The following is a 57,671-nucleotide window of genomic DNA, read 5'->3' as shown; positions in this document are numbered from 1 at the left end:
TGCAACGGAAACCAGAAATATAAGGGCCACGGTCGAGCTGCAAAGTGACGCGATAAAAGAGCAAATGAACCGCGTTAAAGCGCAGCAGCGCACGATCACCGAACTGGTTTCCGGGCTTCAGAGCGATCAAATTGACGCGCTCTTGCCGCTGTTTGTGAACCAGTATGGCGATCTGAACGTTTTTGGCGGCGGCATCTGGCCATTACCCGGGCTGCGCGAGCCGGGCCGCGACAAATTCAGCACTTTTTATGCGCGCGATGCCGGTGGCGTGCTCCAGCTTAATACGGTCTGGAACCAGCCGGAGTCAGAAAAATACTGGGAACAGCCGTGGTATAAAGACGGTATGGCTGTGCCAAAAGGTGAGTGTGCATGGGCCAAAGCCTACCAGGATTCGGCCAGCCCGCAGCCGAGAACCAACTGCGCGATGACAATCTGGAAAGAGGGAAAGGCCTGGGGTGTCGCCACTATCGATGTGACGTTGGGCTTTTTTAACCAACTGGCAAAAGAGATGGGGAAGGCGGTCGAGGGAACCGTATTAATTGTTGAGTCTGATGGCAAAATTGTTGGGAACGGCGCGCCGACTCAAGGTAATACCGCATTGATGAATGTGCGCGATTTGAATATTCCGTCAGCTTTACCGCTGCTCAATCTGCTGAGCCAGGGGCAAAAAGCGGAATATGAGGGCGGCTATGACGGCGAAGACGGCGCCCATTCGCTGTTTGTTTTGTCGATAGAAGGCAGCCCGTGGTATCTGGTGATTGATACGCCCAGCAGCAACCTGGTGCGCCAGTCTAATGCGATACTGACAACACTCACGCTTGTACAGACGGTGATCGGCCTTATCATTGTTCTTGTCCTGATGCTGATTGTGCGCAACATTTTCAGGAATGTGACGCTGCTGAACAGGAACATAGAGGCGCTATCCGGCGGCGGCGCCGATCTCACGCAACGGCTTGTGGAAAGTAAAAGCCCGGAATTTAATGCCATCATCAATAACTTTAATAAATTCATCGCGTTCCTTCAGGATTTGATGCAGCAGGTTGGGTACAGCTCCTCGGCAATTTCTTCCGCTTCGCGGCAGATCGCCGGAGGAAACCTGGATCTCTCCTCCCGTACGGAAGAACAGTCCGCTTCCATTGTTGAAACGGCGGCGTCGATGGAGCAGCTCACCAGCACCGTACGGCAAAATGCGGAGAATGCGTTGCAGGCGAACAGGCTGGCGACACAGGCTTCCGACGCGGCGAAAGCGGGGGCTTCAGTGGTCAATGACGTGGTTGCCACAATGAGCAATATCAATGATTCATCCTCAAAAGTGGTGGAAATCATCAGCGTAATTGATGGCATCGCGTTCCAGACCAATATTCTGGCGCTGAACGCGGCGGTTGAAGCGGCGCGGGCCGGTGAGAATGGCCGTGGTTTTGCCGTCGTTGCCGGTGAGGTGCGTTCTCTTGCGCAGCGAAGCGCCCAGTCTGCGCAGGAAATTAAGAAGCTCATTGAAGAATCGGTCAGCAGTATTGAGCAAGGTAGCGGTCTGGTTCGCCAGGCGGGTACGACAATGGACGGCTTAATGGAGAAGGTTGAAGACGTGAGCGTTTTAATCTCTGAGATCAGCTCCTCAAGCGATGAGCAAAGTCGTGGAATTGAGCAGATTAATATCGCCATTACTCAGCTTGATAGCGCGACCCAGCAGAATGCGGCGCTGGTAGAAGAGGTTGCCGCAGCGGCCCAGTCAATGGAATCGCAAACCGAGATGCTTGAAAAAGTGGTCGGCAGCTTCAAACTCTGAAAAGCGGTATAACGAAACGCGCAGCATGATGGGGTTAGCCCTTCGCCGGACCGTGGAACACGTCGGTCTCAGAAAAGTTATCCCCTGTCATGCGGCGCTCTATGAAACCAGTAAGGCGCAGCGTACGTTCAGCGAGGTGCGGGATGTTTCGGTAAAAATTGCTGGATTATCTCCGGCAGACGATCGTGAGTGATGGGCGGCGAGAAAAGATAGCCCTGAAAGCGGTCAACTCCCAGCGCTTTCAACTGATTGAATTTCTCCAGACTATCGACGCCTTCGGCAATACAGCGGCTCTGCGTCAACTGGCAGTAATAGAGCAGACTCTTTATCAGCGCCAGTGCATGTGGATCGCGTTGAAAATCATTCACGATACTCATATCCAGCTTGTAGCCGCTAAAGCGGATTGTCCTGACGGGAAACATTACGCTGCTGTGTGAAAAGCAGTCATCGAGGAAGATGCGAAAGCCTTGCCGTTGGATTTTGTCCATATTTTCTGCTGTTCTTCCTTGCTGATGCAGATTGACCGTTTCTGCAAATTCCAGCACTAATCTACCCGACCATTGCGGCTGCTGTAGCTGCTGGCGCGCCGTTTCCATCATTCGCAGCAGGTTTTCGTGGTTGGCGATGCAGGGTGGAATATTTATTGAGAACCAGAACTTACCCTGGTGTTGGTTAATGTTCTGGATTGCTATTTGTAGCACAAAGGCCGTGAGCAGAAGCCAGGCGTATTCGGCGTGGATCTGCGGCAGAAATTCGCCGGGAAGCAATACGTTGTCGCCTCTTCTCCAGCGGGAAAGGATTTCAACCCCCTGCAACCGCAGGTGGCCGTCGGTTATGGGTTGAAATACCGGGAATACCTGTTGGCTATGAATGGCATGGATAAATTCGCGCTCAAAGGGAGATAGCGCGGCGATGAGCTGATTGTTGTGAGTCTTGCTCTGGCTTCCAGGAAAGCGGGTAATCAGATGCGGGTGAGACGCCACCATCTTTTTTAGTCCTGACGTTCTTTGATTATAAAGTGTTTTCTGGCTCACACCGCGGATCTTCGCCTGTGTGTTGATGCTGTACCCGTACAGAAGAGAGAGGGTGGCGCTCAATTCCGTTTTACTTAACCCCGCTGCCGGTTTGCCCTGTATCTGCGCGTCTAAAAAGGACAATTGCTGTAGTTTCGGGTATTGCAGGAAGTCACCCTGTAGCAGCGCTGCCAGTTGTTTCCCAGGAAGGTCGGAAGCGACCGCCCGGACGGCGGTAAGTTGCCGTTTATCAGGAACATGGTAGAGCAGCGTTTGCCATAGCCAGGCGGATGGACTACGGCTAAGGATCAGCATGGGCAACGGTGTTTCTGCCTCAGCAAGCAGGAAGGCGGCTTCCCTAAGAATAAACAGCAGCCAGTAAGGATCGTCAGGGAGAAAAACGACAATCCTTCCGACCTCGGATGTTAGCTGTAGCGAAAGGCGCTCCTGCGTCTGGTGTTGCAGCAGCACCGGTCGCCGTTGACTGCAGGTCATCATTCTGGCGAGTCCTTCCGCCGCCATTGAACAGGGAGACAGGATATAGTCCCCCCTTGTTTTCTCCAGCGAGGAGGGAGGGTTACTGGTAAACAAATGTCACCCCGATGATCGACTGGACGTTGCCCGCTGTGACCTGGCCGCTGGTGCGCGCGTAGGTTGCGGTTAAGCCAAGATTTACCGGCGATGTGCCGACCGTGCCCAGTGCTACGGTGTTGTTAGCGGGAACAACACTACCGTATCGGGTCATCTGAACGCCGATACCCTGCGCCGCTGAGGAGGACGCGGTGTTGCTGAAGATCGAGTTGGCGGCATCGACGGTCGTACCTGAGAGGTAATAGCCGAGGTTCTGGTTTTGCGCACAGTGGACAGTGACCGGCACGGCCATTGAGCCGGGATAGTCTGGAAGCGTCACGGTGACATCACGCGCTGATACGTCGCATCCCCCAGTAGGGACAACAACATTATTGCTGGCGTAAATATTCCAGATGAAATTATTCGGGTTTCCGTCGCTGGCCACTTTATGCATATTCAATTGCGCGATGAGTTCGCCAGAGTTGATGACGACGCCTCCCGCTGCTCCGGTCGCGGTCAGATACATGCGCAGCGGCAATCCGAGATAATCCGTATGAGTGATGGTATAGACGGATGAATTACCGTTCATCGGCAAAGGATACGTATTCCCCGCCCAGTAAACGCTCCCCGTAAACGCCGCAAGCGCGCCACCGAAGGCGGAGCCGCTGGTTAAATTGATGTAGTCTATGATAGAGCCACCGGAGGAGTCGTTTTTACAGGAAACTGAAGAGGATAAATCTACGACCAGGTTTTGACCCACTCCAACAGATGGCGTCAGGTTTACATAGACATTCGCTGACCCTGAGGTCATGGTCTGCCCGGTATCATTGACTTTACAGGTGAATGCCGCAGCATCCAGCGACCAACCCATCAGCAGCAGTGTGGTGAATAGCGCGATGATTTTTTTCATGACAAAATCTCCTGACTCAGGCGTAGGTATAGGTGACGCTAATCACCGCCTGAATAGTTCCCTGGGTGGCACCGCCGTTGACCGTTAACGCTCTGACCTGTAACGGAAAACGGGTGGACTGCGTTGAGTCATCCACCTGAACGGATTTCGTGGCGCCATTGTTTAACGTGGTGCCTGCGTCATCCTGCAATTCGAGCTGAATATTGCCGGCGGTCCCCTGGTTTTTGTAATAACCGGTGCTGTCTGCGGTTCCGCTAAAGGTTGCGATGACCCGGGAGGTGCCGATCGGACAGTTAGTGAGTTCCAGCGCGGTACTGTGCCAGGCGGAAGCCGAACCTGCGGTTACCAGGCTGAAGGTATACAGGTCACCGAGGTCAACGGCGGCATTGGTGGTAGACACCGTGCACGGCTTCGCCACCACCTTCCCGTTGACGGTAATCGTGATATCAGCGGCCTGAAGCCCTGAAGAGGCCGCTGTCAGTACGCTTGCCAGAAGCCACCCTACATAGTTGCGTTTCATCTCAGCCTCCGGTTACTGAAATTCAAGCGTGAATGTTGCTGTGGCATTGACGTGCCCGGCGGTGACCGGAATCTGCGTAGCCATCAGGCGTGCATAAAAGTTGAGGATGTTGGTCTGCCCAGGCGTGAGCGTGGTCCACGCGATGGATGATGACGCGGCATTGAGCGGCAGCATCGTCTGTTGGTTATTGAGGATCTGCACGCCCATGCCTGCGGCTGCCGAGGCACCGCTATCGATCTTCAATAGACAGGTGTTGCTGCTATCCTCCGTGCCGGTAAAGCCGACTTTGACTGCCGTAACCGAGTTACCGCAGGGAGAGAGGACAATACGGAATGGGACGAGCGGGGTTGTCGCCCCCACCGCATTAAACTGTTTAGCGGCGTTATTCATCAGGTCAACGGTAAAATCTTTTGACTCTCCCGCGACAGCGCAGGCATTGTCGCGGACGTAGCCGCTAATCGTAATCGTGCTGTCGGCGGCGAAGACATTGACGCAGGCCAGCGTCAGCACAGCGCCGAGGAAATACAGTGGTTTTTTCATCATCATTCCTTCCTTAACGGCACTCTGCAAAGAGCTGGCTCAGCACATGTTTCTGGCTCTCTTCCGGCAGGCGATACCGGGCCATGCAGTTAGCCCCCGGCCCTTCGCCCCATTTCACCTGAACGCTTCCCGCCAGCGGCATGCCGCTCAGGTAGACCTGGCCGTTATCTGCCACGATGCTGCCGCTCTGGTTATCGCCGGAAGTGACCATAGCGCCGAATGGCACGGGTTTGCCGTTGTGCGTCAGCGTCATCAGGATTTTTACCCCGACGTGGGCTTTAAATTCGGCGCGGACGATGGCGCCGTGGGTCGGCACGACGCTGACCACCGCATCATCGAGATCGACGTTATCCGCCAGGGTGTTGGTATCCAGCGCGACGCGGTTTTCCCTGTACTCAGTGGCGTACGGCATGACGGCATAACCGCGCCAGTCGGTACGTACGCCGGTCTGGTTCTCGACTTTCACGTCTCCGGCGCCAGGCGCTTTAATCAGCACTACCGTGTCATTTAATGGCTGGCTTAAGGTGATGCCGTTGGCATGGGCAAGTACACCGCCGCTCATCCCGTAGTACAGCTGTTTAAATCCATCGCTGTGGCTGTAGCCCACGTTAGCGTTGCCGTAGCCGCCGCGATAGTTCATCGCCGCGTAGCCGGTTCCGCCATTGTTGCCTTCGCCACCGCTGGCATAACCGGTTTGCATGCTGTAGCTCAGGTTATTGTCTTCCAGCAGCGTGCCGTAAAGACCGGCCAGGTTAGTCATCCGTCCATCCAGGTCGTGCGACATGCTGTAGCTGGCGCTTGCGTGCCGCCAGACGGATTTGCTGTCGGAACGCAGCCAGTGGCTGAACGGAATATTGACGTTGAACGCTAACATCTGGTCGCGGCCCTGTTGCCAGGCGTTTTTGGTCAGGCTGTAGCTCAGCGTCCAGTTGATATCGTCAACGGCGGCATTTAACCCCAGCTGTAGCTGTTCGTCGGCCTTGTTGGTTGACCAGTAAGTTTGACGGCTGCCATTCACGTACAGTGTGGCAGTGCGCCCCAACTGCTGCGTTACGCTCATCTGAACCTTGCCCCGCTTGTTATAAGCAAGGTTGTAGTAGTCGGTGAATTTGGGTTTGACCTGAATCACGCCATCCTGGGTTTCAACGTCATAGCCACTCATCCTGCGGTAAGTGGTGTCGGCAAAGCTGTAATAGCCCTGGGTGGAATAACGGTATCCCACCAGTTGGACGTTGGTGCCGGTCTCATAGAGCGACTTGTTATAAAGGAAGCGTATCGATTGCCCCTGGTGAGAGCTGTCGTCAGGCAGGGTGGCGTTGGCCTGAGTTGCATCCAGCGAAACCGCGCCGAACTCGCCCATGTTCTTACCGACCCCTAAATTGAAGGAGCGATAGTTGTCGGCCAGTTGGGTGCCGCCATACAGCGTCCAGCCTGCCGGGAGCCCGTGCAGGAGGGTGCTCTGGAAGAACTTTGGTTTTTCCTGCTGGTCGTTGCCGCTGCGGTATTCACCAGCGGTCACTGCATAACGGGTGTGCCCTTCACGCTGTAACATTGGCACCGTAGACCACGGCACGCTGAAGACCTGGCTGGTGCCATCGGCCTCTTTGATGGTGACCTGGAGATCGCCGCCGTTGCCTGCGGCGTAGAGATCGTTAATTGTGAAGGGGCCCGGCGGCACTGTGCTCTGGTAGATTTCATAGCCGTTTTGTTTGATAGAGACCTGCGCCGTGCCGCGCGCAATGCCGTGGATGACCGGCGCAAAGCCTTTCTGGCTATCCGGCAGCATATTGTCGTCAGAGGCTAACTGGGCGCCACGGAAGTTAATCCCGTCGAAGATATCGCCGTTGGTGTAGCTGTCGCCAAGCGTCAGGCGGGCGCGCAGGGGGGTAATATCGCGCTCCAGCCAGCTGTTCACATGCTGCCATTTATTCTCATTACTGGACGCGCTACCGCCACTGCTGTAGCTCCAGATGGTGTTATCACGCAGACGCCAGGCGCCAAGGTTGAGGCCGCTTTGCAGGTTTAAATACGCGTAATTGCTGCTGTCGCTGGCATCGTTATGTACGTTGTTGCCGGTAAAGTTATAGTTCAGCAAACCGGCGTTAATCCCGTCATCCCAGAGTTCCGGTGGAATATAACCGCGCGCGCGATTGCCCATGAAAGCCTGCGGGACACTCAGGTACAGGCGCTGTTGGCTGACATCGAAGCGGGTGGTGGCATCTTTGACCATTTCCGTCAATGGTACGCAGGCGTCGGACGCCAGCGTATCCATACCGGTGATGGCCGACGTGCTGACCCCCATGCCAGCGAGTTGGCTACGGGTCAGGCACGGCTCCAGTCGATGACCGTTTGCGCCAGCGTTAAACGTGACGTCGCGGGTAGTTATAAAGCCATCGTTCAGATAGATATCCACGCGATAGGCGCCAGGCGGCACCTCTTGCCCGTTTTCAAATCCAGAGAGATCCGCAACGGCCGAGGGATCGTCGGCCAGGAAACGGGGGTTAAAATAGAGATCTGCCCGCGCGAAACCCGCGAGGCAAAGCGCCAATGGTATCTGCGCAAGGACAAAAATAGAGAATGCTTTGCGCCGGGCGCGTTGGGAACCCAAACGGTCCAGTCCGTATTTGAGATGTGACATAGTCCCTCCGGTCCGAAGTCGCCCGGCTGTCAGTTCTTAATTGTAATGTGCGGGGGAGTCCTGTTGGTGGACGGCCCCTGTGTTAACGCAGAACGCCCTTCATTTGCGGGGTCAGTGCGCCATAGTCATTAATCGTCCGGTAGGTAATGTTGCTACCGGCATCAGGTGGCAACTTGACCGAGGTTTTACCCATTGGCGGCACCAGCGCATTTTCCAGCACGCGCGTGCCGGCATTGAGTTCGGTCACCGTCAGGTAATACGGCGTCGGGTTGTTGAGCGTCAGCGATGAACCGTCACGGTTAAAGGTCAGTTTTTCCGCCGCCTGATCCGGTGGCAGAGCCAGTTTCGTTGGGCGGTAGTAGAGTTTGATGCGGCTGATAATCGCCAGTTGTAAGGTGTTATCGCTGAGCTTTGATTTATCCATCGAAGGAATGGCTTTTACGTTTACCCAGAACAGGCTTTCCCGGTCCTGCGGTAACTGGTTGTTGGTGGCATCAATAATGCGCAAGGTATTCTCTTTTTTACCTTGCATCGCAAACAGCGGAGGGGTGATGACAAAACGACCATCTTTGCCGCCATCGGCGTTTTCAACCCATGACTGAATCAGATAGGTACTGTTATTGTCGTTATTGGTCACCGCCAGCTGAACCTGTTTTTGTCCGGCCGGATAGATAACCCGGGTGGCGCCCAGCGCCACGCCTGCTTCAGCGCTGGTGGAAAAACCGCTTGCGGCGAGCATCAAAAAGCCCGCCAGTAAGCCGCGTGTCATCTCCAGTGTTTTTTTCACATTTTCCCCTTTCGTACTCACCGTTGTTTCCTGTTTCCGGCATACCTGCTGGCTAATTACTGATAGGTCAGAGAGAACCAGATTTGAGCATTGGCGGCTCCCCCGGTGACCTGCTTCCCGGTCGCCCGATACTTCGCCACGAAATGAAGCGTGGTGGGGCCGCTATACAACTGCGTCCAGGCGCCCGGCGGGCTGTTGAGTGGAATCAATTGATTGTCTTTATCAAATAAAGCGATGCCTACGCCGGTTGCTATTCCCGGCCCTTCGCCAACTGAAAGCACCTCCGGGTTTTTGCCGTCGGCAACTCCGCGAAATGACACGCCTACGCGCTGACTCACGGCAGTGCTGCAATCCTGTAGATGAATATCGAATGGCACGGGGTTGGCATCTTCCCCTGACGAATGAAACCGATTACTGCTGATCTGCCCCATATTGACCGTCATCTGTTGATCTCCTGCTTCAACGCGGCAGGATTCGGCAATAATGACCCCCTGGAAACGCATGTTTCCCCCGGGCAACGTCACGTTCCAGTGATTGCCAGCCAGTGCCAGCGACGGAAACAGAAATATCAGCAGACCTGATTTCACTCCTTGCATCGTTATCACCCCTGTCCTGTTATGGATAACGGGCCATCCTGGCCCGGAATGCTTCCCTGTCAGACGTTTGAATTACTGGTATTGCACTTTGAAGGTTGCGTCTGCGTTCGCAGTACCGGCAGTTGCTGCGCCAGTTGCGTAGTAACGAGCCTGGAAAGGAATGATGTTAGTACCGTCATTCAGCGTGGTAGCGCTGCTGAAGGTCGCGCCATCCAGCCCCAGAGCGGTGCCAGTTTTGTCGAGGATCTGTACGCCGACGTTAGTCGCGCCGCCTGATGCGGAACTCTGTAGCGCCAGAACGGTAGGGTTGGCGCCATTAACAGCAGTACCTGTGAACGCAACGGAAGCCTGGGTCGCAACGGTCGTGTCGCAATCATCCAGTTGAATGTTGAAACCTACAGCGGAGCTGGTGTTGCCTTCAGCAGCGAGTTTGGCGGAACGAACCTGGCCTAACTGAACTGTCTGATCGATAGAACCGGCATCAACTGCACAAGCGGCGTTAACGATTTCCCCTTTAAAATGCACGGTGCCGCCGTTTACCGTGGTGGTGTCGGCCAGGGCTGCTGTGGAGCTCAGGGACAGTGCTGACAGAACAACGATTGCCAGTGTTTTGATTTTCATGCGGTTTTCCTTTAAACAATGTCGATATTACGAACCGAAACTGGCAGTCGTTGTACCTTCCTGGCATTTCAGGTTTAAGCCGAATAGTTCGACTGCCGATCTTGCGCAGTTTTTACCCAACTGATGAGTCAATTGGGACCATTTTGACTCGTCGCAATAAATTTCTTAATTTCGTTTTTTTATGCGTTGTTCTGGAATTTAATTCTTATTTTTTGGTTTTCTATAGATGAATATATCTGAGGTGATCGTGAGTTATATCAACAAGACAAGTGGAAAGCAGAACTCGACGTGCGGAGAAAAGGTGCGGAAAAAAGGTGAGGATGTATGAAACGTAAAAAAATGTGAGTAAAAAAACAATTTTAAATCAGTTGGATATTTTTTTTTCGCAAAAAAAATGGACTTACAGGTTGCAGAAAATTACAAAATTCCTCTACGATATAGACAGTTTGGTCCCAATTGACTTGTTCAGCGTCTTATTTTTCCTTAGTTATCAATGAACTATATAGTTCATCATTTTTGATCTTCTGTTTTAGTAGCTTTTCCTCTAGCGGATTTACCCTTTCCCATAATCCTGCAAACCGGGCGGCATTACTGGCTGTATAACGTACGGTGTGGCGAATATTTCGGTGACCAAGGTAATCCTGGATTAGACGTGTATCTGTACCTCTTTCAGCAAGTTCATAACCACATGCATGTCGCAGCATATGCGGATGTGTGGTGGTGCTGGTTCCGGCCTTTTGACCAGCAGAACGTATTATACGGTATGCCTGCTGGCGGGAAAGTTGTGAGCCTTTGCGGGAAATAAACACCGCGTTTATTTTCTGCGCTCCTTTCCAGCTCGCACGAACCCGGCTCCAGCATTCAATGGCTTCACACTCATCCGGCATGAGGGGATGAATAGTAGAAAAACCATTTTTCAGTCGGCGGATATTGATCCGACCTTCATAAAGATCAAAATCCCGGTAATGCAGGTTCAGTAGTTCACTTATACGCATTCCATGACGAAAGGCCAGCAGGATAAGGCAATAATCTCGCTCTCCTGTCTGACCATGACGTACGGCTTTCATCATGGCCTGAACTTCTCTGGCAGTAAGAAAACGGCGTCGGTTCATAATATTTCTCCTGGTATCAGAATGATAAAGAGTCAGCTCCAGTGATACGAATAACTGATAGCTAAAGCTAGGGATGTATTATTAATTGCACATATTGACCACTATCCCATTTTATTCTATGAAGCTCACAAAGCCCCATGTCAGTGGGCGACTTCATTCTAAAGATTTCATCAGACATCACAAGAAGACTATTCCGTATATTCTCAGAGGGGAAAAACGTATTCAGCGGGGGAATAACTATTCAGACTATGTCAGAGGTGTCAATTATACTGGTCAGAAAAAATAACACAGGATATAGTGCAGAAACATAAAATAGATAACCATACAGCCAATGCGACTATTACAGTGCCATCCATGGCACATAGCTTTATTCAGACTTATTTACTGTCTATATTTTTCTTTCCTTACAGTCTGCTACAGACATCTCTGTTTTTTGTTTTATTCCAGATGCCATAAAAACGACCAGCGTTACTGGCAGTATACCAGACAGTATGACGAATATTGCGATGGCCAAGGTAATCCTGAATCAGGCGGGTATCTATTCCCATATTTGCCAGAGCAAATCCACAGGAATGGCGAAGCATATGCGGGTGGGCACAAATTGCAAGTTTTGCTTTCTTCCCGGCCCTGGCGATTATCTGATAAAATTGCTGTCTGGAAAGGGGATTGCCTTTACGTGATAAAAACAACCATTCAGTTTCTGAATGTTGGCTTGTAAGGCGAATTTTCAGCCAGGACTTTATCGAACGAATTTCCTCTTCCAGTAAGGGATGGGTAGTTGAGAATCCTTTTTTTAATCGGTAAATATGTATACATTTATCCTTAAGGTCAATATCTGAGATACGCAGACGACATATTTCGCTTGCCCTTAACCCATGAATAAAACACAGCAAAACCAGACAGCGATTACGCACTGCATAGGTTCCTGTACTAACAGCATTAAGAATTAAATTGATTTCATTTTGTGTCATAAACCTGCGTTTCTCTAGTCCATTATTATTTTTCATATCACCTGTTATCCTTTATTTTGCCGACATTCCGCTTATACCTGACTCTCTTCTAATGGATTAAAATCTGCCGAATAATAGCTTTTTCTTCAGGAAATAACCAGGTGTAGTTAAAAATAATGATATGTTCTTAAATTTATGTAGAGTCACAAATGAATAATTAGTCATATGCAGAACTAATTTGTTTTTTGATCTCGTAGATGAATTACATATCCGTAATGACGGGACTATCGCTGTAGTTATCATATGGTAATATGATTAATTTAACTTAAGGGTAATTGAATGGCGAAAAGATAAGGTGAATGAACCACATAAGATTCTACATAAATATATTATTCTCAATGGACTGATTTTTTTCGGCGTGTGCGGTGTATTGTTATTTCAAGAGGCTATTTCACTCTTTCACACAGTTCATTTTTACCGGGGTTGCAGGTTTTCTTCAGTTTGTATATGTCTTTCAATCTTTCTCGCTTTGATATCTACCATTAAGTCAGAACGGTTTGCTGCGGTGCGAAGCCTGTATACACTCTTCATAGGTATTAGCTCAGACTTGATCTGGCTTTGTCACAATACAGAGTTTAATCTAATCTGACAGGCAGCTCTGTGCCAGGAGGAGACGTTGTTATAAATGGCAATTGATAAAACATCAGCCGTTTATCTCGTCTTACAGCATTTCAACCACTTCAAACTCTTCTGCGATCAACTCCATATCTTCAGAAAAATGACCTTCGCGGGTGAAAAACCGCTGATGCTCTTTCTGCCAGTATTCAAGGCTTAAATCGCCTTCACCTTCTTTACGGGCGAACGCCTCAGTCACATCACAAAAACGCACCAGTCGCATTGAAACCAGTCTGATCACGCAGACCGGAACATTCTGGCCATCAAGGATAATGCTATAACTCCCAATCCTCGGGGCAGATTCCTCCTGCTGGTAAGAGGCAAAAGATCCGCAAGAGGCCGTTTTGATCCCTTTTTTGATCAGGTCCGCAAGCTCGCTAGCCAGTTCCGGGCTGTCACCCATTTGCCAGGCATCTACGCCTGGATACTTCATTTTTATTTCCTCAACCGAAACCATTAAAATCCCTTCTTAATCGTCGATGAAAAGAAAAGTTATACATTTTTATTATGAGCTGTCCCGACATTATCAGTGATGCCTTTCTTCAGATAATGTGGTCCGCTTTTCGCTCAGAGCGGATACTCAGGTTTAATAATGCAATACGTTCAGCTCAAGTAGTATTACTACTGATAAATCATTTTATGATGGCGTGGAGGGCGGGGGATTCTGGTAATGGTAAGAAGTGAAAGGGAAAGAAGTGTATGTTGCAGGTGGACGGACTTGTGAAGACCCCCATATGACTAGTGGAGGGCGCATGTTGTCAGATTCCCCCGTTTTCCTCGTGCTTTTGCATCATTATGAACAGTTAGAAATGAAAAGAACCGTAGCTGACCGTAGCTGGAAGTAAGAGATAGGCTTGTCAGAGGGTATATATGTCTTTAAATGCAACGAACATCTAAGAAAATGGCGAGAAATCCAGCAAGCAAATAACGTCCTGCAATGACCAGAAATCTACCGGAACGCCAGAAAGCAAAAAACCAGCCTACGGGCTGGTTTCTTTAAATAGTGGTGCCCGGACTCGGAATCGAACCAAGGACACGGGGATTTTCAATCCCCTGCTCTACCGACTGAGCTATCCGGGCAACGGGGCGCATTAAACCGTAAAGGGGCGCAGGCGTCAACGGCTTTCCATGAAAAAAATGACAAAAGACAGCTGACTGCCTGCTTTTCACGCAAAAAGCGCAAAATTGGCTCTAATTACGTCAACGCGCCGCCCTGACGGCAGCGGGCAAAGCGCAGTATATCCTCCGCCAGACGGTGGGCGGTATCCACATCAGCCTGGCTGCGATTGACCAGCATTCGGCTGAGGCAACCTTCCAGCACCAGTTCCATCTGTTTCGCCACCATCGCTGGGTCGTCAATTTCGAGCGTTGTCAGCAGTTCGTGGGTGAAGTCATGCGCCGCCCGTTTTTGCTGATCGGCCAGTTGGTGAATAGGGTGGGCAGGATCGGGATAAAACGTACAGGCAGCAATAAACAGACAACCAGGATAGCGGTTGTTGCTCACGCACTCCGAAAGCGCGTTATAGCGCGCCAGCAGTTTTTGTTCTGCGGTAAGGGTTTCATCAAGCAAAAGCTGGCGACGCCAGATGTCTACCTGTTGACTCAGATAACGCAGGGCGTCGTACAGAATAGCCTCTTTATCGGGCCAGAAGCGCTGTAACTCATCAAGCGGATAATCAATGCGTTCTGCCACCATTTCAAGCGTGGTGTTTGCTATCCCTTGAACCTCAAGTAATTTCAGGGCTTCTCCCAGGACATCTTCACGTTGCACGGTATTCTCCTCCGTCTTTCCCACAGAAAGTGTCGCTCACGGTTGGCGATCGCGCAAATGTGCGCTAAAGGTCGTCGCATCCATAAAGCCCGTCACTCGCGCATTCGGGTGCTCATGGCCTTGCGCATCAAAAAACAGGATTGTCGGTAAACCCAGCACATTCAGGTGCCTGAGCAAGGCGACATCCTGCGCATTGTTGGCGGTGACATTAGCCTGTAGCAGCACGGTGTCGCCCAGCGTCTGCTGAACCTGCGGATCGCTGAAGGTGTACTTCTCAAACTCTTTACAGGCGACGCACCAGTCGGCGTAGAGATCCAGCATTATCGGCTTTCCTTTTGCCTCTGCCAGCGCCTGATTTAACGCATCGACTGTCGTAATCGGCTTGAAGTTCAGGTGCGCCTGCGTCTGGGCGGTTGTTGCGCCAAACGCCCAGTCCTGTAACGGGCGTACGCTGACCAGCGCCGCCGCCAGCAGGATGATTTGCACAATGCGCATCCCGCTGCGTCTGGCGTGCAGGCTGGTAATAAACGCCCAGCCGAAGAAGGCGACGCCCAGCAGCGACCACAGACGCAGCCCCCACTCGTCGCCGATTACCCGCTCCAGCAAAAAGACCGGCAGCGCGAGGATCACAAAGCCAAAAGCGGTTTTGACGTGTTCCATCCACGGGCCGCTTTTCGGTAGCAGACGGTTGCCAAACACGGTGATCAGAATCAGCGGCAGCCCCATGCCCAGCGCGTAGAGATACAGCGTTCCACCGCCAAGCCACATGTTCCCGCTCTGGGCGATGTACAGCAAAATGGCGCTCAGCGGCGCGGTGGTGCATGGCGAGCAGATAAGCCCGGCAATCGCGCCCATGACAAATACGCCGCCAGGAGAACCGCCCTGCTGACGGTTACTCATCAACGTGAGGCGAGTTTGCAGTGAAGAAGGCAGCTGTAGCGTGAACAGTCCGAACATTGACAGCGCCAGCAGCGTGAAGACCAGCGCAAGGCCGATTAGCACATAAGGGTGCTGGAGCGCCGCCTGGAACTGTAGCCCGGCAGCGGCCACAACCAGCCCCAGCGCGGTGTAGGTGAGCGCCATACCCTGTACGTAGATAAAGGTCAGCAGCAGCGCGCGTCCGGTTGAGAGGCGTTGTTTACCGCCGAGTACAATGCCGGAAATCAGCGGATACATCGGCAGGACGCAGGGCGTAAAGGCGATCCCGATACCAATCAGCAATGCCCACAGCGCGGAGAAAGGCAGCCGGGCGGCAGGTTGCGGCGTCTCTTCCGTTTGCGCCGCGACCGGCGACGGCGTGGATTTAGCCACCGTGCTGGCGCTTACTTCGCTTAACGGCACGGTCTTGGTTTCCGGCGGATAGCAGAAGCCTGCGTCAGCACAGCCCTGATACGTCACGGTTAACGTCGCGCCGGATGCGGCCTGGTTAACGATGAGCGGAATGTTTAAGCGCTTGCGGTAGATTTCGCTTTTGCCATAAAACTCATCTTCATGCCAGACGCCCGCCGGGAGCCGGACTTCGGCAATTTCAGCCTGAGAGGGGGTGATGCTTATCTGTTTGCGGTAAAGATAGTAGCCGTCTTTCACCTGCCAGGAGAGGTTCAGGTCATGTTGATTCTGCTGAAAATCAAAGGAAAAAGCCTGGTCAGCAGGGACAAACTGCGAGCGGCCTGGTGCGTCAAATAATCCGGCGAAGGCGGATGTGCTACACAGCAGCAGGATCAGCGTAAGGATGCGTTGAGCCATGAGAGGTAATCAGTGTCTCCGTGAGTGACGGGTAAAACCAGAAGTTCAGGCGTTTGATACGGGTGATGAGACTTCAGGCATTCAAGAAGCGCTTGTTGGTGCGAAACGGTGGTTTTTAAAATCATCTGCACTTCGTATTCCTGCTCCAGTTTGCCCTCCCAGTAATACAAGGATGTCGCGCCCGGCAGTAACGTGGCGCAGGCGGCCAGTTTTTCCGCCAGCACCTTAGCGGCCAGATCCTGGGCTGTCGCTTCATCCGGCGCGGTACAGAGCACCACGACGGCCTCGGGGATGGAGATATCCTGACTATTATCATCAAGCATAAACACCTCGAAAGAACAGAAAGAGCAGCAAGAGTGTGGTCACTATACAACGGAAGGCGGCGGGATGTTAGTCAAAGCGGAGGTAAGAAAGCGGGGCGCGTATACGCCCCGCGAGGAGAACTTACAGCATGACGCTGCCCAGCAGGAAGCCGAAGCAAACGGCAAGGGCAACACCCAGCGTACCTGGGATAAAGAACGGGTGGTTAAAGACGAATTTACCGATACGGGTTGTACCGGTGTCATCCATCTGAACCGCAGCGACCAGCGTTGGGTAGGTCGGCAGAATGAACAGGCCGGAAACCGCAGCGAAAGACGCGACAGCGGTCAGCGGAGAGACGTTCAGCGCCAGCGCCATTGGCATCAACGCTTTCGCTGTGGCTGCCTGAGAGTACAGCAGAGCGGAAGCAAAGAAGAAGATGACGGCCAGCAGCCACGGATGGCCTTGAATCACGCTACCCGCAGTGTCTTTGATCCAGTCGATGTTGTGAGAAACGAAAGTATCGCCCAACCATGCTACGCCCAGAATACAGATACAGGCGCTCATGCCCGCTTTAAAGGTACTGGAGTTCAGGATGGAGTCCGTTTCGACACGGCAGACGATGGTCGTCAGCGTCGCGACGCTCAGCATGATGATCAGAATCGCGTTGGTGGTGTTCATCAGCGGTGTTGCGACCAGGCCGAGGCTTGGACTGTTGACGATGGCATAAACCACGACGCAGACAACGCCCAGCAGGAACAGCCAGACCGAGGTTTTTGCCATCGGTTTGATTTCAATTTGCTTTTCGCCGCGCAGCTCGATCAGCCCTTCCTCCAGACGTTTGCGGTAAACCGGGTCGTCAGAAAGTTTAGAGTTAAACAGCATTGTGACCAGGAAGGACATCACCAGTACCGCCAGCAGAGTGGACGGAATCACCACGGACAACAGGTGAATATAGCTGATGCCATGACCTTCCATGACGGAAGACATGTACACAACCGCCGCAGAGATAGGCGATGCGGTGATCGCAATCTGTGCGGAAACCACCGCCGTGGAGAGCGGACGGCAAGGTTTGATGCCTTGCTCCTTCGCCACTTCAGCGATAACCGGCAGGGTTGCCAGAGAGATGTTGCCAGTACCGGCAAAGATAGTCAGGAAATAAGTGACGATCGGTGCAAGGATCGTGATGTATTTCGGGTTTTTGCGCAGCAGTTTTTCCGTCTGGTTAACCAGATAGTCCAGACCGCCCGCAACCTGCATTGCGGAGATGGCAGCGATAACCGCCATGATGATGGAAATAACATCGAACGGGATATTCCCTGGTTTAACGCCGATGGCTGCAAGAACCAGAACGCCAAGCCCACCTGCAAATCCAATACCGATGCCCCCAAGTCTGGCACCCAAAAAGATTGCCAGCAAAACGATGATAAGTTCTAAAACTATCATATTAGCCTTCCTTGTTGTTTAACAAGTTGATATTAAATTGTTGTTATTTGGTAACTTATGACAAGAAAAAAGGCACGTCATCTGACGTGCCTCCTGTGTTACTACCCTGTACGATTACTGTTCGCTTTCATCAGTATAACGTTTTGCTTTGTAAGCCGGGTGCATCAGGTTCTGTGCGGAGAAAATATCGTCCAGCTCTGCTTCAGTCAACAGGCCGCGCTCCAGCACCACTTCACGGACGCTCTTACCGGTCTCGGCGCAAATCTTACCAACGATGTCGCCGTTGTGGTGGCCGATGAACGGGTTGAGGTAGGTGACGATGCCGATGGAGTTATAAACGTATCCTTCGCACACTTCTTTGTTTGCGGTAATGCCGTTAATGCATTTTTCCAGCAGGTTGTAGCAGGCATTGCTCAGAATGTGGATAGATTCGAACATCGCCTGGCCGATAACCGGCTCCATTACGTTCAGCTGCAACTGGCCTGCTTCGGCTGCCATCGTTACGGTGGTGTCGTTACCGATGACTTTGAAGCATACCTGGTTAACAACTTCCGGTACTACCGGGTTTACTTTCGCTGGCATGATAGAAGAGCCCGCCTGTAGTTCCGGCAGGTTGATCTCGTTCAGACCCGCGCGTGGGCCTGAGGAGAGCAAACGCAGGTCGTTACAGATTTTGGACATCTTCACAGCCAGGCGTTTCAGCGCGCTGTGTACCATGACATAAGCGCCGCAGTCGGACGTTGCTTCAATCAGGTCTTCTGCCGGTACGCAGGCAAAGCCAGTGACTTCAGCCAGTTTCTGCACCGCCAGCGGAGAGTATTCTTTCGGGGTGTTCAGGCCAGTACCGATTGCCGTCGCGCCGAGGTTAACTTCCAGCAGCAGCTCAGCAGTACGTTCAATGCTTTTCACTTCTTCTTTCAGCAGTACGCTGAAAGCGCGGAATTCCTGGCCGAGAGTCATCGGTACAGCATCCTGCAACTGGGTACGGCCCATTTTCAGGATGTCCTGGAACTCAACGGCTTTACGCTCGAAGCCTTCACGCAACTGATTGATTGCATCAATGAGTTTGACGATAGACGCGTAAACGGCAACACGGAAACCAGTCGGATAGGCGTCGTTGGTGGACTGACATTTATTCACATGGTCGTTCGGGTTCAGGTACTGATATTCACCTTTCTGATGACCCATCAGCTCCAGCCCGATATTGGCCAGCACTTCGTTGGTATTCATGTTGACGGAAGTACCTGCACCGCCCTGGTAAACGTCTACCGGGAACTGGTCCATGCATTTGCCGTTATTCAGGACTTCATCACATGCGGCAATGATGGCGTTGGCCACACTTTTAGGGATGGTTTGCAGCTCTTTGTTGGCCAGGGCCGCTGCCTTTTTCACCATTACCATACCGCGTACAAATTCAGGGATATCGCTGATTTTGTTATTGCTAATGTAGAAGTTTTCAATCGCTCTCAGAGTGTGAACACCATAGTAGGCATCCGCTGGAACTTCCCTGGTACCCAACAAATCTTCTTCGATACGAATGTTGTTTAACATGTGAACCTTCTTTTTCAAGCTGCCAATAATTACATAAACACACAGGATATATGTGGTTTCGAATGTTTCCTGACCGACGATTATCCCCTGCATCGGTCTGATACTCGAGATCATATTCTGCTTCAGGATTTCTACCGTAACCTGGATCACTTAAAGTGTGGGAAGTTACCCCTTATTTATTATTTTGTGAAATAGGTCACCGCTTTGGGATTACCACTAAAAATAAGTGTACAAACAGCTTGAAATTTTGCTAACCGTCTCAACATCTGACGCATGTGAATCGCGCACCCATATCAGACAGACGTGATGAAAACGGCTGTCATTTACAGGAGAGTCCTTTGCGCTGGATACCGTTTATTGCCATCTTTCTCTATGTTTACATTGAGATTTCTATTTTTATCCAGGTTGCCCATGTGCTGGGCGTCCTGATGACGCTGATCCTGGTGATTTTCACCTCGGTCATTGGTATGTCGCTGGTGCGAAACCAGGGTTTCAAGAACTTTTTGTTGATGCAGCAGAAAATGGCGGCTGGCGAAAGTCCGGCGGCGGAGATGATCAAGAGCGTGTCGCTGATCATCGCGGGCCTGCTGCTGGTGCTGCCCGGCTTCTTCACCGACTTCCTGGGGCTGCTTCTTTTATTGCCGCCCGTGCAGAAACACCTGACCATGAAGTTGCTGCCGCATTTGCGTTTTTCCCGTATGCCCGGCGGCGGTTTTAGCGCCGGAACGGGCGGCGGCGAGACGTTTGACGGTGAGTTTCAGCGTAAAGATGACGAGCGTGACCGTTTAGATCATAAAGACGACCGCAAGGATTAAATCAAACGTTGAACCGTAGGCCGGATAAACCGCTTCAGCGGCGCCATCCGGCATAAATGCCCGGTGGCGCTACGCTTACCGGGCCTACGAATGCTGACGCTTAGCCAACCTGCGGGGTAAAAACAGCCACAGCGCCGTCAGCATAATCAACGCGTACAGGCACTTCCATCCCACCATCGCCAGCAATAACAGACACAGCAGAGCGCCAGTCACCGCCAGCGCGCGATAGCGTCCTGCCAGCAACCGACACCCGGCCAGCATACACAGCAAGTAGATCATAATGAAAATGCCGTTGGCATAGACGATCAGCGCGTCGAGATTGATCTCAAGGATGTAAATGCACAATGTGCTGAGTACGCAACAGCCCAGTACGGCGTTCAGCGCATTGCGGGGAACGCGGCGGGCAGAAAGGCGCGCCAGGTAATGGTCTGGCTTGTCCTGCGCCTGTGACCAGACAAGGCGGGCGAAACTCTGGATATAGATATTCAGGCTGGCGAAGCAGGCCAGATAACCAATAATGCAGGCGACCCACAGCGCCTGTACGCCAAATAATCGCACGACGATGTCAGGGAGCGACGCCGCTGCTGCCATTTGCGCGCCGTAGGCGTCAAAATGCAGAACCGCCACCGTACACGCCCAATAAACGGAGCCAGCCAGCAGCAGGCCGATCATCAGCGCGCGCGGGAAATCGCGTTCAGGGTTTTTAAATTCCGATGCCAGATGGGCGAACGCTTCAAGGCCGACAAAGCACCAGAACATAACCGACAGCGCGGCGAACAGGGCGGGCAGCTCAATATCCGCAGGGGCAGGGAATGGAATTTGGTTCGGCTTGAGATCGCCCGCCCACCAGATAGCGACAATCAGCGCCACAATCAGCCCGGCAATGATCGTTTGCAGGTTGGCGCTGGAACTGGCGCCGCGAGAGCCAATGAACCACACCAGCGCCAGCGTGCCGAATTCCGCCAGTAAAAGCTGCCAGCCGTGCCAGCCAAACATCGCCTGACCGAATCCGGCGGCGATATGCAGCGCCGCTGGCAGGCCGACGGGGATGACCGACAGGAACAGCCATCCGGTGACGCGCGCCATTCGCGAACCAAACGCCATCCCGACAAAATACGCCACGCCGCCCGCACTGGGGAAATGACGCCCCAGGATGGCAAAAACAATCGCCACAGGAAAGACTAAAACGATGAGCGCAGGCCAGGCCCACAGGCTGTTATTGCCCGCCACCAGCGCGGCCAGCGCCGGGACGGCAAAGACGCCGGTTCCTAACAGTGATGTCGACAACAGGCCCACGCCCTGAGCCAGTCCCAGCTCTTGTTTTAGTCCACTCATGAGTCACTATCCGGTTACGCCCAATTTTTGGGCAACTGCGCAGATTTTCGATGGTAACACAATCGGATTTACTTATGACGGGCCGCCTTAAATCGTTATGAAATGTGAGGTGACCTACCGTTTTCGCGCGATTTTCTGCTGATAAGAATTTTTTTTCATCTGCCCCCTTGAAGGGGCAAAAACCCATCCCCATCTCTCTGGTCACTAGCCGGGAAACCGTTCACGGGCCGGCGTCACCCATAACTGATAAAGACTTTCTCAAAGGAGAGCTATCAATGAGTATTCGTCCGTTACATGATCGTGTGATCGTCAAACGTAAAGAAGTTGAATCCAAATCTGCTGGCGGCATTGTTCTGACCGGTTCCGCAGCGGGTAAATCAACGCGTGGCGAAATCATCGCTGTCGGTAAGGGTCGCATCCTGGATAACGGTACTGTGCAGCCGCTGGACGTTAAGGTTGGCGACATCGTTATTTTCAACGATGGCTATGGTGTGAAATCTGAGAAGATCGACAATGAAGAAGTGTTGATCATGTCTGAAAGCGACATTCTGGCAATTGTTGAAGCGTAATCCGCGAACGACACTGAACATACGAATTTAAGGGAAAGAGAAAATGGCAGCTAAAGACGTAAAATTCGGTAACGACGCTCGTGTGAAAATGCTGCGCGGCGTAAACGTACTGGCAGACGCAGTGAAAGTGACCCTCGGTCCGAAAGGCCGTAACGTGGTTCTGGATAAATCTTTCGGTGCGCCGACCATCACTAAAGATGGTGTTTCCGTAGCGCGTGAAATCGAGCTGGAAGACAAGTTCGAAAACATGGGCGCGCAGATGGTGAAAGAAGTTGCCTCTAAAGCGAACGACGCGGCAGGCGACGGCACCACCACCGCGACCGTACTGGCTCAGTCCATCATCACTGAAGGTCTGAAAGCCGTTGCTGCGGGCATGAACCCGATGGATCTGAAACGTGGTATCGACAAAGCGGTTGCTGCTGCGGTTGAAGAACTGAAAACCCTGTCCGTACCGTGCTCTGATTCTAAAGCCATTGCTCAGGTTGGTACTATCTCCGCTAACTCCGACGAAACCGTAGGTAAACTGATCGCTGAAGCGATGGACAAAGTCGGTAAAGAAGGCGTGATCACCGTTGAAGACGGTACCGGTTTGCAGGATGAGCTGGACGTGGTTGAAGGTATGCAGTTCGACCGTGGCTACCTGTCTCCTTACTTCATCAACAAGCCGGAAACTGGCGCAGTAGAACTGGAAAGCCCGTTCATCCTGCTGGCTGATAAGAAAATCTCTAACATCCGCGAAATGCTGCCGGTTCTGGAAGCCGTTGCGAAAGCAGGCAAACCGCTGCTGATCATCGCTGAAGATGTGGAAGGCGAAGCGCTGGCTACGCTGGTGGTTAACACCATGCGCGGCATCGTGAAAGTGGCGGCGGTTAAAGCGCCGGGCTTCGGTGATCGTCGTAAAGCGATGCTGCAAGATATCGCAACCCTGACCGGTGGTACTGTTATCTCTGAAGAGATCGGTATGGAGCTGGAAAAATCTACCCTGGAAGACCTGGGTCAGGCAAAACGCGTTGTGATCAACAAAGACACCACCACCATCATTGATGGCGTGGGTGAAGAGTCTGCGATCCAGGGCCGTGTCACTCAGATCCGTCAGCAGATCGAAGAAGCCACTTCCGATTACGACCGTGAAAAACTGCAAGAGCGCGTAGCGAAACTGGCAGGCGGTGTTGCGGTTATCAAAGTTGGCGCTGCGACCGAAGTTGAAATGAAAGAGAAAAAAGCACGCGTTGAAGATGCCCTGCACGCGACCCGTGCTGCGGTTGAAGAAGGCGTAGTTGCCGGTGGTGGCGTTGCGCTGATTCGCGTCGCGTCTAAAATTGCGGAACTCAAAGGCCAGAACGAAGACCAGAACGTGGGTATCAAAGTTGCGCTGCGCGCAATGGAATCCCCGCTGCGTCAGATCGTGCTGAACTGCGGCGAAGAACCGTCTGTTGTGGCTAACACCGTTAAAAGCGGCGACGGCAACTACGGTTACAACGCAGCAACCGAAGAATACGGCAACATGATCGATATGGGTATCCTGGACCCGACCAAAGTAACCCGTTCTGCTTTGCAGTACGCGGCATCCGTGGCTGGTCTGATGATCACTACCGAGTGCATGGTAACTGACCTGCCGAAAGGCGATGCTCCTGACTTAGGCGCAGCCGGTGGCATGGGCGGTATGGGTGGAATGGGCGGCATGATGTAATTGCCCACACCCTGCATCCTTCAGGCCGCAGGTGCGTTGGTTGCGTTTGCTAACCCCAGTCACTTACTTGAGTAAGCTTCTGGGGATTAACAAACTGGCCGCCTTCCTGCAACCAGAATGATTTGGGGGCTCATCTCCCAGAATTTAGAAACCCCCGGGCAGAAATGTTCGGGGGTTTTTCTTTTGGTCATCTTTTTAGTATAAGATTCAGACATGGACGACGTGAGTGGCGTCCAGCTCATTGATTATGGGGAATAACATGCACGTAAAATATTTAGCAGGGATCGTCGGTGCTGCGCTGCTGATGGCGGGTTGTAGCTCCAGCAACCAACTGACCGCTGCCGGGCAAAGTGTGCGTTTTGTGGAAGACAAGCCTGGCGCAGAGTGCCAGTTGATCGGCACTGCGACCGGTAAGCAAAGCAACTGGCTTTCTGGTCAGCACGGTGAAGAGGGCGGCTCCATGCGTGGTGCAGCGAACGACCTGCGTAACCAGGCCGCGGCAATGGGCGGAAATGTGATTTATGGCGTCAGCAGCCCAACGCAGGGAATGTTGTCCAGCTTTGTCCCGACCGCCAGTGAAATGAACGGTCAGGTTTATAAGTGCCCTAACTGATTACACTTCATTCTTCAACCTGCCTCTTTGTTGGCTGCGCTGTGAAACCCCAGTCACATAGTTATCTGTGCTGCTGGGGATTTCTTTGCTTGCCGCGGCGATGCAGGTTGAATGATTTTGTGTAATACAGTGGGTCTATACAGGCGCATGTGGTCGTAGGCCGGATAAGCGCAGCGCCATCAGGCGTTTTTCGCTTTCTCAACCGACTGCACGCGTAAATGATGCAACGCGCGCAGGCACTGCTCCTGAGTGAGTTTGTGCGTCTTATCAGCGGTTAGCGTTCTGACAAACACCTGGCACGGTTTCCCGGCCAGCTTCTTCAGCCGTGGGCTGAAATCAAGCAGTCGGCGTGAAATGGCCTCTGCCTCTTTGCTGCCAGAAGGGGTGCGGTTTTTCACCACGGCGCCGCTAAAATGTGTTTTACCTGTCTCATCGGTATAACGATAGAGCACCGCCAGATAATGGCTGAAGAGATTGTGCTTCCATTCAGGTTGCGCGTAGGCGTCATATTCCAGATTACCGTTATCCAGACAGTCGGCATCATATAATGGCAGAAAATCCAGTAGTGATGTAATACGCAGCACCAGCTCACGCATACCGGCATTATCTATAGCGCGAATAATTGCGCGCACCAGAACGTCAATCTGTAATTCATTAATCATCAGCTCACATGTTTTACCGTCATGCAGCGTAAAAGAAAGCATGATGTTTTCGCTCTGGTCGTCTACCAGCGTTAATGTATTCACCCGGCGATTAATATCTGCGTTTTTGAGTTCCTCTTCCTGAATGGCCGGAATGCTCTCAAGCATTTTTTTACTGACTCTATCCCGTGCTTTTTCATATTGTTGGCGAGCGTTGGGGGACAGATGATGCTTCTGGTGCAGCCGGCTTTCCAGAGCGAACAGCAGATCTCTTAATTCCAGCGCCGTCAGAAAAAACAACGACTCTTTATTCCTCGGTTCTTTTATTTTTAATGCCAGCGCAATAAACTCATTCGCTTTTCGAATAACGCCTGTATTAACGCCTTTGATACTCATCGCCATAAAGGTTCTCCCTAACCAATTATTAATCAGGTAACTTAATTTGAATCAATATATAATTTTGAAATATATTCGGTGTGTTATGTTATTAAAATAACATAATATGGAAAGCGTCGCGCTATATGAACGGATTCAAATAAGCGATTTTAAGGGCGAGTGTCCGAAACCGGACACTCGTTTGAACAATTATTGCTGGCGTAACTGCAAATCTAATGGTGTTTTGCTCGGCTCCCCGCCAATTTCACGCGCCAGTCTGGGCACCATATAACCGGATACCCGCGTCAGCAGTTCACGCATAATTCGCCGCGCTTCATCGTCGCTCACCATGAAATGCGCCGCGCCCTGAACTTTATCCAGCACATGCAGGTAGTAGGGCATGACGCCGGCGTCAAACAGCGCATTGCTGAGGTTTGCCAGCGTTTGCGCGTTATCGTTCACCCCGCGTAGCAGTACGCTCTGGTTGAGCAGGGTAACACCCGCGTTGCGTAGCGTCGTCATGGCCTGACGGAACGTGTCGTCAATTTCGTTGGCGTGGTTGATGTGATTCACCAGCAGAATTTGCAGAGAAGAGCGCGCAAAGCGGGCTGCCAGCCCATCCGTAATGCGCGCGGGGATCACGATCGGCAAACGACTGTGGATACGCAGCCGTTTGATGTGCGGGATCGCTTCCAGTTGCGTAAGCAACCAGTCCAGTTCGTGATCTTTCGCCATCAAAGGATCGCCGCCGGAGAAGATGATCTCATCCAGTTCAGGGTGTGCGGCGATGTAGTCCAGCGCGACCTGCCAGTTGCGTTTGTTGCCCTGATTATCCGCATACGGGAAGTGGCGACGGAAGCAGTAGCGGCAATTTACCGCGCATCCGCCTTTTACCAGCAGCAACGCACGGTTGCGGTATTTGTGCAGTAATCCGGGCACGACGCTGTGCTGCTCTTCCAGCGGGTCGGTGGAAAAACCGGGGGCGGTTACGAATTCGTCCTGCGAGGTAAGTACCTGACGCAGAAGCGGATCGTTGGGATTGCCTTTCTCCATACGCGCGATGAAAGATCGCGGTACGCGCAGGGCGAACAGGCGTTTGGCGTCGCGTCCGGCCAACAGTTTTTCATCTGCGTCTATATTCAAAAGATGCAGTAGTTCATCGGGATTGGTCACAACATCGGCAAGTTGCGCTAACCAATCTTCTCTGGATGGGGTATTTAGGGTTACAATATGCGCCATTTTGTGGCTTAGCTACCAGTTAACAATTTTCAGAGGGCCTTATGGCAACGTACTATAGCAACGATTTTCGTGCTGGTCTTAAAATCATGTTGGACGGCGAACCTTATGCGGTTGAAGCCAGTGAATTCGTTAAACCGGGTAAAGGCCAGGCATTCGCACGCGTTAAACTGCGCCGCCTGCTGACCGGCACTCGTGTAGAGAAAACCTTCAAATCCACCGACTCTGCTGAAGGTGCTGATGTTGTCGATATGAACCTGACTTACCTGTACAACGACGGTGAGTTCTGGCACTTCATGAACAACGAAACGTTCGAACAACTGTCTGCTGACGCCAAAGCGATCGGCGACAGCGCGAAATGGCTGCTGGATCAGGCTGAGTGCATCGTGACCCTGTGGAACGGCCAGCCGATCACCGTGACCCCGCCGAACTTTGTTGAACTGGAAATCGTAGATACCGATCCCGGCCTGAAAGGCGATACCGCAGGTACTGGCGGCAAACCGGCTACGCTGTCTACTGGCGCAGTGGTTAAAGTTCCGCTGTTCGTCCAGATTGGCGAAGTGATCAAAGTGGATACGCGCTCTGGCGAATACGTATCCCGCGTTAAATAAGACGCTGACATTAAGATTGATGACAACGTCTGAAATGCCCGATGGCGCAAGTTTATCGGGCCTACGGCGACTGCGTGACGCATGGGTATTACCGCCATCCGGTAAAACAGACGTGGAGTTTGTCAGCAATTTGCTAAGTTGAATTTATGGTGCGGCATTGAGCTGCGCCATACCTTTTCCAGGGCAGGAATGATGAAACGTCTTATCAGTCTTGTAGCACTCATTCTTTTCACCGGCGCGTTGCTGACGGGGTGTAATACCGCGCGTGGCTTTGGTGAAGACATCAAACATCTCGGCAATTCTATCTCTCACGCTGCCAGCTAATTATTTCCAGGTGTCTTAAAAAATCGTCGAACGCCCGTCACATTGCGGGATCTTGTCTATGCTTAAGTGGCTATACACAAACAACATTGGCTAGAAAAGGAAGACGTTATGGTTAAGAAAACAATTGCAGCGATCTTTTCTGTTTTGGTGCTTTCTTCCGTGCTAACTGCGTGTAATACAACACGCGGCGTTGGGCAGGATATCTCTGAAGGCGGCAGCGCCATTTCAGGCGCCGCGACCAGAGCCCAGCAATAAATGTGAACGGTACGGCGTGGCGTCGTACCGTTAATTGATTTGCTCCGGTAAGGATAAAAACGGCGAGTAGCGATTATCCATATGCAATTTCATGCGGATATTGCGTTTGTAGGTGTAGACCGTTTTGCCGTGAATACCGAGCGCAGCCGCGATTGCGTTGTTTCCCGCACCTTCCATCCACATTGTCAGCACCTTTTCCTCCTGCGGCGTAAGCAGCGGCGTGGCGGTTTTTGGCGTGTCAGTAACGGACTGGGCAAGCAGCACGTCCTGAATATTCCGCGATAGCTCATGCAGCGTGGCCTGTTTCGACACTACGGCATGAACCTGATACAGCGGGTCGCTATCGGCCTGGTACTGTACGCCGCCTGATTGCAGCAAAATTAAAGGCGTGGCTCCGCAGGCCATCAGGAGCGGCGCTGCTGGCTTAAAAGAGTGGCTGTAGTTGAAAAAACTATATAAGTCAGCGATAACCAGATGAGGTTTCCACTGGGAAATATGCTCTTTTGCCAGTAGCAGGTTATTCAACCCTGATACCAGGAACGAAGAATCAAATAAGCCAGAATGATTAAGCCAGGCCTCTATCCCCGTGCGGGTGAAATGGCAGCGGTCAATCACTAAAATTTTTAACATAAACTTTCCGCATCCAGAAGTAGGCGATGGCTTCCTGACCTCAGAAAGCGTCTCATCATAGAGAAGTCCGATGAGCGTCGAATGCGTGAACTGCGCTGCGAATTGCGCCCAATTCATGCTTTTGCAACGGCGGAAAATAAAAGGGTTGAATTTGATTTTTTCACAGGCAAAAATGCTTTCTCACACCTCTGCTTTGCAGGACGACCTGCAAATGTATCTTTCACCGGGGACGGCCCCATTTTTCTGGAGCCAGATATGTCCTGGATAATTTTGTTCATTGCGGGTCTGCTTGAAGTCGTTTGGGCGGTTGGCCTGAAATATACCCACGGATTCAGTCGCCTGACGCCCAGCGTCATTACCATTGCAGCGATGATTGTCAGTATGGCGCTGTTGTCATGGGCGATGAAAACCCTGCCTGTCGGTACTGCCTATGCGGTCTGGACGGGTATTGGCGCGGTAGGGGCGGCCATCACCGGTATTTTGCTGCTTGGCGAATCCGCCAGTCCTGCGCGTCTGGCGAGCCTTGCGCTGATCGTAGCGGGGATTATTGGGCTGAAGCTCAGCGCTCACTAATCCTCCGGGAAAAGCGTTAAGCTCCGGGTTGTTTTACCCAGATTAATTTACTGACATCAAACCCTTCCCGGGTCGCGACGGCCAGCATCTGCTGCTTCATCTCTTCGGAGAGCGTCGGCGTGCGTGAGAGTATCCACAGGTAGTCGCGATCCGGGCCGCACACCAGCGCATGGCGGTACTCTCTGTCGATCGCAATGACGTTATACCCGCCGTAGAAAGGGCCGAAGAACGATACTTTCAGCGCGGCGCGGCTGGGGTCGCCCGTAAACCAGGCTTTCCCTTCTGTTTTCTGCCACATGCCCCTGTCCGGGTTGTAGCCTTTGTTGAGGACGTTCAGGCCACCGTCGTCCCGCAGACTGTAGGTTGTCGTCACTTTTTCAAGACCACTTTCAAAGCGGTGATCGAAACGCGCGATTTCATACCAGGTGCCAGTGTAGCGTCTGGCATCAAAGTCAGTGACAACGGTAACGCCCCTGGGCGGGACAGGCGTGCTACACGCGACGACCAGAAACGCAGCGGTAACGGCGGCAACGACAGGCAGCAGGCGCATGGGATTTTCCTTAGCGGTTTTTTCTAAGTGTAGAACCTGGCGAGAAAAATAAGGGAGAAGGGGAAATAAAAAAACGCCCTCTTATCGTGCAGATAAGAGGGCGTATGGCTTAGATTGTGAGGATGCCGATTGCCGTGACAACGGTCAGAATCGCCGCCAGACCGTAGAATACCCATTTGCCGCTTGGCACATGGATTTTCAGGTCATGCATCGCATGGTGCATACGGTGTAAACCGCACCACAGCGGCAGGACGATCATCAGGAACAGGAACGCGCGGCCAATGAAGCTCTGGGCGAACGCCAGTACGCGTTCATAGCTCAGCGCATCGCCCGGGAAAAGTCCCAGCGGCAGCAGAATACCCACCAACAGAACCATTACCGGCGCAATAATCGCGCCCCACATACCACCTGCACCGAACAGGCCCCAGAATACGGGTTCGTCAGAGCGTTTTGGATTTGGATTAATCATCCCGGACTCCTTACCAGTACAGGGCAACATACAGTATGACTACGGTGACAACCGCAGTAACAACCCAGAGACCTTTAATGATTGGCTCTGGCCCCATTTTTTCGTCTTTAACAATGATGTTGGCGGCTTTTGGCGCCAGCTCAAACCAGGTTTTGGTGTGCAGCAAGGCTGCCGCCAGGGCGATCAGGTTTAAGATCACCACTACCGGGTTTTGCAGGAAGCCAACGAAGCCCATCCAGGATTCCGCGCCATGTTTGAGGGCAAACAGGCCGAAGATCAGTTCAATGCTGAACCAGACTGCCGGAACCGCCGTGCCTTCGCGCAGCATGTAAAAGCGATAAAACGGCAGTTTTTTCCACCAGGTGGACGTCATTGGCCGCACATAGGCTTTGCGTTTAGTCGTCATGTTGCACTCCTTAGCGTGGTTTCAGGGTGGCGATAAGAAAGTCTTTCGAACTTTCCACTTTACCCTGCTGAATGGCCGCAGCCGGATCGACGTGTTTCGGACAGACTTCGGAGCAGTAGCCCACGAAGGTACAGGTCCATACGCCGTTCTGACCGTTTAACTGCGCCATACGCTCCTTCTTACCGTGGTCGCGGCTGTCTTCGTTATAACGATGCGCCAGCGTGATCGCAGCCGGGCCGATGAACTCAGGGTTCAGGCCGAATTGCGGGCACGCGGCGTAGCACAGACCACAGTTGATGCAACCGGAGAACTGGTGATACTTCGCCATCTGCGCCGGGGTCTGGGTGTTTGGCCCCTGATCCGGCGTACGCGGGTTGCCGATGATGTACGGCTTGATCGCTTCCAGGCTCTCGATAAAGTGCGTCATATCGACGACCAGATCGCGTTCGATCGGGAAGTTCCCCAGGGCTTCAACCTTCATACCCTTGGTGTAATCACGCAGGAAGGTTTTGCACGCCAGTTTTGGCACGTTGTTGACCATCATGCCGCAAGAACCGCAGATTGCCATACGGCAGGACCAGCGGTAGCTCAGGTCTGGCGCCAGGTTATCTTTGATGTAGCCTAACGCATCCAGCAGCGACGTCGCTTCATCGTAAGGCACTTCGTAGAAAGCACTGTGCGGCGCGGTGTCGGTTTCCGGGTTATAGCGCACCACCTCAATTTTCAGGTTTTTCATCTCAGACATTACGCCTTCTCCTTCTTATCGGCGGCTTCCGCTTCAGCGCCATACACACGTTTTGCCGGTGGCAGAGTGGTGATTTTCACGTCGCTGTATTCCAGGCGAGTTGTGCCATCAGCATCGCGGAAGGCGAGGGTATGTTTGAGGAAGTTGACGTCGTCACGCTCGGTGCAGCCTTCGTCCAGACGTTGGTGAGCGCCGCGTGATTCTTTACGTGCCAGCGCGGAGTGCGCCATACATTCCGCTACGTTCAGACCATGACCCAGCTCGATGGTGTACAGCAGGTCGGTGTTGAATACGCTGGAGGTATCGGTGATACGAACACGTTTGAAGCGTTCCTGCAACTCCGCCAGCTTATCCACGGTTTTCTGCATGAGTTCCGGCGTACGGTAGATACCGCAACCTTCTTCCATCGACAGGCCCATTTCATCGCGGATTTTCGCCCAGTTCTCGTTGCCTTCCTGGTTAACGAGGTCTTTCAGACGTTGTTCAACGCCCGCAACCTGCGCGTCAAGCGCGGCGTCGTTAGCCGTGCCTGCGGTTGAGGCGCGTTCCATTGCTTGTTCGCCCGCCAGACGGCCAAAGACCACCAGTTCCGCCAGAGAGTTAGAACCCAGACGGTTAGCGCCGTGCAGACCTACGGAGGAGCACTCGCCAACGGCAAACAGACCTTTAATGCGGGTTTCGCAATTCTGATCGGTTTCGATGCCGCCCATGGTGTAGTGCGCGGTCGGACGAACCGGAATCGGCTCTTTAACCGGATCGACACCCACGTAGGCTTTCGCCAGTTCGCAGATGAACGGTAAACGTTCGAGCAGTTTTTTCTCGCCCAGATGGCGCAGGTCGAGGTGAACCACATCGCCACGCGGCGTGGAAATGGTGTTGCCTTTGCGCCATTCGTGCCAGAACGCCTGAGACACTTTGTCGCGCGGCCCCAGTTCCATGTATTTGTTTTTCGGCTCGCCAAGCGGTGTTTCCGGGCCCATGCCGTAATCCTGCAAATAGCGGTAGCCATTTTTGTTGACCAGAATACCGCCTTCACCACGGCAGCCTTCGGTCATCAGGATACCGGAACCCGGCAGACCGGTCGGGTGATACTGAACGAATTCCATATCACGCAGCGGTACGCCGTGGCCCAGCGCCATGCCCATACCGTCGCCGGTCACGATGCCGCCGTTGGTGTTGTAGCGATACACGCGGCCTGCGCCGCCGGTAGCCATCACCACCGCGTTGGCGCGGATCTGCACAAGCGTGCCTTCCATCATGTTCATGGCCACGAGGCCACGGGCATGACCGTCATCGACCAGGATATCCAGGACGAAGTGTTCATCAAAGCGTTGGATTTGTGGGAACTGCAAAGAGGTCTGGAACAGGGTATGCAGCATATGGAAGCCGGTTTTATCCGCGGCAAACCAGGTACGCTCAATTTTCATACCGCCGAAACGACGTACGTTGACGCTGCCGTCCGGGCGGCGGCTCCACGGGCAACCCCATTGCTCAAGTTGCGTCATTTCAGTTGGACAATGGTGGACAAAGTAATCCACGACATCCTGTTCACACAGCCAGTCTCCGCCCGCTACCGTATCGTGAAAATGGTAGTCAAAGCTGTCATGATCCTGGGCGACAGCGGCTGAACCCCCTTCGGCAGCAACGGTGTGGCTGCGCATCGGGTACACTTTTGAGATCAGTGCGATTTTAGCGTTAGGATTCGCCTGCGCGGCAGCTATTGCAGCACGTAATCCCGCGCCACCGGCGCCTATAATGGCAAGATCGGCTTGAAAGGTTTGCACGACATTCCTCCAGATTGTTGTTATTTCGTCCCCGTACACCATCAGATTGAACTCCTGATTGATGCGGGTTGCGAACGCGTTTCCACTGCTCCTTTATAGGTACAACAGTATAGTCTTACGGATGTGAGGGAAATTTGACGTGTTCGATTTTTTTAGCGCATCAACGGGTCGATTTATCATTGATTCTGATTAATTTAATTACTAAACCACCTGGCTTCACTTTTTTTACTTTTCCGGCGGAGCGCATTATTCCCGCACAAAATTTGTTTCACTGGCGTGTTACGAGTAGACTTCGTGCCCTTGTCTTAAATCGGAGAAAGTACCATGAGCGAAACGGCAACCTGGCAGCCGAGCGCGTCCATTCCTAACCTGTTAAAACGTGCGGCAATTATGACGGAGATCCGTCGTTTCTTTGCCGATCGTGGAGTGCTGGAGGTTGAGACGCCCTGCATGAGCCAGGCGACGGTAACGGACATTCATTTGTTCCCGTTCGAAACGCGTTTCGTCGGCCCAGGCCACTCTCAGGGCATGAACCTTTATCTGATGACCAGCCCGGAATACCACATGAAACGCCTGCTGGTGGCGGGATGCGGCCCGGTTTTCCAGCTGTGCCGTAGCTTTCGCAACGAAGAGATGGGGCGTCATCACAACCCGGAATTCACCATGCTGGAGTGGTATCGTCCCCACTACGACATGTACCGTTTGATGAACGAAGTGGACGACCTGCTGCAACAGGTGCTGGAATGTCAACCTGCGGAGAGTCTTTCTTACCAGCAGGTGTTTCAGCGCCATCTGGAGATTGATCCGCTGTCTGCGGATAAAACTCAACTGCGCGAAGCGGCGGCGAAGCTGGATTTAAGCAATATCGCGGATACCGAAGAAGATCGCGATACGCTGCTGCAACTGCTGTTTACTATGGGCGTGGAACCGCACATTGGCAAAGAGAAGCCGACGTTTGTGTACCATTTTCCGGCAAGCCAGGCATCGCTGGCGCAAATCAGCACTGAAGACCATCGGGTGGCTGAACGCTTCGAGGTTTACTTCAAAGGTATTGAGCTGGCGAATGGTTTCCACGAACTGACGGATGCGCGCGAGCAGCAACAACGCTTCGAGCAGGATAACCGTAAGCGCGCCGCGCGAGGCTTACCGCAGCAGCCTATCGATAACAATCTGCTGGAGGCGCTGAAGGTGGGGATGCCTGACTGTTCCGGCGTGGCGCTGGGCGTGGATCGTCTGGTGATGCTGGCGCTGGGGGCGGAAAGCCTCGCTGAGGTTATCGCTTTTACCGTTGATCGGGCATAAATCCGAAAACCCCTCTTTTGTGAAACAAAATGGCGCAATTAGCGCCATTTTGTAGCACATTTTTTCAATTCCCCTCTTATAGCCACAATATAAGTCTGGATGTTTGATACCATTCAGGTATCAATTCTGTGTTGATTTTTATTGCTGACCTCTGCAAGGGGGCAGTGCAAACCGGTGAGCGCCGTTTAGCCAACGTGCCCAGAGTAAGGGATGGTTTCATGAACCAGACAATAAAGAAGATGAGCCTGGCTGGCCTCATCCTGATGATATTTACGTCCGTTTTTGGTTTTGCCAATAGCCCGTCGGCGTTTTATTTAATGGGGTATAGCGCGATCCCGTGGTATATCTTTTCTGCATTATTATTCTTTATTCCATTTGCCTTAATGATGGCTGAAATGGGTTCTGCTTATCGAAAAGAAGAGGGCGGAATCTATTCGTGGATGAATAATAGCGTTGGCCCGCGTTATGCGTTTATCGGCACTTTTATGTGGTTCTCCTCCTATGTTATCTGGATGGTGAGCACTGCGGCGAAAGTCTGGGTGCCTTTCTCTACGTTCTTGTTTGGTGCAGATATGACGCAGCACTGGCGGATCGCCGGGCTTGAACCGACGCAGGTTGTTGGTCTGCTCGCCGTCGGCTGGATGATTCTGGTGACCTGTATCGCATCAAAGGGAATTAATAAAATTGCGCGTATTACGGCAGTAGGGGGGATTGCCGTGATGTGTCTTAATTTGGTTTTGTTGTTAGTGAGTGTCGCTATTTTGTTATTAAATGGTGGGCATTTTTCGGAAAATATTAATTTTGTCTCCTCACCCAATCCCGGATATCAATCCGGCCTGGCCATGCTCTCATTTGTTGTTTTCGCTATTTTTGCCTACGGCGGAATTGAAGCGGTAGGCGGCCTGGTGGATAAAACAGAAAAGCCGGAAAAGAACTTTGCGAAAGGAATTGTTTTTGCGGCAATTGTTATTTCCGTTGGTTATTCGCTGGCGATATTTTTATGGGGCGTTAGCACCAACTGGCAACAGGTATTAAGTAATGGCTCCGTTAACCTCGGAAATATCACCTATATTCTGATGAAAAGCCTGGGGATGACGTTGGGTAACGCGCTGCATCTGTCGCCGGAAGCGGCAATGGCGACCGGCGTCTGGTTTGCGCGTATCACTGGCCTCTCCATGTTCCTTGCCTATACCGGCGCGTTCTTTACGCTGAGCTACTCGCCATTGAAGGCCATTATCCAGGGAACGCCAAAAGCGCTGTGGCCTGCGCCGATGACGACGCTGAACGCGGCAGGTATGCCAGCTACCGCAATGTGGATGCAGTGTCTGCTGGTGAGTCTGTTTATTCTGCTGGTCTCTTTTGGCGGTGATACCGCGTCGGCGTTTTACAACAAACTGACGCTGATGGCGAACGTGTCGATGACGTTGCCGTACCTGTTCCTCGCGCTGGCCTTCCCGTTCTTTAAGTCTCGCGAAGGCCTGGAACGGCCATTTGTGATCTTCAAAACCCATGTTTCTACGATGCTGGCAACGGGCGTGGTCGTGCTGGTGGTGACGTTTGCGAATGTGTTTACCATCATTCAGCCGGTGATTGAAGCCGGGGACTGGAATAGCGCGCTGTGGATGACCGGCGGCCCGATATTCTTCTCGCTGTTAGCGATGGCGATTTATCAGAACTACAGCCGCCGGATGGCAAACCAGCCCCAGTGGGCGGTGGAGTAATCTTTTTGCCGTTACCCGGCCTACGCGTTCATTGCTGTTCTGTAGGCCGGATAAGGCGAAGCCGCCATCCGGCATTATTACGGCTTACAAACTTCCCGCCGGGCGACTTTTCCTGGCGGCGGATGTCAGCGTTCTTCCAGTCTGCCTGCCATTCAGGCTTTCCAGGCGCATCTGGAACGGCGGGAATGGCATATCAATACCGTGCTCATGGAAGCCCGCCAGAATCAACTGGTGGATTTCGTGGCGCAACGGCATACGGTGCCCCATCTCTGCGGCATAGATACGCAGTTCGAAGATCTGAATCCCCTGTTGCAGGTCAACCAGGAATACTTCCGGCGCCGGGTTGTCGATCACCAGTGAACAGCGGTGCGCCGCAGTCAGCAGAATTTGCGTCACCTCTTCGCTATTAGCGTCTGACGGCGCTGGGATGGTCAGCACCACACGCGTTACCGAATCAGACAGCGACCAGTTGATAAACTGCTCGGTGATGAACGCTTTGTTCGGCACGATAATCTCTTTACGGTCCCAGTCGCTGATGGTGGTGGCGCGGGTGTTGATTTTGGTCACGCTGCCGGTAAGGTCGCGAATGGTCACCGTATCGCCAATACGAATCGGCTTTTCGAACAGGATGATTAAGCCGGAAATAAAGTTGGCGAAGATCTCCTGTAAACCAAAGCCCAGACCGACACCGAGCGCGGCGACCAGCCATTGTAACTTCGACCATTCAATGCCAATCATCGAGAAACCGACCAGCCCGCCAATCAGCATCAACAGATACTTGGTGATGGTGGTGATGGCGTAGCCGGTGCCGGGCGTCAGATCCAGATGCTGCAAGAGCGCCAGCTCCAGCAGTGCGGGCAGGTTACGCACCAGTTGCGTGGTGATGATAAACACCAGGATCGCAATCAACACCGCGCCCAGCGTAATCGGCTCCAGACTTTCAACCCCTTGCACCGTGGAGGTGACATCCCACAGCGAGATATTCTCCAGGAAGCCAAAGGCGGAATGGATTTCCGACCACAGCACAATGACCGACAGCAGGGCGATAAGCATCAGGATAGAACGTACCAGGCGCAGCGACTGGGCGCTGATGGCGTCGAGATCCACTTCGCTTTCATCCACTTCGACGGCCCCTTCGAGGCTGGTGGAGTGGGCGGGTTCTTCTTCACCGCGCGCACGTTGCGCCAGCATTTCGGCCCGGCGATGCTTAGCGCGATCGAACGCCAGACGGCGACGTTGAATCAGCATCCAGCGGCGAATGACGTGATAGATAACCAGCAGCAGGAACCAGATGGCGACGGAGGTCTCCAGTCGCGCCAGCAGCGCCTGCGCGGTGGCCAGATAGCCGACAGCGGCCGCAAGGATCGCAATGAGCGGCGCGCCCATCAGCAGGTTCCAGAGCATACTGTTGACCATATTGTCGCCGCTGCCCTCTTTATCGAGGTACAGCGGGATACCGGCGCGCTTCAGACTCAGCGTGACAATCGCGAGCGCGCCGCAAATCAGGATGAAGCAGAGACGCCCCAGCGACGCGGAGAACTCCCGATCGTTAAGATTATCAAACATAATCAGCGCCATAATGAGCGGGACAATCAGCCCGATGCTCATCAGGTAATAGCGCATGGCGCGCGCGACACGGTTTCGGGGCCAGCCAAAATGCGCCACAAACAGACCGTTAGGGCGGGCAAAGGTGGCGCAAATCATGACGACCCACAGCAGCGGAACCGTTGCTGTCACCCCGTCGCCGATGGCGACGGCCAGAGGATAAGGCCATGCCTCCTGCAACCCATAGCCCAGCGTGGCCCACAGTACGGGCAGCGGGGAGGCGACCAGAATAGACCAGAACACGGTGCGCAGCGTCAGCCAGAAGTGATCCTGCGTGACTTTCCCGACGCGGGAGGATGAACGCTCCAGAAAACGGGTGAAATGTTTGCGCGAATAGAGACTAAAACCAACCAGCACCAGCGCGCCAAACAGCGGCAGCAACGTCTCCTTGCTGGTAAGCATCATGATGCTGGCTTTGCCGAGCTGATTGAACGTATCCAGTGAGATCAGTCGACGCAGATCCTGAACGAGGCTGATAGGCCACGAGAGCGACATCGGACTCACGTCAGACGTCCAGAACAGGTAACGGTGAGTGGCTTCGTTGACCTCTTTCAGCGCGTCTTCCAGTTGACTATTGGACACTTTCAGCTTGGTGAGTTCGAGGATCAGCGTATCACCGCCCTGCAACAGTGAATTCAGCAGCTCGCGTTGGGTACGCAGTTGGGCGTCAAGAATGCGGCTCTGCTCAGAGGTCAGCGTTTGACCGTCGGCCTGGCGAATCTGACGTAGTTGCGGTTGTTTGTTGAGCAGGTCTTCGTAGCGCATACGGTGTACGCGCAGTTGCGCCATTTCGGTATCTAACTGCTGCGGCTTGGGCATTTCTGGGAGACGCGATACCTGCGCGCGCAGGGCTTCCCCCAGCATATTCGATACGCCTAACCACTGCGACTGTTCCCGCAGGGTGTTCAGGGCCTGACGAACCTGTAGCGTCTGGCTGGTGGCCTGGCGTTGCTGTGAGGCCACCAGATCCATGCGTTGCGCCTGCTGGTTAAGCGCCTGCGACAGCTCGCGGTTCACCTTGAACTGTTCGATAATGCCCGGCGGCAGATCAGCGCTGTTTTCCGCCAGCAGTTCGGTGCTTTCCAGCGCTCGCTCTGCTTCTCGTTGGCGCTGGCTGTTTAATTGATTGCGTAATGCCTGCAACCAGGCATCCAGCTGTTGGCTCTGTTTTTCCGCCAGTTCGGAGCGCATTCGCGCCAGTTCCTGACGGTTATTCGCCGAAAGCTGCGCCAGTTCCAGCTCATCAACCTGCGCTTTGAGCCTGGCGGATTCGGCCTGCATACTCAGATTTTGCGCCTGGTTGAGCGGGGAGTTGCCGCTGGCGGTGCCAATGCGCCGCTCAATCTCATTTAACTGGCGACGGGCATCCGTTTGCTGTTGTGGAAGCTGGCTTAACGAATCAGCGATTTCACGGGCGCGCTCTCGCTCCTGCTGGGCCTGACGGCTTTTATCCAGCAACTGGCTGCTGACCTGGAGGATCTCCTGGCTTAGCGCATCGGTGGACATGCCTGGCGGCACGCTGCGCGGTTCGTCGCGCAAGTTATTGAGCTGTGCGCGTAGCGTCGCGGACAGCTTAGGGAAATTGTCGATGACCTGCTGATATTGTTCGGCGCGCTCAAGAGAACCTTTTCGTTCCTCAAGCGCGTTCAGCGCAGACTGGAGGGCCTCTACGGCCTCTGGCTGAGCGGGTTTTGCCGCTTTAGCCTGCTCCAGTTCCTGGGCAATCAGTTTGGCGTCGGGGGCCGTCGCAGCGTACGCCCCCAGGCTGAGGCACCAGGCCATCAGAAAAGTGATAATCAGGCGCACAGCAGCGATCCTTTATTTAACTTTCGTCTTTCTTGTCGTCAACCAGCGGGCTGGCGTCGTGTTCGGCGTTGATCTCTTCTTCCGGCAGCGGCGCGGGTTCCGCTTCAGGGGTCACGAAGAGTTCGGTAGAAACGGCCAGCGGCTGACCGATTTTGGTCACTGACAGGCTTTGTAGCTGTTCAGCCAGCGTGACTTTACCCGGCGCAAACAGGTTGATCACGGTTGAACCCAGTTTGAAACGGCCCATCTCCTGACCTTTCAACAGCGCCACAGACCCTTCGCTTTCCCCTTCCGGCCAGGTCCAGCGTTTGATCACGCCTTCACGCGGCGGCGTAATGGTTCCCGCCCAGACGGTTTCGATGCTGCCGACAATGGTCGCCCCGACCAGAATTTGCGCCATTGGACCAAATTCCGTGTCAAACAGGCAGATCACGCGTTCGTTACGGGCAAACAGGTTTGGCACGTTTTGCGCGGTCAGGTGATTCACCGAGAACAGATCGCCCGGTACGTAGATCATCTCGCGCAGGATGCCGTTGCACGGCATGTGTACGCGGTGGTAGTCGCGCGGAGAGAGGTAGGTGGTGACAAACGAGCCGTTGCGGAACAGGTCCGCCATCAGGTAGTTACCTGCCAGCAGCGCTTCCAGGCTGTAGTTGTGACCTTTCGCTTGCAGGATTTTATCTTCTTCTATTTTACCTGACTGGCTGATCACGCCGTCAGCCGGCATCACCAGTACGTTTGGATCGGTATTCACCGGACGGACGTCGTCACGCAGCGGACGAACAAAGAAATCGTTAAAGGTGCGATAGCTGGCGGTATCCGGCTTCTGCGCCTCTTTCATATCGACCTTGTAGTATTTCACGAACAGATCGATAACCAGTTTGGTCAGCCAGCCCGCTCGTTTTCTTGCGCCCCAGCCCGCCAGGCGAGTGAGCCATAGTTTCGGCAGAATGTATTGTAGCGAAAGTTTAAATGAGTTTAACAAGGTAGCCTCCAGGCCATTGTTGTTCCTGAACCGGCATTGACGCCGGCATCCTGAAAAAAGGGGACGATTCTAGCGATGCTTAGCGTAGTTGTCAGTCGTCCATATCAGAAAAGTTTTTACGTGTTTTTACCTGTGCCATGCTTTCCAGAATGCGGTGATAATTTTCGAAACGGGTTTCTGCAATTTTACTGTCTTCTACCGCTTCACGGATGGCGCAACCTGGGTCGGTATCATGCTTGCAGTCGCGATATTTGCAATGGCCCAGGTAGTCATGAAATTCGACAAATCCGTGGGTGATTTGTTCCGGTTCGAGATGCCAGAGGCCAAATTCGCGTACCCCGGGGGAGTCAATCACATCGCCGCCGTGCGGGAAGTGATACAGGCGCGCGGCGGTCGTGGTGTGCTGCCCCAGACCGGAGTTATCCGACACATCATTGGTGAGGATCGCTTCCTGTAGGCCCAGAAGGGCGTTCAACAGGCTCGATTTTCCAACGCCAGACTGCCCGGCAAAGATGCTGATACGGCCGGTTAGCGCCTCTTCTAATGGTTTGAGGCCATCTTGCGTATGGCTGGATACCATCAACACGCGATAGCCGATGTCGCGATAGATATCCATCTGCTCGTTAACGAAGTCCATCCCTTCGTCATCCAGCAGATCGATTTTATTGAGCACGATAATCGGTTCAACCTGCAACGTTTCGCAGGCCACCAGGTAGCGGTCGATAATATTGAGCGACAGCTCCGGCAAAATGGCGGAGACAATGACGATTTGGTTGATATTGGCGGCAATAGGCTTCACGCCGTCGTAGAAATCCGGGCGCGTTAGCACGGAGGTGCGTTCGTGTACGGCTTCGACGATCCCTTTGACGTTGACGCCTTCAGCCGCCGCTTTACCCGGACGCCAGACGACGCGATCGCCGGTGACCAGCGAACGGATCGTGCGACGGATGTTGCAGCGGTGAATCTCGCCATCGGCGGATTCTACGTCGGCATGCATGCCAAAGCGGCTAATGACGATACCTTCAGCGGTCTCGCCGAACAGGTTGTCATCGAAGTCTGCCTTCTCCGTGGACGTTTTTAGACGACGCTGGTGATTGGCTTTCACGCGGCGCTGTTGGCCTTTGGAGAGTTTATTTTTACTCAATCGTACTGGCTCCTGGTCGCCCGCAATGGGCAAAACATCTATGATACACGCTATTTTAGATGAATATAGTCACACTGACTGTGACCTCTGAAGGGTGGAAAATAGCATGAGTGCCAATGAAAACAACCTCATTTGGATAGATCTTGAGATGACCGGCCTGGATCCCGAGCGCGATCGCATTATTGAGATCGCGACGCTGGTGACCGATGCCAACCTGAATATCCTGGCGGAAGGGCCGACGATTGCGGTGCATCAGTCTGCTGAACAGCTGGCGTTAATGGATGACTGGAACGTGCGTACCCATACCGGAAGTGGTCTGGTGGATCGGGTAAAAGCCAGCTCGTTTGACGATCGCGCCGCAGAACTGGCGACCATTGAATTTTTAAAAGAGTGGGTTCCGGCAGGTAAATCACCGATTTGTGGCAACAGCATCGGCCAGGATCGCCGTTTTCTGTTTAAGTACATGCCTGAACTGGAAGCCTATTTCCACTATCGCTATCTGGATGTGAGTACGCTGAAAGAGCTGGCGCGTCGCTGGAAGCCGGAAATCCTTGCCGGTTTTACCAAGCAGGGGACGCACCAGGCGATGGATGATATTCGCGAGTCGGTGGCGGAGCTGGCTTATTACCGCGAGAATTTTATTAAGCTGTAAACGGCGTGTTTGCCGGATGGCGAAGCGAAGCGTCTTATCCGGCTTACGATTTGCCTGCCGGGTGTGCTTGCGGCGGGGTGAATTTGGCGCTAAATTGTACGCTTTGCTGATAAATTCAACACTCAGAACGAAAACGGAAAAAATTGCGTTTTAGGGGGTTGCAGCAGAAAGGATTTCTCGTATAATGCGCCTCCCGTAACGACGCAGAAATGCGAATTACGACAGCAACAAATTTAATCACAGAATTTCAGATAACAGTCTGAAAAACGAAGATTAAGCGGGAATAGCTCAGTTGGTAGAGCACGACCTTGCCAAGGTCGGGGTCGCGAGTTCGAGTCTCGTTTCCCGCTCCAAAATTTGAAAGCAACACCAGATACCCAATCGCAGGATTTCAGGCAGCGGCTTGGAAGACGAAGATTAAGCGGGAATAGCTCAGTTGGTAGAGCACGACCTTGCCAAGGTCGGGGTCGCGAGTTCGAGTCTCGTTTCCCGCTCCAAATTCTTATCTCCATAAAATTATCCACAGCGTATTTTCACGTTGGGGACCTTCTATTTTGCCTCTGAAACACTCTTGTAAACAGACTTATCCACAGGTCCAGGCATTATTCCTGGAATACAAAAAACTTCGCCTGGTGAATAGTAACTTTGTAACTTATTGAAATTGATAAATTAATTATCATTTCGAAATGTTAATGCGATCACTTGACGATTTTTTCCCTCTTGAATCGCAATGTCTTTTTATTTTTATACACAAGCTGTGGATGACTCAGGCGTCGCGCGGCAGTCCCTTTTCAATGACCCTGACCAGGCGTTGTTTCTTCGGTAATTGCACCTCCACCACGCAGGCATTTCGCTTCTCAATTTGCTGCGCAATCGCCCACTCTATGTGTTCATCGAGAAGTGGGTGCTCACCCCGGCGACTTTCCAGGGCGGTAATCACGGCGTTATCCCAGGGCGCATTGCCTAACGCGACGGCAATATTTCGCAGCCAGCGTAAGTGACCAATGCGGCGAATCGCCGATCCTTCCGTAACTTTTAAAAACCAGGCTTCGCTCCAGCCAAACAGTTCAATCAGCTCTGGCGCGTGAAGATGCTTGCGGGGACTGAAATCTTCTTCATCGGTCAGTTGCGAGTAGCGGTTCCACGGGCAGATAAGCTGACAATCGTCGCAGCCGTAAATCCGGTTGCCCATTAATGGCCGAAGCGCTTCTGGTATCGCCCCCTCCAGCTCAATCGTGAGATAGGAGATGCAGCGGCGCGCATCCACCGTGTAGGGCTCGACGATTGCGCCGGTCGGGCAGATGGTCAGACAGGCAACGCATTTCCCGCAGCCTTCTTCAACTGGCGCATCAATGGGGAGAGGCAAATCAATTAACAACTCCCCCAGGAAAAAGAACGAACCGGCTTCGCGGTTAAGGATTAGTGAGTGCTTACCTGTCCAGCCAAGCCCGGCTTTTTCAGCCAGAGGACGTTCCAGAATGGGCGCAGAATCGACAAACGGTCTAAAATTCAGCGAAACGCAGTGCTGCTGAATCCTCTCGCCGAGTTTTTTGAGACGGTTACGTAACAGCTTATGGTAGTCACGGCCCAGCGCATAACGGCTGACGTAGCCCAGAGAGGGATTTTTTAGGGTACTGGCGAAAGCGGCATTGGCAGGCAGATAATTCATGCGCACACTGATGACGCGCAGCGTGCCGGGCAATAATTCGTGAGGGCGGGCGCGCATCATTCCGTGGCGAGCCATCCAGTCCATTTCGCCGTGGTATTGTTTATCCAGCCATGCCTGTAATTTGGGTTCGCTGGCGCTGAGATCGGTATCGGTAATACCGACCTGCTGAAAGCCCAGTTCCAGCCCCCACTGTTTAATATTTTGCGCTAACTGATTGAGATCGAGGGGCTCTGACATGACGGACCATACAATGAAGAAAAACCCCGCAAGTATACCACACTCCATCTGGCCCGCCGATGAGATCAAACGGGCGGAACGCGAGGCGGCGGACAGCTTAGGGCTGACGCTGTATGAGCTGATGCTGCGGGCGGGGGAAGCCGCATTTCAGGTTGCACGCGACGCGTACCCCGATTCACGGCGCTGGCTGGTGCTTTGCGGTCACGGTAATAATGGCGGCGACGGCTACGTGGTGGCGAGGCTGGCGAAAGCCGCAGGTATTGAGGTGACGCTACTGGCGCAGGAGAGCGATAAGCCGCTTCCTGAAGAGGCGGCGCAGGCGCGCGAGGCGTGGCTCAATGCCGGGGGCGTCATTCATGCGTCGGATATCATCTGGCCGGATCATATTGATGTGATTATTGACGCCCTGCTGGGGACCGGCCTGACGCAGGCTCCGCGCACCTCCCTCTCTACGCTTATTGAACGAGCGAACAGCCATCCAGCGCCGGTGGTGGCTATTGATATCCCCTCCGGTTTGCTGGCGCAAACGGGCGCCACGCCTGGTGCGGTGATGAATGCCGCGCATACCGTTACCTTCGTTGCGCTGAAACCCGGTTTGCTGACGGGCAAGGCGCGGGATGTGGTGGGAGCGCTGCACTTTGACGCGCTGGGTCTGGAAAGCTGGCTGGCAGGACAAGAGGTACGTATCCAGCGCTTTGCGGCTTCGCAACTTTCCCACTGGCTGACACCACGCCGTCCGACGTCGCATAAAGGCGATCATGGTCGGCTGGTCATTATTGGCGGCGACCACGGGACGGCGGGAGCGATACGTATGACCGGCGAAGCGGCGCTGCGTGCCGGAGCAGGATTAGTGCGGGTGCTGACGCGTAGCGAAAATATCGCGCCGTTGCTGACCGCCCGTCCCGAACTGATGGTGCATGAACTGACGCCTCAATCTCTTGATGACAGTCTGCAATGGGCGGACGTGGTGGTGATAGGCCCTGGGCTCGGACAGCAGGAATGGGGTAAAAAAGCGCTACAGAAAGCTGAGAATTTTCGCAAACCGATGCTCTGGGATGCGGATGCGCTGAACCTGCTGGCAATCAATCCCGATAAACGTCACAATCGCGTGATCACGCCGCATCCGGGGGAAGCCGCGCGGCTACTGGGTTGTTCTGTCGCAGAAATTGAAAGTGATCGCTTACTTTCAGCACGTCGTCTGGTAAAACGGTATGGTGGCGTGGCGGTGCTGAAAGGTGCGGGAACGGTCGTCGCCGCCCAATCGCATGCGTTGGGCATTATTGATGCCGGTAACGCCGGGATGGCCAGCGGTGGAATGGGCGATGTGCTTTCCGGCATTATTGGCGCATTGCTTGGACAGAAGTTTTCCCCGTATGATGCAGCGTGTGCGGGATGTGTTGCCCACGGTGCGGCGGCGGATGTTTTAGCGGCGCGTTATGGCACCCGCGGCATGCTGGCAACCGATCTCTTTTCTACGCTACAGCGTATTGTTAACCCTGATGTGATTGACGTAAACCATGATGAATCGAGTAATTCCGCTACCTGACGAGCAGGCGACTTTAGACCTGGGACTACGCGTAGCGAAAGCCTGTGACGGTGCGACCGTCATCTATTTGTACGGCGACCTGGGGGCGGGGAAAACCACCTTCAGCCGGGGATTTCTACAGGCGTTGGGCCACAAAGGTAATGTGAAAAGCCCGACCTACACGCTGGTTGAACCCTATACGCTCGATAACTTAATGGTGTATCACTTCGATTTATACCGACTTGCGGACCCTGAGGAGCTGGAATTTATGGGGATCCGTGATTATTTTGCCAACGATGCCATTTGCCTGGTGGAATGGCCGCAACAAGGTAAAGGTGTACTGCCTGACCCGGATGTCGAAATACACATAGATTACCAGGCGCAAGGTCGTGAGGCGCGCATTAGTGCTGTCTCCTCATCAGGTGATTTGTTGCTGGCGCGTTTGGCCGGTTAACCTTAAGGGTGGCGGGATGATTTATCGCATCAGAAATTGGGTGGTGGCAACGCTGGTCCTGCTGTGCGCGCAGGCGGGGGCCGCCAGCCTCTCCGATATTCAGGTATCTAACGGCGATCGGCAGGCGCGGATTACGTTCAGTTTTATCGGCGATCCTGATTATGCGTTTTCGCAAGAAGGTAAACGTACCGTCGCGCTGGATATCAAACAGACCGGCGTGATTCAGGGACTGCCGTTGCAGTTTAGCGGCAACAACCTGGTAAAAGCGATTCGCTCCGGTACGGCGAAAGATGCGCAGTCGTTGCGGTTGGTTGTCGATCTGACGGAGAACGGTAAAACCGAGGCTGTGAAACGACAGAGCGGCGGTAACTATACCGTGGTCTTTACCATCAACGCCGATACGCCTCCGCCGCCACCTCCACCGCCTGTCGTCGCAAAACGCGTTGAGACGCCGGTGGTCGCTCCGCGTCCGACTGAACCTGCGCGAAATCCGTTTAAAACAAACCAGGATCGCGCTACCGCTGTCACCAGCAGCAATACGGTAACGCGCCCGGCAGCGCGGGCGACATCCAGTAACGGCGACAAAGTGGTGATTGCCATTGATGCCGGTCACGGCGGGCAAGACCCCGGCGCTATTGGCCCCGGCGGGACGCGGGAGAAAAACGTGACGATTGCTATCGCCCGTAAGCTGCGCACGTTGTTGAATAACGATCCGATGTTCAAAGGAGTATTGACCCGCGACGGGGATTATTTCATCTCCGTGATGGGGCGCTCCGACGTGGCGCGTAAGCAGAACGCCAATTTCCTCGTCTCCATTCATGCGGATGCCGCGCCAAACCGAAACGCGACGGGCGCCTCGGTATGGGTGCTGTCAAACCGTCGCGCCAACAGCGAAATGGCGAACTGGCTGGAAGAACATGAGAAGCAGTCTGAGCTGCTGGGCGGCGCGGGCGATGTGCTGGCGAACAGTCAGGCTGACCCCTACTTAAGCCAGGCGGTACTGGATTTGCAATTCGGTCATTCCCAGCGCGTAGGGTATGATGTGGCGACAAACATGTTAGGTCAGTTGCAGCGCATTGGTTCGCTGCATAAGCGTCGCCCTGAACACGCCAGCCTCGGCGTGTTGCGTTCCCCGGATATCCCCTCGGTGCTGGTTGAAACGGGCTTTATCAGCAACAGCGGCGAAGAACGTTTGCTGGCAAGCGATGCTTATCAGCAGCAGCTGGCAGAGGCGATTTACCAAGGGTTGCGTAACTACTTCCAGGCGCATCCGGTGCAATCCGGGCCGCAGAGCGCTCCGGCGCAAACGGCCAGCGCGGTGTCGCCGGGCGAGTCGTTGATTAACTAAGGATTTTACATGCCGATTCAGGTTCTACCGCCGCAACTGGCGAACCAAATTGCCGCAGGTGAGGTGGTAGAGCGACCTGCGTCGGTTGTGAAAGAGCTGGTGGAAAACAGCCTTGATGCAGGGGCGACGCGGATCGATATTGATATCGAACGCGGCGGCGCAAAGCTTATTCGTATTCGCGATAATGGCTGCGGAATTAAAAAAGACGAGCTGGCGCTGGCGCTGGCCCGCCATGCCACCAGTAAAATCGCCTCGCTTGACGATCTCGAAGCGATTATCAGTCTCGGATTTCGCGGCGAAGCGCTGGCAAGTATCAGCTCGGTTTCGCGTTTAACCCTCACGTCACGTACCGCGGAACAGGCGGAAGCCTGGCAGGCCTATGCCGAAGGGCGTGATATGGACGTGACGGTAAAACCGGCGGCGCATCCGGTCGGCACCACGCTGGAGGTGCTGGACTTGTTCTACAACACGCCGGCACGGCGCAAGTTTATGCGCACCGAGAAAACCGAGTTCAACCACATTGACGAAATTATCCGCCGCATTGCGCTGGCGCGCTTCGACGTCACCCTTAATTTGTCGCACAACGGTAAAATGGTGCGCCAGTACCGCGCGGTTGCGCAGGACGGGCAGAAGGAACGTCGATTAGGCGCGCTTTGCGGCGCACCGTTTCTGGAACAGGCGTTGGTGATTGAATGGCAGCACGGCGATCTGACGCTGCGCGGCTGGGTGGCCGATCCTCACCATACTACGGCGGCGCTGGCGGAAATCCAGTACTGCTACGTGAACGGCCGCATGATGCGCGACCGGTTAATCAATCATGCGATTCGTCAGGCCTGTGAAGACAAACTGGGCGGCGATCGGCAACCGGCATTTGTGCTGTATCTGGAGATTGACCCGCATCAGGTGGATGTGAACGTGCATCCGGCGAAACATGAGGTGCGTTTCCATCAGTCGCGGCTGGTGCATGATTTCATCTATCAGGGCGTATTGAGCGTGCTACAGCAGCAGCTTGATGCGCCGCTGCCGCTGGCGGAAGAAGCGCCTGCGCCGCGTCACATCCCGGAAAACCGCGTGGCGGCCGGGCGTAATCATTTCGCTGAACCGGCCTCTGCGCGGGAACCCGCCGCGCCGCGCTATTCCACGTCGTCAGGGGCAACCGGCGGACGTCAGCCTGCTGCCAGTTGGCCGCATGCCCAGCCGGGCTACCAGAAACAGCAGGGCGAAGTGTACCGCCAGCTGTTACAGACGCCCGCTCCGCGACAACCGGCGCTTGCACCGGAAGCAGAAACGGCAGCGCCGTCGCTGGCAGGGCATAGCCAGAGTTTCGGTCGCGTGCTGACCATTGTCGGCGCGGATTGCGCATTGCTTGAGCGTGACGGCAATATCCACCTGCTGGCGCTGCCCGTGGCGGAACGCTGGCTGCGTCAGGCCCAACTGACGCCGGGGCAGACGCCGGTCTGCGCCCAGCCGTTGTTGATTCCGCTGCGCTTAAAAGTGTCGGCGGAGGAGAAATCCGCGCTGGAAAAAGCGCAAACACCACTGACGGATCTGGGGATTGAATTCCAGTCAGATGCGCAGCATGTGACCATTCGTGCAGTGCCTTTACCCTTACGCCAACAAAATTTACAAATCTTGATTCCTGAACTGATAGGCTACCTCGCGCAGCAGTCAGCGTTTGACGCGGGCAATATTGCACAATGGATTGCGCGGAATTTGATGAGTGAACATCCGCAGTGGACGATGGCGCAGGCCATTACGCTGTTGGCTGATGTAGAGCGGTTATGTCCGCAGCTCGTGAAGGCGCCGCCGGGTGGTCTGTTACAACCTGTTGATTTACATTCGGTGATGAACGCCCTGAAACATGAGTGATGTAAGTAAGGCGAGCCTGCCAAAGGCGATTTTTTTGATGGGGCCGACGGCCTCCGGCAAGACAGCGTTAGCAATTGAATTGCGTAAAGTTTTGCCTGTAGAGTTGATAAGCGTTGATTCCGCCCTTATTTATCGGGGGATGGACATCGGTACGGCGAAGCCGACAGCTTCAGAGTTAAAGGCCGCTCCGCACCGATTGCTGGATATTCTCGATCCGGCGCAAGCGTACTCAGCAGCGGATTTTCGTCGCGATGCGTTAGCGGAAATGGCGGAGATTACTGCGGCGGGGCGTATTCCGCTGTTAGTGGGCGGCACCATGTTGTATTTCAAGGCGTTGCTGGAGGGACTTTCGCCCTTACCGTCGGCGGAACCTGAGATCAGAGCCCGAATTGAGCAACAGGCGGCAGAGCAGGGATGGGATGTGTTGCACCGACAGCTTCAGGATATTGATCCGGTCGCTGCCGCACGGATTCATCCAAATGATCCGCAAAGACTTTCCCGGGCACTGGAAGTTTTTTTCATTTCGGGTAAAACTTTAACGGAACTGACGCAAACGTCAGGAGACGCTCTACCGTATCAGGTGCATCAGTTCGCCATCGCCCCGGCGAGCCGTGAACTGCTCCATCAGCGAATTGAGCAGCGTTTTCATCAGATGTTGGCTTCAGGTTTTGAAGCAGAAGTTCGGGCGCTTTTTGCCCGTGGAGATTTGCATACGGACTTGCCTTCCATTCGTTGTGTGGGATACCGCCAGATGTGGTCATACATTGAAGGCGAAATTTCATATGATGAAATGGTTTATAGAGGTGTTTGCGCCACGAGGCAGTTGGCGAAGCGTCAGGTAACCTGGTTGCGTGGTTGGGAAGGAGTACGCTGGCTTGACAGTGAAAAGCCTGACCAGGCGCGAAACGAAGTATTGCAGGTTGTTGGTGCTATCGCGAACTGAATGTGTACAATTGAGACGTATCGTGCGCAATTTTTCAGAATCGAAAGGTTCAAAGTACAAATAAGCATATAAGGAAAAGAGAGAATGGCTAAGGGGCAATCTTTACAAGATCCGTTCCTGAACGCACTGCGTCGGGAACGTGTTCCAGTTTCTATTTATTTGGTGAATGGTATTAAGCTGCAAGGTCAAATCGAGTCTTTTGATCAATTCGTGATCCTGTTGAAAAACACGGTCAGCCAGATGGTTTACAAGCACGCGATTTCTACTGTTGTCCCGTCTCGCCCGGTTTCTCATCACAGTAACAATGCCGGTGGCGGCACCAGCAGTAACTACCATCACGGTAGCAGCGCGCAGGGTACTTCTGCGCAACAGGACAGCGAAGAAACCGAATAAGGTTTTGGCTGTTTTACACACGGGGAGCCAGGGAACCTGCGTTCCCCGCTGATATATATCGAGGGGTTGACGCTTGTTTGACCGTTATGATGCCGGTGAGCAGGCGGTACTGGTACACATCTATTTTTCGCAAGACAAAGATATGGAAGACCTCCAGGAGTTTGAGTCTCTGGTCTCTTCCGCCGGTGTCGAAGCAATGCAGGTGATTACCGGTAGCCGTAAAGCACCGCACCCGAAGTACTTTGTAGGTGAAGGTAAGGCAGTTGAAATTGCGGAAGCCGTGAAAGCGTCTAACGCTGCGGTCGTGCTTTTCGATCATGCTTTAAGCCCGGCCCAGGAGCGTAACCTGGAACGTTTGTGTGAATGTCGCGTGATCGACAGAACCGGTCTTATTTTAGATATTTTTGCTCAGCGTGCACGTACCCACGAAGGTAAGTTGCAGGTTGAATTGGCGCAGTTGCGTCATCTGGCCACGCGTCTGGTTCGTGGCTGGACCCACCTTGAAAGGCAGAAAGGCGGGATTGGTTTGCGCGGTCCGGGTGAAACCCAGCTCGAAACCGACCGTCGTTTGCTGCGTAATCGTATTGTACAGATACAGTCGCGCCTGGAAAAAGTTGAGAAGCAACGTGAGCAGGGGCGGCAGTCGCGTATAAAAGCGGATGTCCCGACGGTCTCGCTGGTGGGATATACCAACGCCGGTAAATCCACCCTTTTCAATCAGATTACTGAAGCCAGGGTGTATGCCGCAGACCAACTGTTTGCGACCCTGGACCCGACGCTGCGCCGTATCGATGTCGCAGATGTGGGGGAAACCGTACTGGCGGATACCGTAGGGTTTATCCGTCATTTACCGCACGATCTGGTGGCGGCGTTTAAAGCGACCTTGCAGGAAACCCGGCAGGCCACGCTCTTGTTACACGTTGTTGATGCCGCTGACGTGCGCGTACAGGAAAACATCGACGCAGTGGATACGGTTCTCGAAGAGATCGATGCTCACGAGATCCCAACCCTGATGGTGATGAACAAGATCGATATGCTGGACGATTTTGAACCGCGTATCGACAGGGATGAAGAGAACAAACCAATCCGTGTCTGGCTTTCCGCGCAAACAGGGATTGGGATACCACAGCTTTTTCAGGCTTTGACGGAGCGGCTTTCCGGCGAGGTAGCGCAGCATACGTTGCGTTTGCCGCCGCAGGAAGGGCGTCTGAGAAGCCGGTTTTACCAACTTCAGGCAATAGAAAAAGAGTGGATGGAGGAGGACGGCAGCGTAAGTTTGCAGGTTCGCATGCCGATTGTCGACTGGCGTCGCCTCTGTAAACAAGAACCGGCGTTGATCGACTATGTGATCTAATGGCGGCTCGTCTGGAGCATGGAGTAATTTCGCCTTATCCCTCTCGTCGAAAGACAACGGGGATCACCGCATAACAAATATGGAGCACAAACATGGCGTGGAATCAGCCCGGTAATAACGGACAAGACCGCGACCCGTGGGGAAGCAGCAAACCTGGCGGCAACTCTGAGGGAAATGGAAACAAAGGTGGTCGCGATCAGGGGCCACCTGATCTTGATGATATCTTCCGCAAACTGAGTAAAAAGCTCGGTGGTCTGGGTGGCGGTAAAGGTACAGGCTCTGGCGGTGGTAGTTCATCGCAGGGGCCGCGCCCGCATATCGGAGGTCGTGTCGTTACCATCGCAGCGGCAGCGATCGTCATTATCTGGGCTGCCAGCGGTTTCTACACCATCAAAGAAGCGGAACGCGGCGTGGTGACACGCTTCGGTAAATTCAGTCACCTGGTTGAGCCGGGTCTGAACTGGAAGCCGACGTTTATCGATGAAGTTACCCCGGTGAACGTGGAAGCGGTTCGCGAACTGGCGGCGTCCGGTGTGATGCTGACTTCTGATGAAAACGTTGTGCGCGTTGAGATGAACGTGCAGTACCGTGTGACCGATCCGCAGCGTTATCTGTTCAGCGTGACCAGCGCGGATGACAGTCTGCGTCAGGCGACCGACAGCGCCCTGCGTGGGGTTATCGGTAAATACACGATGGACCGCATTCTGACGGAAGGTCGTACCGTTATTCGTAGCGATACCCAGCGTGAACTGGAAGAGACCATTCGTCCGTACAACATGGGTATTACTCTGCTGGACGTCAACTTCCAGGCAGCGCGTCCGCCGGAAGAGGTAAAAGCGGCGTTTGACGATGCTATCGCGGCGCGTGAGAACGAACAGCAATACATCCGTGAAGCGGAAGCGTACACCAACGAAGTTCAGCCGCGTGCGAACGGTCAGGCGCAGCGTATTCTTGAAGAAGCGCGTGCATACAGAACCCAAACCATCCTGGAAGCGCAGGGTGAAGTGGCTCGCTTCGCTAAAATTCTGCCGGAATATAAAGCCGCACCAGAGATTACTCGCGAGCGTCTGTATATCGAGACGATGGAAAAAGTGTTGAGCCATACGCGTAAAGTTCTGGTCAACGACAAAGGCGGCAATCTGATGGTTCTGCCATTGGATCAGATGCTGAAAGGCGCTAACGCGCCTGCGGCAAAAGACAGCACGGGTAACAATCTGCTGCGTCTGCCGCCGGCTTCATCGTCCAGCACGAGCGGAGCAAGCAATACCTCGTCCACCAGTCAGGGCGATATTATGGACCAACGCCGCGCTAACGCGCAGCGTAACGACTACCAGCGTCAGGGGGAATAACGATGCGTAAGTCAGTTATTGCGATTATCATCATCGTGCTGGTAGTGCTGTACATGTCTGTCTTTGTTGTCAAAGAAGGCGAGCGCGGAATTACGCTGCGTTTCGGTAAAGTTCTGCGTGACGATGAAAACAAACCGCTGGTTTATGAGCCGGGCCTGCACTTTAAGATCCCGTTCATTGAGTCGGTGAAAACGCTTGATGCGCGTATCCAGACGATGGACAACCAGGCCGATCGCTTTGTAACCAAAGAGAAAAAAGACCTGATCGTTGACTCCTACATCAAATGGCGCATCAGCGATTTCAGCCGTTACTACCTGGCGACAGGCGGCGGCGATGTTTCTCAGGCCGAAGTGCTGCTGAAACGTAAGTTCTCTGACCGTTTGCGCTCTGAGATTGGTCGTCTGGATGTGAAAGACATCGTGACCGATTCCCGTGGCCGTTTAACGCTGGAAGTGCGTGACGCGCTGAACTCCGGTTCTGCGGGAACGGAAGATGAAGTGGCGACTCCGGCGGCGGATAGCGCGATTGCCGAAGCGGCTGAACGCGTTGCGGCAGAAACCAATGGCAAAGTGCCGGTGATCAACCCGAACAGTATGGCGGCGTTAGGTATCGAAGTGGTGGATGTGCGTATCAAGCAGATCAACCTGCCGACCGAAGTATCCGAGGCGATTTACAACCGTATGCGCGCCGAGCGTGAAGCGGTAGCCCGTCGTCACCGTTCACAGGGTCAGGAAGAAGCGGAGAAACTGCGCGCGACCGCCGACTATGAAGTGACCAGAACGCTGGCGGAAGCCGAGCGTCAGGGCCGCATTTCGCGTGGTGAAGGTGATGCCGAAGCCGCGAAACTGTTTGCCGATGCCTTCAGTCAGGACCCGGACTTCTACGCCTTCATCCGTAGCCTGCGTGCTTACGAGAAGAGCTTCGAAGGCAATCAGGACGTGATGATCATGAGCCCGGACAGCGATTTCTTCCGTTACATGAAGACACCGAATACGGCAACACGTTAAAATCGTATCAACGGTTTTAGATGAACAAAACCACCGGCATCCTCAGGGAGGCGGTGGTTTTCTTTTTATATAAGGACGATGGATGAATTCAACTATCTGGCTGGCGCTTGCCCTCGTTTTGGTGCTGGAAGGTTTAGGCCCGATGCTGTATCCCCGCGCCTGGAAGAAAATGATCTCTGCCATGACGCAACTGCCGGAAAATGTTTTACGTCGTTTTGGCGGCGGTCTTGTGGTTGCCGGAGTTGTTGTCTACTACATGTTGAGGAAAACGATTGGCTGATCAAAAAGTAGTCGTATTTGCCGATCTTAGCATGCAAAAAGTGCTGTATATCTGAAAAAGCGATGGTAGAATCCATTTTTAAGCAAACGGTGATTTTGAAAAATGGGTAACAACGTCGTCGTACTGGGCACCCAATGGGGTGACGAAGGTAAAGGAAAGATCGTCGATCTTCTGACTGAACGGGCTAAATATGTTGTACGCTACCAGGGCGGTCACAACGCAGGCCATACTCTCGTAATCAACGGTGAAAAAACCGTCCTCCATCTTATTCCATCAGGTATTCTTCGTGAGAATGTTACCAGCATCATCGGTAACGGCGTTGTGCTGTCTCCGGCTGCGCTGATGAAAGAGATGAAAGGACTGGAAGACCGTGGTATCCCTGTCCGTGAGCGCCTGCTGCTGTCTGAAGCCTGTCCGCTGATCCTTGATTATCACGTTGCGCTGGATAACGCGCGTGAGAAAGCGCGTGGCGCGAAAGCGATCGGCACCACCGGTCGTGGTATCGGCCCGGCTTATGAAGACAAAGTGGCTCGTCGCGGTCTGCGCGTTGGCGATCTGTTCGATAAAGCTACCTTCGCTGTAAAACTGAAAGAAGTGATGGAATATCACAACTTCCAGCTGGTGAACTTCTACAAAGTGGAAGCTGTTGACTACCAGAAAGTGCTGGATGATGTGATGGCAATTGCCGACATCCTGACCTCTATGGTTGTTGATGTTTCCGATCTGCTGGACCAGGCGCGTAAGCGTGGCGATTTCGTCATGTTCGAAGGCGCGCAGGGTACGCTGCTGGATATCGACCACGGTACTTATCCGTACGTTACCTCCTCTAACACCACTGCGGGTGGCGTAGCGACCGGTTCTGGCCTGGGGCCGCGTTATGTGGACTACGTTCTGGGTATCATCAAAGCTTACTCCACTCGCGTGGGCGCGGGTCCGTTCCCGACTGAGCTGTTTGATGACACCGGCGAGTTCCTGTGCAAGCAGGGTAACGAATACGGTGCCACCACCGGTCGTCGTCGTCGTACCGGCTGGCTGGACTCCGTTGCTGTGCGCCGTGCGGTGCAGATCAACTCCTTGTCTGGCTTCTGCCTGACCAAACTGGACGTGCTGGACGGTCTGGAAGAGGTGAAAATCTGCGTGGCTTACCGTATGCCGGATGGCCGTGAAGTGACCACCACACCGCTGGCAGCGGATGACTGGGAAGGCATCGAGCCGATCTACGAAACCATGCCGGGTTGGTCTGAGTCCACCTTTGGCGTGAAGGATCGCAGCGGCCTGCCGCAGGCGGCGCTGAACTACATCAAACGTATCGAAGAACTGACCGGCGTGCCGATTGATATTATTTCTACCGGCCCGGACCGTACTGAAACGATGATTCTGCGTGACCCGTTTGACGCATAATTTGGGGTCATGGCGCAGTGCCTGATGGTGCTGCGCTTATCAGACCTGTTCACACTGTAGGCCGGATAAGGCGCTTTTCGCCGCCATCCGGCTTAATACAGCGTAAGATCCTCGCTTTTTTCCTTCCCGAACTGAAATAAATTAGCGACCTGGCTGGTGGCTGGTTTATCATCAATGTAATTAATACAACCTGGTTTATCCCGTTTTCCCCTTTTCCTGAGGTTGATGTGCAGTTAACGAGTTTCACCGATTACGGATTACGTGCGCTAATCTATATGGCGTCGCTACCCGAAGGACGTATGACCAGTATTTCTGAGGTGACAGAAGTCTACGGCGTGTCCCGTAATCATATGGTCAAAATAATCAATCAACTTAGCCGGGCGGGCTTCGTTACTGCTATTCGAGGAAAAAATGGCGGTATCCGCCTGGGTAAACCGGCTAATGTTATTGTTATCGGTGATGTGGTTCGTGAGCTGGAACCTTTATCTCTGGTAAATTGCAGCAGCGAATTTTGCCACATTACTCCTGCCTGCCGACTCAAGCAGGCACTTTCGAAGGCCGTGCAAAGTTTTCTCAAGGAACTGGATAACTACACGCTTGCCGATTTGGTTGAAGAGAATCAACCGCTTTATAAATTATTGCTGGTGGAGTGACGAAAATCTTCATCAGAGCTGACAACGGAGGAACCGCCATGTCACAAGATCCTTTCCTGGAACGTGAAGCTGAAAAATACGCTAACCCTATCCCGAGCCGGGAATTTATCCTCGAACATTTAACAAAACGTGAAAAACCAGCCAACCGTGATGAGTTGGCTGCGGAACTGAACATTGAAGGTGAAGAGCAGCAGGAAGCCCTGCGCCGCCGTCTGCGCGCGATGGAACGCGACGGACAGCTGGTCTTTACCCGCCGCCAGTGCTATGCGCTGCCGGAACGCCTCGACCTGCTGAAAGGTACCGTTATCGGCCACCGTGATGGCTACGGCTTTTTGCGTGTCGAAGGACGTAAAGATGACCTGTATCTCTCCAGTGAGCAGATGAAAACCTGCATTCATGGCGATCAGGTACTGGCGCAGCCGCTGGGGGCCGATCGTAAAGGCCGCCGCGAAGCGCGTATCGTGCGCGTTCTGGTGCCGAAAACCAGCCAGATTGTCGGTCGTTACTTTACCGATGCGGGCGTGGGCTTTGTGGTGCCGGACGATAGCCGTCTGAGCTTCGACATCCTGATCCCGCCTGAAGAGGTGATGGGCGCGCGCATGGGCTTTGTGGTGGTGGTGGAACTCACCCAGCGCCCGACCCGCCGCACTAAAGCGGTCGGTAAAATCGTTGAGGTTCTCGGCGATAACATGGGCACTGGCATGGCTGTCGATATGGCGCTGCGCACCCATGAAATTCCTTATATCTGGCCGCAGGCGGTAGAACAGCAGATCGCCGGTCTGAAAGAAGAAGTGCCGGAAGAGGCGAAAGCAGGCCGTGTG

At 53.5% G+C, this 57,671-nt stretch carries 54 protein-coding genes and 3 tRNA genes (2 of these 57 running past the window's edge); 27 read left to right on the top strand and 30 right to left on the bottom strand.

Annotation, left to right across the window (positions count from 1 at the left end; translation table 11 throughout):
• Positions 1-1,786, top strand: partial view of a methyl-accepting chemotaxis protein gene (locus CKO_RS15900; protein ID WP_012134489.1) — the 3' portion only. Its footprint begins 113 nt before the window's first position; only the last 1,786 of its 1,899 coding nucleotides appear in the window; its start codon lies beyond the left edge, outside the window; the stop codon is at positions 1,784-1,786.
• A 128-nt stretch (positions 1,787-1,914) separates the two neighbouring features.
• On the opposite strand, the gene CKO_RS15895 is transcribed toward CKO_RS15900, so the two are convergent.
• From CKO_RS15895 to aspA, 17 genes are all read right to left on the bottom strand, one after another.
• Positions 1,915-3,297: an EAL domain-containing protein gene (locus tag CKO_RS15895; protein WP_232626232.1), complete on the bottom strand. Its 1,383-nt coding sequence runs from the start codon at positions 3,295-3,297 to the stop codon at positions 1,915-1,917.
• Between the two features lie 79 nt (positions 3,298-3,376).
• Positions 3,377-4,279: a fimbrial protein gene (locus CKO_RS15890; RefSeq protein WP_012134487.1), complete on the bottom strand. Its 903-nt coding sequence runs from the start codon at positions 4,277-4,279 to the stop codon at positions 3,377-3,379.
• Positions 4,280-4,295: 16 nt separating this feature from the next.
• On the bottom strand, positions 4,296-4,799 hold the full coding sequence (gene fimG, locus CKO_RS15885; protein ID WP_012134486.1) for a type 1 fimbrial minor subunit FimG: 504 nt from the start codon (positions 4,797-4,799) through the stop codon (positions 4,296-4,298).
• A gap of 12 nt (positions 4,800-4,811) precedes the next feature.
• Positions 4,812-5,342 carry a type 1 fimbrial adaptor subunit FimF gene (gene fimF / locus CKO_RS15880; RefSeq protein ID WP_024130807.1) on the bottom strand — a complete coding sequence of 177 codons (531 nt, stop codon included), beginning with the start codon at positions 5,340-5,342 and terminating at the stop codon, positions 4,812-4,814.
• A gap of 10 nt (positions 5,343-5,352) precedes the next feature.
• Entirely contained in the window at positions 5,353-7,977 is a 2,625-nt protein-coding gene (locus tag CKO_RS15875; protein ID WP_012134484.1) for a fimbrial biogenesis usher protein, read from the bottom strand.
• An 82-nt stretch (positions 7,978-8,059) separates the two neighbouring features.
• A complete protein-coding gene (locus tag CKO_RS15870) occupies positions 8,060-8,764 on the bottom strand; it encodes a fimbria/pilus periplasmic chaperone (RefSeq protein ID WP_161799976.1) in 705 nt (234 codons plus the stop codon).
• 56 nt (positions 8,765-8,820) lie between these two features.
• The gene (gene fimI, locus CKO_RS15865; RefSeq protein WP_012134482.1) at positions 8,821-9,360 is read right to left on the bottom strand and encodes a type 1 fimbrial minor subunit FimI; all 540 of its coding nucleotides are present in this window, start codon (positions 9,358-9,360) and stop codon (positions 8,821-8,823) included.
• A 72-nt stretch (positions 9,361-9,432) separates the two neighbouring features.
• A complete protein-coding gene (fimA, locus tag CKO_RS15860; RefSeq protein ID WP_012134480.1) occupies positions 9,433-9,981 on the bottom strand; it encodes a type 1 fimbrial major subunit FimA in 549 nt (182 codons plus the stop codon).
• Between the two features lie 473 nt (positions 9,982-10,454).
• Positions 10,455-11,093 (bottom strand): tyrosine-type DNA invertase, encoded by a 639-nt coding sequence (locus CKO_RS15855; protein ID WP_012134479.1) that lies wholly within the window; start codon positions 11,091-11,093, stop codon positions 10,455-10,457.
• Positions 11,094-11,497: 404 nt separating this feature from the next.
• Complete coding sequence (locus tag CKO_RS15850) at positions 11,498-12,100, bottom strand: tyrosine-type DNA invertase (RefSeq protein ID WP_012134478.1); 603 nt, start codon at positions 12,098-12,100, stop codon at positions 11,498-11,500.
• Between the two features lie 664 nt (positions 12,101-12,764).
• The gene (locus CKO_RS15845) at positions 12,765-13,175 is read right to left on the bottom strand and encodes an ASCH domain-containing protein (RefSeq protein ID WP_012134476.1); all 411 of its coding nucleotides are present in this window, start codon (positions 13,173-13,175) and stop codon (positions 12,765-12,767) included.
• A 547-nt stretch (positions 13,176-13,722) separates the two neighbouring features.
• Positions 13,723-13,798 (bottom strand) — tRNA-Phe (locus CKO_RS15840).
• Between the two features lie 115 nt (positions 13,799-13,913).
• Positions 13,914-14,489, bottom strand: a complete 576-nt coding sequence (locus CKO_RS15835; protein WP_024130805.1) for a transcriptional regulator — start codon at positions 14,487-14,489, stop codon at positions 13,914-13,916.
• A 36-nt stretch (positions 14,490-14,525) separates the two neighbouring features.
• The gene (locus tag CKO_RS15830; RefSeq protein ID WP_012134474.1) at positions 14,526-16,235 is read right to left on the bottom strand and encodes a protein-disulfide reductase DsbD; all 1,710 of its coding nucleotides are present in this window, start codon (positions 16,233-16,235) and stop codon (positions 14,526-14,528) included.
• Positions 16,211-16,558, bottom strand: a complete 348-nt coding sequence (gene cutA / locus CKO_RS15825; RefSeq protein WP_012134473.1) for a divalent cation tolerance protein CutA — start codon at positions 16,556-16,558, stop codon at positions 16,211-16,213. Before cutA ends, CKO_RS15830 begins: the two co-directional genes overlap by 25 nt.
• 121 nt (positions 16,559-16,679) lie before the next feature.
• Positions 16,680-17,981 carry an anaerobic C4-dicarboxylate transporter DcuA gene (dcuA, locus tag CKO_RS15820; RefSeq protein WP_012134471.1) on the bottom strand — a complete coding sequence of 434 codons (1,302 nt, stop codon included), beginning with the start codon at positions 17,979-17,981 and terminating at the stop codon, positions 16,680-16,682.
• Between the two features lie 114 nt (positions 17,982-18,095).
• Positions 18,096-19,532, bottom strand: coding sequence for an aspartate ammonia-lyase (gene aspA, locus CKO_RS15815; RefSeq protein WP_024130804.1), 1,437 nt, complete (start codon positions 19,530-19,532; stop codon positions 18,096-18,098).
• 338 nt (positions 19,533-19,870) lie between these two features.
• Here aspA and CKO_RS15805 point away from each other — a divergent pair, with 338 nt between their 5' ends.
• On the top strand, positions 19,871-20,347 hold the full coding sequence (locus CKO_RS15805; RefSeq protein WP_012134469.1) for an FxsA family protein: 477 nt from the start codon (positions 19,871-19,873) through the stop codon (positions 20,345-20,347).
• 84 nt (positions 20,348-20,431) lie between these two features.
• On the opposite strand, the gene yjeH is transcribed toward CKO_RS15805, so the two are convergent.
• Complete coding sequence (gene yjeH / locus CKO_RS15800) at positions 20,432-21,682, bottom strand: L-methionine/branched-chain amino acid transporter (protein ID WP_012134468.1); 1,251 nt, start codon at positions 21,680-21,682, stop codon at positions 20,432-20,434.
• 275 nt (positions 21,683-21,957) lie between these two features.
• Between yjeH and CKO_RS15795 the strand changes: the two genes are divergently transcribed.
• The 3 genes from CKO_RS15795 (at position 21,958) to CKO_RS15785 (ending at position 24,554) form a co-directional block, all read left to right on the top strand.
• Entirely contained in the window at positions 21,958-22,251 is a 294-nt protein-coding gene (locus tag CKO_RS15795) for a co-chaperone GroES (RefSeq protein WP_000027827.1), read from the top strand.
• A gap of 43 nt (positions 22,252-22,294) precedes the next feature.
• Positions 22,295-23,941: a chaperonin GroEL gene (gene groL / locus CKO_RS15790; protein WP_012134466.1), complete on the top strand. Its 1,647-nt coding sequence runs from the start codon at positions 22,295-22,297 to the stop codon at positions 23,939-23,941.
• A 259-nt stretch (positions 23,942-24,200) separates the two neighbouring features.
• The gene (locus CKO_RS15785; protein WP_024130803.1) at positions 24,201-24,554 is read left to right on the top strand and encodes a DUF4156 domain-containing protein; all 354 of its coding nucleotides are present in this window, start codon (positions 24,201-24,203) and stop codon (positions 24,552-24,554) included.
• A gap of 179 nt (positions 24,555-24,733) precedes the next feature.
• Here the strand turns inward: CKO_RS15785 and CKO_RS15780 are convergent, their stop codons facing one another.
• On the bottom strand, positions 24,734-25,597 hold the full coding sequence (locus CKO_RS15780; RefSeq protein ID WP_012134463.1) for a YjeJ family protein: 864 nt from the start codon (positions 25,595-25,597) through the stop codon (positions 24,734-24,736).
• Between the two features lie 183 nt (positions 25,598-25,780).
• Positions 25,781-26,809 (bottom strand): EF-P beta-lysylation protein EpmB, encoded by a 1,029-nt coding sequence (epmB, locus tag CKO_RS15775; protein ID WP_012134462.1) that lies wholly within the window; start codon positions 26,807-26,809, stop codon positions 25,781-25,783.
• A gap of 41 nt (positions 26,810-26,850) precedes the next feature.
• Here epmB and efp point away from each other — a divergent pair, with 41 nt between their 5' ends.
• The 3 genes from efp to ecnB all read left to right on the top strand — a co-directional run bounded on the left by efp (position 26,851) and on the right by ecnB (position 27,996).
• Complete coding sequence (gene efp / locus CKO_RS15770) at positions 26,851-27,417, top strand: elongation factor P (protein WP_012134461.1); 567 nt, start codon at positions 26,851-26,853, stop codon at positions 27,415-27,417.
• Positions 27,418-27,606: 189 nt separating this feature from the next.
• On the top strand, positions 27,607-27,741 hold the full coding sequence (ecnA, locus tag CKO_RS15765) for a lipoprotein antitoxin entericidin A (RefSeq protein ID WP_024130802.1): 135 nt from the start codon (positions 27,607-27,609) through the stop codon (positions 27,739-27,741).
• 108 nt (positions 27,742-27,849) lie between these two features.
• The gene (ecnB, locus tag CKO_RS15760) at positions 27,850-27,996 is read left to right on the top strand and encodes a lipoprotein toxin entericidin B (RefSeq protein ID WP_024130801.1); all 147 of its coding nucleotides are present in this window, start codon (positions 27,850-27,852) and stop codon (positions 27,994-27,996) included.
• A gap of 30 nt (positions 27,997-28,026) precedes the next feature.
• On the opposite strand, the gene CKO_RS15755 is transcribed toward ecnB, so the two are convergent.
• Positions 28,027-28,626 (bottom strand): LuxR C-terminal-related transcriptional regulator, encoded by a 600-nt coding sequence (locus tag CKO_RS15755; protein WP_024130800.1) that lies wholly within the window; start codon positions 28,624-28,626, stop codon positions 28,027-28,029.
• Between the two features lie 255 nt (positions 28,627-28,881).
• On the opposite strand from CKO_RS15755, the gene sugE reads away from it, so the two are divergent.
• Positions 28,882-29,199, top strand: coding sequence for a quaternary ammonium compound efflux SMR transporter SugE (gene sugE / locus CKO_RS15750; RefSeq protein ID WP_012134457.1), 318 nt, complete (start codon positions 28,882-28,884; stop codon positions 29,197-29,199).
• 16 nt (positions 29,200-29,215) lie between these two features.
• Here sugE and CKO_RS15745 read toward each other — a convergent pair whose 3' ends face one another.
• The 5 genes from CKO_RS15745 to frdA all read right to left on the bottom strand — a co-directional run bounded on the left by CKO_RS15745 (position 29,216) and on the right by frdA (position 33,153).
• On the bottom strand, positions 29,216-29,749 hold the full coding sequence (locus CKO_RS15745; RefSeq protein ID WP_012134456.1) for a lipocalin family protein: 534 nt from the start codon (positions 29,747-29,749) through the stop codon (positions 29,216-29,218).
• Positions 29,750-29,858: 109 nt separating this feature from the next.
• The gene (gene frdD, locus CKO_RS15740) at positions 29,859-30,218 is read right to left on the bottom strand and encodes a fumarate reductase subunit FrdD (protein WP_012134455.1); all 360 of its coding nucleotides are present in this window, start codon (positions 30,216-30,218) and stop codon (positions 29,859-29,861) included.
• A 10-nt stretch (positions 30,219-30,228) separates the two neighbouring features.
• Positions 30,229-30,624: a fumarate reductase subunit FrdC gene (gene frdC, locus CKO_RS15735; protein WP_012134454.1), complete on the bottom strand. Its 396-nt coding sequence runs from the start codon at positions 30,622-30,624 to the stop codon at positions 30,229-30,231.
• 10 nt (positions 30,625-30,634) lie between these two features.
• Positions 30,635-31,369, bottom strand: a complete 735-nt coding sequence (gene frdB / locus CKO_RS15730; protein WP_012134453.1) for a fumarate reductase iron-sulfur protein — start codon at positions 31,367-31,369, stop codon at positions 30,635-30,637.
• Positions 31,369-33,153, bottom strand: coding sequence for a fumarate reductase (quinol) flavoprotein subunit (frdA, locus tag CKO_RS15725; RefSeq protein ID WP_024130799.1), 1,785 nt, complete (start codon positions 33,151-33,153; stop codon positions 31,369-31,371). The genes frdB and frdA overlap by 1 nt, the downstream gene beginning before the upstream one ends.
• 324 nt (positions 33,154-33,477) lie before the next feature.
• On the opposite strand from frdA, the gene epmA reads away from it, so the two are divergent.
• Positions 33,478-34,455, top strand: a complete 978-nt coding sequence (epmA, locus tag CKO_RS15720; RefSeq protein WP_012134451.1) for an elongation factor P--(R)-beta-lysine ligase — start codon at positions 33,478-33,480, stop codon at positions 34,453-34,455.
• A gap of 218 nt (positions 34,456-34,673) precedes the next feature.
• Positions 34,674-36,176 carry a glutamate/gamma-aminobutyrate family transporter YjeM gene (gene yjeM, locus CKO_RS15715; RefSeq protein ID WP_024130798.1) on the top strand — a complete coding sequence of 501 codons (1,503 nt, stop codon included), beginning with the start codon at positions 34,674-34,676 and terminating at the stop codon, positions 36,174-36,176.
• Between the two features lie 84 nt (positions 36,177-36,260).
• On the opposite strand, the gene mscM is transcribed toward yjeM, so the two are convergent.
• The 3 genes from mscM to rsgA form a co-directional block, all read right to left on the bottom strand.
• Positions 36,261-39,587, bottom strand: coding sequence for a miniconductance mechanosensitive channel MscM (gene mscM / locus CKO_RS15710; RefSeq protein WP_024130797.1), 3,327 nt, complete (start codon positions 39,585-39,587; stop codon positions 36,261-36,263).
• A gap of 16 nt (positions 39,588-39,603) precedes the next feature.
• A complete protein-coding gene (asd, locus tag CKO_RS15705) occupies positions 39,604-40,572 on the bottom strand; it encodes an archaetidylserine decarboxylase (protein ID WP_012134448.1) in 969 nt (322 codons plus the stop codon).
• A gap of 91 nt (positions 40,573-40,663) precedes the next feature.
• A complete protein-coding gene (rsgA, locus tag CKO_RS15700) occupies positions 40,664-41,716 on the bottom strand; it encodes a small ribosomal subunit biogenesis GTPase RsgA (protein WP_024130796.1) in 1,053 nt (350 codons plus the stop codon).
• 106 nt (positions 41,717-41,822) lie between these two features.
• Between rsgA and orn the strand changes: the two genes are divergently transcribed.
• From orn to CKO_RS15685, 3 genes are all read left to right on the top strand, one after another.
• Entirely contained in the window at positions 41,823-42,368 is a 546-nt protein-coding gene (orn, locus tag CKO_RS15695; protein ID WP_012134446.1) for an oligoribonuclease, read from the top strand.
• A 277-nt stretch (positions 42,369-42,645) separates the two neighbouring features.
• Positions 42,646-42,721 (top strand) — tRNA-Gly (locus CKO_RS15690).
• A gap of 68 nt (positions 42,722-42,789) precedes the next feature.
• A tRNA-Gly gene (locus CKO_RS15685) sits at positions 42,790-42,865 on the top strand.
• 269 nt (positions 42,866-43,134) lie between these two features.
• Here CKO_RS15685 and queG read toward each other — a convergent pair.
• Positions 43,135-44,274 carry a tRNA epoxyqueuosine(34) reductase QueG gene (queG, locus tag CKO_RS15680; RefSeq protein ID WP_012134445.1) on the bottom strand — a complete coding sequence of 380 codons (1,140 nt, stop codon included), beginning with the start codon at positions 44,272-44,274 and terminating at the stop codon, positions 43,135-43,137.
• On the opposite strand from queG, the gene nnr reads away from it, so the two are divergent.
• From nnr to rnr, 13 genes are all read left to right on the top strand, one after another.
• Entirely contained in the window at positions 44,273-45,820 is a 1,548-nt protein-coding gene (gene nnr, locus CKO_RS15675; protein WP_012134444.1) for a bifunctional ADP-dependent NAD(P)H-hydrate dehydratase/NAD(P)H-hydrate epimerase, read from the top strand. The genes queG and nnr overlap by 2 nt on opposite strands.
• Entirely contained in the window at positions 45,792-46,253 is a 462-nt protein-coding gene (tsaE, locus tag CKO_RS15670) for a tRNA (adenosine(37)-N6)-threonylcarbamoyltransferase complex ATPase subunit type 1 TsaE (RefSeq protein WP_012134443.1), read from the top strand. The genes nnr and tsaE overlap by 29 nt, the downstream gene beginning before the upstream one ends.
• 16 nt (positions 46,254-46,269) lie before the next feature.
• The gene (amiB, locus tag CKO_RS15665) at positions 46,270-47,601 is read left to right on the top strand and encodes an N-acetylmuramoyl-L-alanine amidase AmiB (RefSeq protein WP_012134442.1); all 1,332 of its coding nucleotides are present in this window, start codon (positions 46,270-46,272) and stop codon (positions 47,599-47,601) included.
• Positions 47,602-47,610: 9 nt separating this feature from the next.
• Complete coding sequence (mutL, locus tag CKO_RS15660) at positions 47,611-49,470, top strand: DNA mismatch repair endonuclease MutL (protein ID WP_012134441.1); 1,860 nt, start codon at positions 47,611-47,613, stop codon at positions 49,468-49,470.
• The gene (miaA, locus tag CKO_RS15655) at positions 49,463-50,413 is read left to right on the top strand and encodes a tRNA (adenosine(37)-N6)-dimethylallyltransferase MiaA (RefSeq protein WP_012134440.1); all 951 of its coding nucleotides are present in this window, start codon (positions 49,463-49,465) and stop codon (positions 50,411-50,413) included. The genes mutL and miaA overlap by 8 nt, the downstream gene beginning before the upstream one ends.
• Before the next feature lie 84 nt (positions 50,414-50,497).
• Positions 50,498-50,806, top strand: coding sequence for an RNA chaperone Hfq (hfq, locus tag CKO_RS15650; RefSeq protein ID WP_012134439.1), 309 nt, complete (start codon positions 50,498-50,500; stop codon positions 50,804-50,806).
• Between the two features lie 73 nt (positions 50,807-50,879).
• Positions 50,880-52,160, top strand: a complete 1,281-nt coding sequence (gene hflX / locus CKO_RS15645; RefSeq protein ID WP_012134438.1) for a ribosome rescue GTPase HflX — start codon at positions 50,880-50,882, stop codon at positions 52,158-52,160.
• A gap of 92 nt (positions 52,161-52,252) precedes the next feature.
• Complete coding sequence (gene hflK / locus CKO_RS15640; RefSeq protein ID WP_012134437.1) at positions 52,253-53,509, top strand: FtsH protease activity modulator HflK; 1,257 nt, start codon at positions 52,253-52,255, stop codon at positions 53,507-53,509.
• 2 nt (positions 53,510-53,511) lie between these two features.
• Positions 53,512-54,516, top strand: coding sequence for a protease modulator HflC (gene hflC, locus CKO_RS15635; protein ID WP_012134436.1), 1,005 nt, complete (start codon positions 53,512-53,514; stop codon positions 54,514-54,516).
• 82 nt (positions 54,517-54,598) lie between these two features.
• Positions 54,599-54,796 (top strand): DUF2065 domain-containing protein, encoded by a 198-nt coding sequence (locus tag CKO_RS15630; RefSeq protein ID WP_024130795.1) that lies wholly within the window; start codon positions 54,599-54,601, stop codon positions 54,794-54,796.
• 102 nt (positions 54,797-54,898) lie between these two features.
• Positions 54,899-56,197, top strand: coding sequence for an adenylosuccinate synthase (gene purA / locus CKO_RS15625; protein WP_012134433.1), 1,299 nt, complete (start codon positions 54,899-54,901; stop codon positions 56,195-56,197).
• 227 nt (positions 56,198-56,424) lie between these two features.
• Complete coding sequence (nsrR, locus tag CKO_RS15620) at positions 56,425-56,850, top strand: nitric oxide-sensing transcriptional repressor NsrR (RefSeq protein ID WP_024130794.1); 426 nt, start codon at positions 56,425-56,427, stop codon at positions 56,848-56,850.
• A gap of 38 nt (positions 56,851-56,888) precedes the next feature.
• On the top strand, positions 56,889-57,671 hold the 5' portion of the coding sequence (gene rnr, locus CKO_RS15615; protein WP_024130793.1) for a ribonuclease R. It continues 1,650 nt past the right edge of the window; the window shows 783 of its 2,433 coding nt (coding positions 1-783); it begins with the start codon at positions 56,889-56,891; its stop codon lies beyond the right edge, outside the window.

The organism is Citrobacter koseri ATCC BAA-895, assembly GCF_000018045.1.
In the GTDB taxonomy this organism is placed as follows: domain Bacteria; phylum Pseudomonadota; class Gammaproteobacteria; order Enterobacterales; family Enterobacteriaceae; genus Citrobacter_B; species Citrobacter_B koseri.
The sequence above is the reverse complement of the archived record's forward strand: the minus strand, read 5'-3'. Positions and strand labels throughout refer to the sequence as shown.

Coding starts and splice junctions, on each gene's coding strand:
- CKO_RS15895 (WP_232626232.1), bottom strand. CDS start 3,297: ATGATGACCTGCAGTCAACGGCGACCGGTGCTGCTGCAACACCAGACG.
- CKO_RS15890 (WP_012134487.1), bottom strand. CDS start 4,279: ATGAAAAAAATCATCGCGCTATTCACCACACTGCTGCTGATGGGTTGG.
- fimG (WP_012134486.1), bottom strand. CDS start 4,799: ATGAAACGCAACTATGTAGGGTGGCTTCTGGCAAGCGTACTGACAGCG.
- fimF (WP_024130807.1), bottom strand. CDS start 5,342: ATGATGAAAAAACCACTGTATTTCCTCGGCGCTGTGCTGACGCTGGCC.
- CKO_RS15875 (WP_012134484.1), bottom strand. CDS start 7,977: ATGTCACATCTCAAATACGGACTGGACCGTTTGGGTTCCCAACGCGCC.
- fimI (WP_012134482.1), bottom strand. CDS start 9,360: ATGCAAGGAGTGAAATCAGGTCTGCTGATATTTCTGTTTCCGTCGCTG.
- fimA (WP_012134480.1), bottom strand. CDS start 9,981: ATGAAAATCAAAACACTGGCAATCGTTGTTCTGTCAGCACTGTCCCTG.
- CKO_RS15855 (WP_012134479.1), bottom strand. CDS start 11,093: ATGAACCGACGCCGTTTTCTTACTGCCAGAGAAGTTCAGGCCATGATG.
- CKO_RS15850 (WP_012134478.1), bottom strand. CDS start 12,100: ATGAAAAATAATAATGGACTAGAGAAACGCAGGTTTATGACACAAAAT.
- CKO_RS15845 (WP_012134476.1), bottom strand. CDS start 13,175: ATGGTTTCGGTTGAGGAAATAAAAATGAAGTATCCAGGCGTAGATGCC.
- CKO_RS15830 (WP_012134474.1), bottom strand. CDS start 16,235: ATGGCTCAACGCATCCTTACGCTGATCCTGCTGCTGTGTAGCACATCC.
- cutA (WP_012134473.1), bottom strand. CDS start 16,558: ATGCTTGATGATAATAGTCAGGATATCTCCATCCCCGAGGCCGTCGTG.
- dcuA (WP_012134471.1), bottom strand. CDS start 17,981: ATGATAGTTTTAGAACTTATCATCGTTTTGCTGGCAATCTTTTTGGGT.
- aspA (WP_024130804.1), bottom strand. CDS start 19,532: ATGTTAAACAACATTCGTATCGAAGAAGATTTGTTGGGTACCAGGGAA.
- yjeH (WP_012134468.1), bottom strand. CDS start 21,682: ATGAGTGGACTAAAACAAGAGCTGGGACTGGCTCAGGGCGTGGGCCTG.
- CKO_RS15795 (WP_000027827.1), top strand. CDS start 21,958: ATGAGTATTCGTCCGTTACATGATCGTGTGATCGTCAAACGTAAAGAA.
- groL (WP_012134466.1), top strand. CDS start 22,295: ATGGCAGCTAAAGACGTAAAATTCGGTAACGACGCTCGTGTGAAAATG.
- CKO_RS15785 (WP_024130803.1), top strand. CDS start 24,201: ATGCACGTAAAATATTTAGCAGGGATCGTCGGTGCTGCGCTGCTGATG.
- CKO_RS15780 (WP_012134463.1), bottom strand. CDS start 25,597: ATGGCGATGAGTATCAAAGGCGTTAATACAGGCGTTATTCGAAAAGCG.
- epmB (WP_012134462.1), bottom strand. CDS start 26,809: ATGGCGCATATTGTAACCCTAAATACCCCATCCAGAGAAGATTGGTTA.
- efp (WP_012134461.1), top strand. CDS start 26,851: ATGGCAACGTACTATAGCAACGATTTTCGTGCTGGTCTTAAAATCATG.
- ecnA (WP_024130802.1), top strand. CDS start 27,607: ATGATGAAACGTCTTATCAGTCTTGTAGCACTCATTCTTTTCACCGGC.
- ecnB (WP_024130801.1), top strand. CDS start 27,850: ATGGTTAAGAAAACAATTGCAGCGATCTTTTCTGTTTTGGTGCTTTCT.
- CKO_RS15755 (WP_024130800.1), bottom strand. CDS start 28,626: ATGTTAAAAATTTTAGTGATTGACCGCTGCCATTTCACCCGCACGGGG.
- sugE (WP_012134457.1), top strand. CDS start 28,882: ATGTCCTGGATAATTTTGTTCATTGCGGGTCTGCTTGAAGTCGTTTGG.
- CKO_RS15745 (WP_012134456.1), bottom strand. CDS start 29,749: ATGCGCCTGCTGCCTGTCGTTGCCGCCGTTACCGCTGCGTTTCTGGTC.
- frdD (WP_012134455.1), bottom strand. CDS start 30,218: ATGATTAATCCAAATCCAAAACGCTCTGACGAACCCGTATTCTGGGGC.
- frdC (WP_012134454.1), bottom strand. CDS start 30,624: ATGACGACTAAACGCAAAGCCTATGTGCGGCCAATGACGTCCACCTGG.
- frdB (WP_012134453.1), bottom strand. CDS start 31,369: ATGTCTGAGATGAAAAACCTGAAAATTGAGGTGGTGCGCTATAACCCG.
- epmA (WP_012134451.1), top strand. CDS start 33,478: ATGAGCGAAACGGCAACCTGGCAGCCGAGCGCGTCCATTCCTAACCTG.
- yjeM (WP_024130798.1), top strand. CDS start 34,674: ATGAACCAGACAATAAAGAAGATGAGCCTGGCTGGCCTCATCCTGATG.
- orn (WP_012134446.1), top strand. CDS start 41,823: ATGAGTGCCAATGAAAACAACCTCATTTGGATAGATCTTGAGATGACC.
- nnr (WP_012134444.1), top strand. CDS start 44,273: ATGACGGACCATACAATGAAGAAAAACCCCGCAAGTATACCACACTCC.
- queG (WP_012134445.1), bottom strand. CDS start 44,274: ATGTCAGAGCCCCTCGATCTCAATCAGTTAGCGCAAAATATTAAACAG.
- tsaE (WP_012134443.1), top strand. CDS start 45,792: ATGATGAATCGAGTAATTCCGCTACCTGACGAGCAGGCGACTTTAGAC.
- amiB (WP_012134442.1), top strand. CDS start 46,270: ATGATTTATCGCATCAGAAATTGGGTGGTGGCAACGCTGGTCCTGCTG.
- mutL (WP_012134441.1), top strand. CDS start 47,611: ATGCCGATTCAGGTTCTACCGCCGCAACTGGCGAACCAAATTGCCGCA.
- miaA (WP_012134440.1), top strand. CDS start 49,463: ATGAGTGATGTAAGTAAGGCGAGCCTGCCAAAGGCGATTTTTTTGATG.
- hfq (WP_012134439.1), top strand. CDS start 50,498: ATGGCTAAGGGGCAATCTTTACAAGATCCGTTCCTGAACGCACTGCGT.
- hflK (WP_012134437.1), top strand. CDS start 52,253: ATGGCGTGGAATCAGCCCGGTAATAACGGACAAGACCGCGACCCGTGG.
- hflC (WP_012134436.1), top strand. CDS start 53,512: ATGCGTAAGTCAGTTATTGCGATTATCATCATCGTGCTGGTAGTGCTG.
- CKO_RS15630 (WP_024130795.1), top strand. CDS start 54,599: ATGAATTCAACTATCTGGCTGGCGCTTGCCCTCGTTTTGGTGCTGGAA.
- purA (WP_012134433.1), top strand. CDS start 54,899: ATGGGTAACAACGTCGTCGTACTGGGCACCCAATGGGGTGACGAAGGT.